This window comes from Anaerostipes caccae L1-92 (genome assembly GCF_014467075.1).
Classification (GTDB): domain Bacteria; phylum Bacillota; class Clostridia; order Lachnospirales; family Lachnospiraceae; genus Anaerostipes; species Anaerostipes caccae.
The window spans coordinates 20,001-77,671 of record NZ_AP023027.1 but is presented as its reverse complement, the minus strand read 5'-3'; the positions used below and the strand labels follow the sequence as shown (position 1 = coordinate 77,671).

Below are 57,671 nucleotides of genomic sequence, written 5' to 3'. Positions count from 1 at the left end.
ATGCGCCTAAGCTGAAATATGTAGCAAAGCAATATATTCATAATGATACGTTGGCTGAAGATGTACTTCAAAATGTTTTCGAGAAAGCGTTGCTGTACTCTGAAAAGATTTTAGAATTGCCCGATGAAAAGGCCTTTACGTTTTTATATGTCATAGTTCGCAACACAGCGTATGACATGATCAAGGTTGAGAGCAGAAATAATCACGAAGAATTGACTTACGAGGACGGCGAAGATTCAGAATACTTGATTGATCCTAATGATTATTACATGGAATATATTGACTTAAATGTAATGGTAGATAAGATTGGCAGGCTGCCAACGAACCAGCAGACAGTTCTTATCCTGTACTATTATTATGGATTCAGCTTTCTGGAAATAGCAACGCTATTACAAATTTCGGAACTGACTGCAAAGAAGCGCTGCAGTCTAGCCCGCAGTTCCTTACGTGCTCTGTTTGAGAAGGAGGGATTGAGTTATGAGTACAAACGATAAAAAAGACAAAAATGAAGAATTGTTTGACCATATCATCGAGTATGGTGCAAGCAGATGGACCGACGAAATCTCCCCTGATAATATTCCTGAAGAGGAACTGTCGGATCAATTAAATCAAAAAATTGACACCATATTTTCCTCGGCCAGGAAAAGGGCAAACAGAAAACGCAGGTTTATCAGTGCACGGCGGATTGCGGCTGTGTTTGTGGTACTGCTTACTATGGCTTCTGTTACTTTGATGAGTGTTGAGGCTTTCAGAGAGCCAGTTATGAATTTTATATTTAATAAACGTAGTTCCCAGAATCGGACAAGAATTCAGATTCAAACACATGGAGAAAACAAAGATTTTAATTTTAATTACTTGCCACCTGGATACTCTTTCTCTGAAAAAAAGGTAAGTGAGAATAATACACATATATTATATAAATTTAAAGATAAATCATCGAACATAATTTATTTAAATATTATTTTAAATACTTCTGCAAAGAATTATAGTAATATGAATAAAAATGATTACAGTATAATTAAAAGAAATAATATTGAATACTATTACATAGATGATACTTTTAGTCAGCTTTTATGGTATAAACACAAGACTATTTATAAACTAAATGGAACTCTTTCTAAAGATGAATTATTAAAAATAGCAGAAGGCGTTGAATATAATTAATATTTTAAGGAACCTAAAAAATTTGGGTTCCTTTTTTTGTACATTTTTTTATAAAATATACTTCTTCCACTTAACTACACAAGTAAACACACTCAGATAATTCATGATTTCACCATTATCTAACTACATCAGTTATTCAAGTAGTAAGGATAATGGGAGGAATTATGAAACAATATTTAAAACATTTAATAATGTCACTTGTTTTAGTACTATCAATTCTGTTAATTTCAGTTCCTGCAGAAGCTAGCTCTACACCCGAGGTTTCATACAGTAATCAATCGATAACTTCATTTATGTTAAAACCCAATTTTATGTCTAATAGTTGGACAGGATTTCGTGACGCCTATATAGATCTGCAAATTGACAAATCAGGTATTGCTCATTTTTACACTCTTGTATGTGCAAGTAATTCGAAATACTATTGTAAAATTACAATGAAACTTCAACGTTATAAAAATAAAACCTGGACAACTTTAACGAGTGGTACATGTACTAGTAAGTCAGATAATATGTACAGTAGAAGCTACTATGTGTCTAAAGGATATAAGTATCGAGTTTATAGCAAGGCCTATATTTATAAATCTAAAAATGGAAAACTTATAAATTCAGACACATTTACAAAAACAAAAACCAGAAAATAATTAATAAATATTAAAATCCTTACTGAATTTAAAAAAGTGCTGTTAAAAATTATTTGACAGCACTTTTTAAAAAATATTCACCTTTTTGCTCTAAAAACAGTTTCTATTATAGAGGGGTATTTTTTCAATCATTATTCCTAAGAACATATTAACTATTATAATATTAAAGAAAGGAAAACCATCCAAATCACAAACCATTCTAAAAAATTGGTTAAGCGGGTGCGGAAACCTGCTTTAATGGTTGAATCTACCCCTCTTGTTAAAAGCTAAGATTATAAGTATCTGAGCTTCAGTGAGCAGAGAGTACCATGAATTCATAATAACATTGGTCTTTCTGCATTTTTTAACGAAACTTGCGAATATGTTTCACTATTTCCATATTATTTCAGTTACTATTATAGAGAGCATTAACAACAGATTGTGATTATTTCGCTGGACCTCATTCTCTCTCTCATAAAAAATGGCTGGCGAAGTTTTTACAATCTGTTGTTAATGCTCTTTTACCGTGATAAAAGCAAAAACAGGACAAAGTCAAAGTGCTTTGTCCTGTTTCTATTTGATATATTTAGCAATTTTCTCAGCTTCATATATACTGATCATTCCTTCAATATTCATTTCAAATTGATTCACATGTCCCAGTACCGATAAAGTTCTGTCTCCCTTATAAAAGCTGAATTCACCTCCAGCAACTTTAAGTATTTTTACTTTTGTTTTTTCCTCTCCAAAAAGAATTTTTTCAGAACCGTTTGTTGTTCCGCTGTGATCGTAATAAGAGTAATACAACACAGCCTCTCCCCTGCTGTAAGATGCTATAATACCTATGACTTTCTTGTCAAGAACATTAACAAGGATATTTTGCAGTCTCCATCCGCGAGGCATATATCTTGGATACATTACATCCCGCTTATAATTATTCTTTACTTCCTCCCAGGTAGATACCCGAAAATTAGTTCCTGATTCTGCCCCATTATCTTTTGTTATGTTTCGTGCAACAAACCCTTTTATCGTCTCTATCAGCTGATCAGCAGGCGATTCCCCTGAAGGATCATTTATTTCAATCTGAACTTCTGTCGTCTTTTCGTTTTTTTTATTAATGTAACGAAAAATAGACTTTCCTGTTATCGCATAACATATCACCTGCGCTGAAAGTATAAATACAAGAAGAAATACCGCTGCCTTTGCTGCAATCGAGCAGTACCTCTTCCTTCTTCTTATTTTTAATAAGCTTCTTCTTTCTATATGTCCGCAGTAGAATGCTTCCTTATCAAGCTTACCTTCATCTTTTAAGGGCTCCATACATTCTAATATAAGTTCTATATGCAGTAACTTCTCTTGATCTGATTGGGATTTAAAAAATTCTGTAATCCATTCAAAAGCCCATCTCTTGATTATAAAATTTTTCATCCTTTGTACCTGTTCTATGTTTTGTGAATTTTCTATTTATTGTAACAGATAATTTTATATATGTGAATCATAACCAAGAACCGACGATTTTTACGGATTATTTCTGGGTCTTATTAATATCTGTAATTTTTGACCTTATTTTTTCTTTTACATCCTCTGATAATGTTTCCTCTTCTATATCCTCCGGATGGATTTCCTCTACAAATTTCCCAACCGCTTTCTCTAGTAACTGTTCAAATTCCTTCCTTCTCATTTCGGCTCCTTTCGCATGAATTTTAAGGTTACATATCTATATCCCCAAAAAACACGCGAAGGTGTCGTTTAAATTGACTTTATTCAGCCAAACATAATAAGAATAAACAGCTGTTTCCTTGCTTTTTTTCGTATTCTTGCAAGTTTTGATTTTACCGCCTGATCTGTGCTTTCCCTGAATCCCGCAAGCTCATTGATCGTAAATCCTTTCATATAAAAATCATAGAAAAGACGAAATTCGTCTTCCGAGAGTACATTTTTAAGATCCGTTTCCAGCAGTCCGCTGTAATCGTCCTCAAACTTTTGGTTTAATGACATTATATTCTCGTCTGTCAGTATCTCGTCTATCCTATTTTTCTTCTCAAACACATGATATGTTTTGTATTTTGCTGTCTGTTTCAGCCATCCGACAGGATTTTCATGCTCTGAAAGACTGTCTATTTTTTCATATGCCGTCAGATATACTTCCTGAAGGACATCATAGGCCTCCTCCCAGTCCCAATAAAAAAACCCCTTCATAAATTTGAGCATCTCTTCATAACTTTCGTCATATAACAAATTAAATGCATTTTCTCTTGATGTATCATCCATATATTAACCCGCTTCTGATTTTTTGTTACAGCATAACAGAAAATCATCTGAAACGCAAAAAGACAGCATATGGCACGGCTCTGAAAGTCATGTTATATACTGTCTTAATCTACTGATCAGCGAACGGCGGATCTCCCGTTCCTGTTACTTATGGACAATCATAGTATTTAGAATTAAGTGTTTACTCTGCTCCCTCTTCCGGCTGAGTTGCGTCTATGTCTCCAAGTCTCATGGCCTCATACTGTTCCAGGATCATGGTCTGGATCGTGTTTCTCGTTGCCGAATTGATCGGATGGGCAATGTCACGGTATTCCCCATCGGCAGCTTTGCGGCTTGGCATTGCAATGAACAGGCCCTTTTCTCCTTCGATGACTTTGATATCATGTACTACAAATTCATTATCGATCGTAATAGAAACGACTGCTTTCATTTTCCCTTCTTTTGCTACTTGTCTGATACGTACATCTGTAATTTGCATGTTGTCTTCCTCCTAGTTTTCAAAACTTTAGCTAATGATCTGTTGTGCGGCCGTTTTTACTCTATCACCTTCCCTTTTCAGTGCCGCAAAATATCCCCACTCTCAACACGTTCTGCCCATACTATGACTCCCACTGTATACATCTATACTCTAAAACAAAGCACCTGCCGCCTTCCAAAATCCAAATTGGAAGCCGATCCTGATGCTTGTGCAGGGATCAACATCGTACATACTATCTTAGATAATGTTTATTATAGCATCTCTTTCGTGAAATGTGAACAAATATTATTATATATTTTCGCTGATATTATCGTATTTTACTATTTGGCAGTACAAAATACGACGATATTTCCATCATTCTGTACACCTTTTTTGCCGGAACCTCCTGTTTCTCATTTCCTTCCTTGCAACTTATTTTTTTGTGCACTATAATAGAAAAAACACTTTTTTTAAAATCAGAGAAAGGTTAGGAATTCCTATGTATCAAATAGATTTCAAGAAACCAATTCATATTCATTTTATGGGGATCGGCGGCATCAGCATGAGCGGTCTTGCCGAAATCCTTCTCAAAGAAGGATTTACTGTTTCCGGTTCCGACATCCGTTCCTCCGATATCACCGAAAAATTGAGTTCTTTAGGCGCCAAAGTCTTTTTAGGGCAAGTCGCGGAAAATATCACAGATGATATTGACCTGGTGGTATATACTGCGGCCATCCATCCGGAAAATGAAGAATACAAAGCCGCACTGCAGAAAGGCATCCCTCTTATGAAGCGTGCGACTCTGCTCGGACAAATGATGCACAATTATAAAAATGCAGTGGCAGTATCCGGAACCCACGGCAAAACAACCACGACTTCTATGCTCTCACACATCCTGCTGGCCGGAGAGACAGATCCAACCATCACTGTGGGGGGGATTCTGGACATTATTGACGGCAACATCCGCGTCGGCCATTCCAATGTCTTTGTGACAGAGGCCTGTGAGTATACGAACAGCTTTCTCGAATTTTTTCCGAAGATCAGCATTATCTTAAATATAGAAGAAGACCATATGGACTTTTTCCATGATATTAATGAAATCCGTGATTCCTTCAAAAAGTTTGCTCATAAGCTCCCGGAAGACGGCCTGCTCGTCCTGAACGGGGAGATTGATGACATTTCTTATATCGTAGAAGGGCTCAAAGCCAAGTATGTGACCTACGGCATTGATAACGATGAATTTACCTATACGGCTAAAAATATTTCCTATGACTCTATGGGCCATGGACACTTTGACCTGTACAAAGAAGGAACTTTTGTAGATTCCCTGTCATTAAATGTGAACGGCCTGCATAATATTAATAATGCGCTGTCTGCCGCAGCCGTTGCTGATTTCCTCGGACTTTCCATAGATACTGTAAAAGCCGGTCTCCTGACTTTCTCCGGTGCCAAGCGGAGATTTGAATATAAAGGGACCTGCGGGGGCTTTACCGTCATTGATGACTATGCCCACCACCCTACGGAGATCAAAGCAACATTAAATGCCTGCAAAAATTATCCTCACAAAGAATTGTGGTGCGTCTTCCAGCCGCATACCTATACAAGGACAAATGCCTTTTTAGATGAATTCGCCGAGGCTCTCAGCCAATGCGATCATGTGATCATTACCGATATCTATGCTGCCCGGGAAAAAGACACCGGCATGGTCCACGCCAGAGACTTAGCAGATAAAATCGAAAAAACCGGTACTGACGTTCGATATATCAAGGATTTTGATGCGATAGAAGAATTTATTTTAAAAAAATGCAAAAAAAATGATTTGTTGATAACTATGGGGGCCGGAAATGTTGATTCTATCGGCAATGAGTTAGTTAAGAAATAGTTATCCACGTTATCCACAGGGTTATACACAATTGTGTATAACTTTTCCTGTGGATTTTTCTTTATTTTTTCCACATCAAGATTTTTAAAGTGAGGCTTGTCTTTCTGCGGATTCCATTTACTTATCCACGTTATCCACAGTTTCCACAATTATTTTGTGGATTACTCTGTGAAAAGAGCTGCTATTTACAATTTATTCGGTCTGCGTTATAGTTCTTTTAGATTAAAGAAAGAGACGTATTGACTAATATTAGGGAGATGGATTTATGAGCAGTATTAACGTAACGACAACATACCCGACCGGGGGAACTTTATTACCGAATGCCTTCGTAGACTACTACATGATCAAAGCCAACGGAGAATATGTGAAGGTTTATATTTACCTCCTGCGCATGGTTTCTAACGGCCAGAAGTTTAATATATCTTGTCTGGCAGATTTGCTGGAACTTACGGAGCGTGATATCTGCCGCGCCCTGAAGTACTGGAAAAAAGAAAATCTCCTGGACCTGGTCATGGATGGCGGAGAGATCCGTTCCATCAAACTGCTCCCCGTTTCCACGGCCCTGACGATTGACGCGGACGATCTCATGGAGCCGGAAAAAGAAAAACCTGCGAAAGTACCGGCAGTGGAACCCGCTGCCGTTGCTCCGGCTGCGAAAGCTAAGGCAGTTCCGGCCCTGAGGACGCTGACTCCGTCACAGCTGGCCCAGAAAAATAAGGACGATAAGTTTTCTTATCTGATCTATATCGCAGAAATGTACATAGGGCGTCCGCTCACCGCCAATGATCTGAATACTCTCTCTTACTTCTACGATGACCTTGCGATGTCACCGGAGCTGATCGAACACTTAGTAGATTACTGTGTATCCAACGGCAAGAAAAATTTCCGCTATATGCAGACCGTAGCGATTGCCTGGTATCAGGAGGGCATCCGCACAGCAGACGAGGCCAAGCTTCACTGCCAGAACTATCAGAAAGAGTATTATCAGATCATGCATGCCTTCGGACTGAATAACCAGCCCGCACCGGCTCAGATCGAATATATGAAGCGCTGGCTCAAGACCGACGGTTTTGACTTAAGCATCGTCATTGAAGCATGCAACCGCACGATCCGCTCCATCGGCCAGCCTAAATTTCAGTATACCGACAGTATTCTGAAAAAGTGGAAGGACAACCATGTGGTTTCACTGGATGATGTAAAGAAACTGGAAAGCCGCCCGGGTACTGTATCCAAAGCCGCAGCCCCGCAGCCAAACAACCAGTTCCACAATTTTGAAGAACGTGACTATGACTATGATGAGCTGGAAAAACAGCTTTTTGAAAAGCAGATACACCCTGTAAAGGAGGACTGAGATGTCCCTGACCAATGAACAATATCAGGAAATCATGAGGATGTACGAGGCGAACCGGCTCAGCGGCTACAATCTCTCCAGAGAACGCAAACGTGAGGTCTATGCACAGATTCCTCAGATGAGGGATCTGGACCGGGAGATGGCCCACAACGCTGTTCTCCTGGGAAAACAGCTGATCGCATCCAAAGATCATAATTCAATGGATATCTGCAGGCAAAAGAATCAGAAGCTGGCTGACCAAAAGCGCCGGCTTCTTTTAGATCACGGATATCCTGAGGATTATCTGGACCCTGTTTATACTTGTCCCGACTGTAAAGATACCGGATATATCGGTACCGAAAAGTGCCATTGTTTCCGTCAGGCTGTGATTCGCCTGATCTATTCTGATTCCAATATGCAGCAAATTCTTGAAAAAGAGAATTTTTATCGTTTCAATGATCAATATTATTCTGATAAGCTTCTGGAGGACGGACGTCCTTCTCCGAGACAGAATATTCATGCTGTGCTGAAAAAATGCCGTGATTTCATCGGACATTTTCCTTCCAGGGAAAACCTGCTGCTGCACGGTTCCACCGGCACCGGGAAGACCTTTTTAAGCCATTGTATCGCGAAAGAAATCATGGATAAGGGCTATACCTGTGTCTATGTGACCGCATTTCAGTTGTTTGATATTCTGACTTCCCAGGCATATCAAAAGCGTAAGGATCATCTCCCTATGTCCTACCAGCTTATCTTTCACTGTGACCTGCTGGTTATAGATGATCTGGGGACAGAGCTTAACAATGCCTTCATAACTTCCCAGCTGTTTCACTGCCTGAATGAACGGCAGCTGAGCGGTAAATCAACACTTATTTCAACAAACTTATCTATGCGTAATTTAAAAGACCGCTATACGGAACGGATTTTCTCCAGAATTATTGAGAACTATACCATCTGCCAAATATACGGCGAGGATATCCGTTTAAAGAAATCTTTTTCCCGCAAGCCTTGACGGAATCGCTTCGGGAGTGATATAAAAAGAGTGAACAAACTACAAAGGAGATTTATAATGAGACGATCTGACCGAAACTTTAAAACCCTTCCCGACGGCAATCTTGGCATCATCGCTATGGAGAGCTGCAAAAGCCTTGGCAATCTGATTGACAAGTATATTACAGGCTGGCGCGGAGATGAAGCCCCCCGCTATCAGAATATGCCCGGATATGATGAGTATTACAAGGAAAGCTATCTGCTGGATGCCGGCTGTCCCCGCTTCGGCTCCGGAGAAGCAAAAGGAATCATCCGTGAATCTGTCCGCGGAACCGATTTGTACATTCTCGTTGATGTGCTGAATTACAGCATCAAGTATTCCCTGTGCGGTCATCAGAACTCTATGTCCCCGGATGATCATTTTCAGGATTTAAAAAGGCTCATTGCTGCCAGCGGCAGCAAAGCCAAGAGAATCAGTGTCATCATGCCTTTCCTGTATGAAAGCCGTCAGCACAAAAGAAGCACCAGAGAGTCTCTGGACTGTGCTATGATGCTTCAGGAGCTGATTCATTTAGGAGTACAGAATATCATTACATTTGATGCCCATGACCCTCGTGTACAGAACGCCATTCCAAACAGCGGCTTTGATACAGTACAGCCCACTTACCAGTTTGTAAAGTCTCTGGTTGAGCAGTGTGACGGAGTCAATTTTGACAGCGATCATCTGATGGTCATCAGCCCGGATGAGGGTGCTATGCAGCGCTCCATCTATATGGCCAATGTCCTCGGCGTCGATGTGGGTATGTTCTATAAGCGCAGAGATTATTCTACTATCGTAGACGGCCGCAATCCTATCGTGGCCCATGAATTTTTGGGAGCTTCCCTGGAAGGCAAGGACGTTCTGATCCTGGACGATATGATATCTTCCGGAGAGAGTATGATCGATGTGGCCAAAGAACTGAAAGCCAGAAAAGCGCGGCGTGTATTTTGTCTTTCTACCTTCGGTCTGTTTACAAACGGACTTGATGTCTTCGACAAGGCTGTGGAAGAAGGTATCATAGAAAAGGTTATCACAACCAATCTTACTTACCAGACACCGGAACTGTTGGAGCGTGATTGGTATGTATCTTCAGACGTGAGCAAATATGTGGCTCTGCTGATCGATACGCTGAACCACAACGGGTCTATCAGCGAACTCCTGGACCCAACCGAGCGCATCAAAGAATATTTGGAAAAGAATCATTTATAAACTTATCAGCAATATAGCAAAAGGCAGCAGACTAATTATTTTAAGTCTGCTGCCTTTGTTTATTTATTCATCATTTCCGGCACCGCGCCGGTCATCGCCGGTCTGCTGCTGTGTCGCTGCTGTTGTGGCCTGGGTCGTTGCCTGAGTGGTCGCCTGGGTTGTGGCCTGGGTAGTCGCCTGAGTCGTTGTCTGGGTTGTACCTTTCGTACTTCCCTTTTCTGTCGTACCTGCTGTTGTCTGGCCTGTAGCCGGCATGTCTGTGCCGCCTCCGCCTTCATAGGAATTCAGCTTTTTGCCTCCTGAAAACTCTTTGTGGAGTTCATTCATAAAATTGCTCCAGATAGTCTTAGGATAACCGGAACCGCTCAGGTTGGCCATTACCCTGCTGTCATCCCTTCCTACCCACACTGCAGTTGTGTAGTAAGGGGTATATCCGCAGAACCAGCCGTCCTTGTTGTCTGTTGTAGTACCTGTTTTTCCCGCGGTATCTACATTGGGAACCTTTGCCCCCCGTCCTGTACCGTTGGTGATAACACTCTTTAAAACGCTGCTCATCATAGAAGCCGTATTGGCTGAGTAAACCGTTCTTTTCTTGGATGGATTGGAGACCACAGTCTCACCGTCAGAGTCCTCAATCTTCACAATACAGGTCGGATCTCTGAACACACCCTGATTGGCAAGTGCCGCATATCCGCTGGCCATCTCCTCAGCCGTAGTTCCATAGGTGAAACCGCCGAGGCAGGTTGTATAATACTTATAGTCATTTTCATCGAGACTCTTAAAGTTCATCTTTTCCAGATACCGGAGAGCGGATTTCGGCCCAATCTCCTCGTAAAGCCTCATCGTAGCCACGTTGCTTGATTTCTCCAATGCACGCCTCAGTGTTATACTTCCTGAATAGGAACCTCCGGAATTCCGGACCCTGTGTTTGTCTTTGGGGTTCATTGGATTGTCATTTACAATAGAACCCGGTCCATATCCCCTCTCCATAGCAGGAGCATAGACAAGGATCGGCTTAATTGCACTTCCCGGCTGTCTCGGACTCTGATAAGCACGATTCAGGCCTAATCCTGCATTTTTCTGATATCTGCCTCCTACGATGGCTGCTACCTTGCCTGTCTCATTGTCAATACAGACGCCGGCGCCCTGGACTTTGTAAACCTTGTTCTTATCCTTCTCCGTATATCCGCTCAGAGCATTGTCGATACTGCTTTGAAGTTCCTTCTGAGCATTCAGGTCAATGGATGTATGAATCTGATATCCTGCACTGTATAAGGTTCTCTTACACTCAGCATAAGACTTATTATATTTTTCATCGTAATCCTGTTTGTCTTCGTCAGAGTCAAACACATAACGGAACTCAAATCCCTGCTTTTCCATCAGTGCCTTTGTAGCACTGTGAATTACATAAGTTTCAATATAATTTCTTTTCTGTTCAGTCTTTTTCTTTTTCAGTGTGATCTTTTCTCTCAGAGCTTCATCTCTCTGAGATTTGGTGATCAGGTTCTGCTTATACATATCTTTGAGGATCTTGTCTCGCCTTGTCAATGTCTTTTCTTTATGATGATAGGGTTCATACATGTTCGGCGCATTCGGAACCGCACACAAAAATGCCGCTTCTGACATGGTCAGGTCCTTGGCATCCTTATCAAAATAGCCTTTGCTGGCAGCCTGAATTCCGTAATAGCCATTTGCAAAATAAACGTTGTTCAGGTAAAACTCCATGATCTGGTCCTTGGAATACTCCTTCTCCAGACCCCATGCCACAAACATTTCTTTGACCTTGCGCTGCCAGGAAATCTCCCGAGTCAGGAATACAGTCCTTGCCAGCTGCTGTGTGATCGTGCTTCCTCCCTGAGTAACTTCTCCCTTATTTGTAACAAAGGATACTGCTGCTCTGGCGATACCCCTGAAGTCTACTCCATTATGTTTGTAAAAATTATTGTCCTCCACGGAAATCATTGCCGCTACCGCATAAACCGGCAGATCTTTATACTTCAGATAATAGACATCCTTCTCACCTTTCAGTTTGGTGATCACCTTCCCATTCGTATCATAGACGACACTCGTCTGGGTTGCCTTAAATGTCTGCTCTGAAGTGTTGGCTACCAGATCCTTAGCCTCTGCCCTCAGCTTCATGACTTTCATTCCGATGGTGAACCAGCCGATAACCACCAGAAGAAGAAAAACAATGGAGATCTTTAAAAGAATCTTTCTTTTCTTTTTCTTCTTTTTGGGTTTTTTCTCTTTGGAAATGACTTTTTTTGTCTCTTTTGTTTCTTCAGCCATATTCTCCACCTTTCATTATTCTCTGGTTTCCTCTAAGGAAATCCAGTGGATTTTCTGATTCTTCCGGTCCAGCTGATGAAACAGCTCTTTCTTACATGTAAATAAGATCAGCTGCCTGCCGGAATGCCTGCTCAAATAATCAAGCGCTCTCCGGGTCCTTTCATCATCAAAGTTGCCGAAAATATCATCCATCAGAACCGGAACTGGTTCCTTCGGATATAGAATCTCTCCCGCGGCAAGCCTCACAGCCAGGTAAATCTGCTCTACGGTTCCCGCGCTTAAATACTTCAGATCAATAAACCTGTTTTTATATTTTACCATAAAAGACAGTGATTCATCAATTTTTACTTTTTCGTACACTCCTCCCGTAAGATAACTGACGATCTCACTGACCTTTTTGTTAAACTGTTCTCCGAGATTTTCCCGGAATTCCCCGGCGGCATCTAAAACAGCCTGAATGGCCGCATCTGCCTGATTTATATTATATTCTGTACGGTCTGTCTGTTCTTTAAGAATTTGGTAGTCTCTTCTTAATTCTTCCTTAAAGTCCTCCCGTTCTGTCGTTTCCTTCTTTTCTGACTGAACCGAAAGAACCGATAACACCAGAAATACCGCACAGCCTGCAAAGAAGCCCAGATGAACAAAGCCAGCCGCTGCAAATACAGCTGCAGCTGCCAAAAACAACGGGATACTCCGCGGCTTTCGGCCCTGATCACCAGACTCGGGAGCCTTCAAATAACGCTCCCTCTTCTCTGTCAGAAGAATCGATTCCTCTCTGCTTTTTCGTCTCAGCAGACTCTTCTTTTCTTTCAAGGCCTTCAGGGCCAGATCAATTTTTATATCTGCCGTATTACTGCCTGTCAGATTGGATGTATAGTTGGTAAGTTCCATAGAGAGATTCCCTGACGGAGGGATGTCCCCTTCCTGAATACAGAAAGAATCCTTATATGCACCGAGGCTCAGGGTATACAGCTTTGAGAGATCACCTTCTTCACCTGATTCTTTATCATACAGATGAAGAGACTTTTCTCCCGCCCGGAACCTTCTCTCAAGCAGCCAGGCATGTCCGTCCGCTGCAATCTCCATGACGCCTCCGTAATTTCCTCCATAAACCGGCGTATATATAGTATATGCATCAGATCTCGCCGCAATGCCTCTGGATTTTTCCAAACCAAACAGCATATGAACGATAAACTCTTTGATTGTAGTCTTCCCGCTCTCGTTTGGTCCATATACAATATTTAATCCAGGTACAAAGGATAATTCTTTTCCGCAGAATTTCCCGAAACCGTCGATATAAATATTCCGAATATAAAAAGCAGATCTGCTCTCCCGTTTTTCTGACCGGCGCTTCTGATATAATCCCCTGGATGCCTGCTCAAATGCTTCCCCTGCAAAGTGCGACGCTTCCGGCATCCCCTCAAGGCGGCGCAGTACGGCGCCGATAATATTATCTTTGTTGGATTCCAGCAGCGATTCTTCTGTACAGCTACCCCTTGTTTTATCAACAATATCCACGATCCTGTATTCTGCTCCGAGCAGATCAAAATCAGGACGAATTTCTGCTCTTTTTGAGCCCTGAAGGAACAGCGTAAACATCTGGTTTTCCCCCAGCAGCTTCATCTCTTCTTCCGCAGCACAGAGAATTTCCTGTTCATCCATATCTTCTGTCAGGTCCACCCGTACTTCCACATAACTTTTTTGATTGATGGGCAGGAAACGGACGACCTTCTTTTCGTCTGTGATTTCTCCCAAAAAGATTCCGCGGCGCCCTGTCTCCGTCCTGTTTAACGGTTCCAGGCTGCCGCCGTAGGCGATCAGATCCTCTGATATCATTTCAGGTCTGTGAATATGGCCTAACGCGGCATAGTCAAATCCTGACCATTTCAGCTTGTGAAAATCTATTGGACTGTGTGTGCCGTCTCCTCCGTGCCCTAACAGAATATGAATCCCTTCTTCTTTCCCGGGCCCTGCCTCATCATATAAAGGCTCTGTAATTTCCCTGCTGTGATAGCTGAGACCGTAGATATAGGTATTCTGTACCTCTTCGTATACTCTCGTAAGCTCTCTTTCAGTGAACAGATGCACATCAGCCGAAAAACGATATCGCAGATATGCCGATTCTTCGTCAATAAAATCATGATTTCCCGCAATCATAAAAACTTTGGTACATGCCAGCTGGGACAAAAAAGAATCCAGCCTGTTTAAATCCCTCAAGGATGGTTTTTTGTGAAAGATATCCCCACACAGAAACAGGAAGTCTGCCTGTTCTTCATTGGCCAGCGCAATGACTTCGCTGAGACTCTGCTCAATATCCTTTTTCCGCTCTTCCCCCCATCCCCTCTCTGCTTCCGGACAGGCTCCGAGATGGAGGTCTCCAACGTGTATAAACTTCATGTCTCACCTTCTCTATTTCGCATAGCTGTAAAATACACTGCCTGCCTTTTTAAATTCTCTCTCCATAGAAGACCGTTCCGCCTGAACAGATTCTTCCTTCAGAGGATCAAAATATCTGATCTTTGTATTGTTATAGCTCATGACCAGAATAAATGTGCCGTTGGCTCTTTTGGCAATGACCGGCCTTCCCTTGCTGATGCAGTAGAGGACGTCTTCAAATTTACACCCGGTGTAATCCGCTGCCATTTTATCCATGGAATCATACAGCATGCCGTAAACATCTTTTTTACTCCGCTTCAGCTGACCATAGGTGACATCTTTTCCCTCGGAATCTGTGATCATTTTCACACAGGCAATTCCGGTCTCGTCTTTGGACTCCGCCTTCACCATTGGGATATTTGCCACTTTTCCATAGCTTTTCATGACGCCTTTTTCCCACAGGTACAGCTGGCTTGAATTGACCACCACCCCTGCATTTTTCTGGGCTTCTTTAATTGCTTTTGCCATATCCGTATAAGTGCCCTTCAGTGAACCTCCGGCATAAACATAGGCATTTTTATACCGCTGTTCATTGACTGCAAAGGATACGCCGCACTCTTTCTCAGTCTGGCTGAGCGCAGAAGACAGATACTTCGGAACGGTCTGTACATATACATAATCAGGGAATGAAAGATATACCTGATTCAGACGGTCGCTTGTGTATCCGTATTCCAATGAAGCTTTATCCTCCGTCTTATCTTTGTAGCGGATATAATCCTCTTTCATGCTTTTGTACCCTGTTCCTGAGCGTCTGGCCGGACTGAGTACGACAACAGTTCCGTCTACCCTTGCGTCCGTAACATAGATTCCGCTCTTTTCAAACTTAGCCTGTTCCTGATTTTTGTCATCGGCAATTGCTACTTTTTTCATTGGAAACTGGATGGAACCGTCTTTTCTTGTCTTCACATCCCCTTCATCTGCGATACCGTACACAAGGTCGTCTTTCACAAAACCAACTGGTTTGATCCGTTCTCCCTTCTCACAGCGGATCTTATGCTCTTTGTTATTTTCCAGATCTATAATCCGTATAGCCGTTTCGTTTTCCGTTATCGCAAGCATTCCGGTTCCGGAGACTGCGACCATGCCGCTGCTGATATTTTTCGCGATGGTCTTTGACTCCCGGCTGTCCAGATCAACTTGATAGTAAGCCCCGTCCAGCTCAAAGTAGAACTTTCCGCTGTCACTCAAGTATGCTCCTTTTTCGATTTCATCTTTTAAATTTTCAAACTGAATCTTCACCGGTATAAAGGCTTTCTCTTCTGTTTTTCCGCTCTCCGCTTCAAATTCATAGACCCCGATACCATTCTTCCCTTCGTGTTCTCCACGGTTCATATATCCATATACAATGAATTTAATGTTACCGCTTTTATCCATCTCCATCACATGGATACCATGCTGCGGATAATTATTTCGGGAATCTCTGTAATCTTCTCCTACAAAAGAAAACACTCTTGTCATGGAAGCATTTTTATAATCGTAATACCACAACTCATTTTCCTGAACAAATGCCGCTTTCCGCCCGCTGTTCCTGCTGATCAGTTCTTCGGGATTCATCTGCGTGATACCCATGAGTATTCTGTTGTTTGCCCGGTCCAGTGCGTCATAGCGGAAAAATGCATTCTGTGTCCGCTCATAATTGAGCAGATACATCCGGTCTTTGGAATATCTGATGCGGAAGTATTCTTTTACCTGATAATACTGCTTGATCCCTTTACTGTTTTCCGCAGACAAAATAAACCTGTACTCTACCGATGTCACATTAGAGCTGGCCTCTTTGATGACCGGCGCGTACATGCGCTCGGTTTTTGGTTTCAGTGATGCATAGCAGACCGCCTCCTGATTAGAAGAAATATCCACGAAAGAAAGATCATTTGTGATAGTTCCATCCTTTACTTCCAAATATTTTTTTACATATTCTGAGCTTCCCTCTGTTAAAGTCGCATCGTGGAATTCCTCTGCAAACTTCAGACACTCGGCAAAATGCAGATCGGTACCGTAAATAATACGGGTATAATATGTGATCGTTTGCCCGTCTTCCTCTATCGACAGAGCCAAAAGATATGTTTTCCCCGACTCCAGGCGGCTCTTGACTTTTATGTCCGCTGCCGCTTCGCTTTGTTTCTGCTGAAAAGCCACGACTCCTTTTTCCAGGGCAGAGCGGTTATTCTCTTTATATATTTTATAATCCAGCGCTTCAATAGAGCTGTTTCCGTGTTTCATAAAAACCTGGAATTTATCCTCCTTCATGGGCGTGATGGAATCTCTCATCAAAGATGCGTCCACGGACTCTGTATATCCATGGAGTTCATTGATCTCTTTTCCTCCGGTGTTTATGGTCAGCACAGGCAGGGATGCCTGGCTGGTCTCACTGACACCCTGATTATTTTTTCCTATCAAAATATAATTCCATATTCCAAGAGCAAGAATAAAAATCAGTCCAAAGACTGCTGCTGGTATGGCTTTTTCCCGCTTCATAAGATCCTCCTAACATTCTCTCTGTCCTATCTGTATATTTTATCCGTTTTCCTGAGGAAACACAACAAATTTAAGGAAACTTTAAGAGCAGCAGACTGCTTGACGGTGATAGTAAAAAATTACAAAGACCAAATTATGAATTCCGACTCGGCGCTGATAATCTAAGGCTATTATTTTTTTCAGAAAATGATATAATAACTATAAATAAAAGAGGAGGAAAATTCATATGCTTGATCCCATTGTTTTTGCTGCATAGCAGGGAGCTATTTGCAGCCATGCTGAATAACAGCATGATTTATAACGTTTCAATCTCGACAAATAGCCCTTGCTGTTCCGATTTAATATTTTTATTTTAGGAGAGCAGTATGAGCTATAAGAAAGCAAAACATATACTTCCCCTTGAACTTCTTAAAGAAATCCAAAAATATGTAGAAGGGGAGAGCATTTATATACCAAGAAGATCGGACAGAAAAAAGCCCCGTGGGACTTCTGCCGCATCTCTAAAGTATTTTCAAAAACGCAATGCACAAATATTTAGTGAGTATCTTGCAGGAGAAAGCCAGGATCTATTATCCGAAAAATATTTTCTGTCTCTGAAAAGCATTCAAAGAATCATCCGGCAGGAGAAAATGATCCATAACATGTAAAGGTGAGCCGATACGGATATAAAAACCGTATTGGCTCATCTTTTTTTCATAATAAAGGATGAGGTTTGTACTGACGGAAATGAGTGATAGAATTTTTTCAGAATAACTAATTCAGGAGGTGACATTGTGAAGCGAATTTTAGAAAATCCGCCTTTTTTCTTTCCTAATCTAATTTAGAACAGGAAGGAGATTTTATGAAAAATAAGTTTCTCAGAACGGTTGTCTGGGAGGTACAGTACTTAACTCCGCCTCCAGCAGTGCGATACTGCAAAAAATGCGGAAGACAAAAAGAGTTTGTCAGTTCCGGACAGTTTAGGGTTAATGCACAGAGAAAATACCTGGACGTCTGGCTTATTTATAAATGTTCCGGCTGTGAAGCCACATGGAATCTGACTGTCTTATCCAGAATCCATCCCAAAGCAGTGAGCAGAGAACTTCTGGATAAATTCCACGGCAATGATCAAATACTTGCCCATAAATATGCTATGAATACAGATTTGTTGAAACGAAACGGCTGCAAAATTGGTCCATATGATTACAAGATAACCGGATGTGCTGCATTTGACGGACCTGTTAGGCTGCATATCAGAAGTAATGATGCATCAGATGTAAAAGTATCGGCAATACTTCGTGAAAAACTGCAGTTATCCAGAAAAGAATTTGAAGACATGCTTTCAGACGGCAGAATACAAAGCGAGTCAGAAAAGGATTTAACAAAGTGCAGACTAGGGAAGGAGATCCTTTTAGTTATCTCATAAAAATACTCTCTGGATCTCCAAAATACATAATTTGACATTTTAGTGATTATATTGTAAAATACTAGGTGATATTGAAAAAACTTTCCATATATGATAAACTAAAGGAGATAACAAAAGATGAAAAAGTCTAACAATATATCACTTAAAAATGACTATGCTTTCACACAGATCATGAAGCAGCCTAAGATACTCCGGGGATTTTTAAGCAGTATCCTGCATATTCCTCCTGAAAAGATCGGGACCATTCATATAAAAGACCGCCACCTTTCCAAAGATCTTCTGGAAGGAAAGCTTTCCATACTTGATTTGTATACCGTAGTGGAAGGGACCGGAAAAATTAACATAGAGATGCAGGTACTGCCCTACACACACTGGGACAGAAGATCGCTGTCCTATTTAGCAAAAATTTACACTCAGGATTTAAAATCAGGAGAAGCTTATGCCAACTGTGTTAAGACCATTCATATCAGTATTCTTGGTTTCAATCAGCTGGCTGACACCAATTATTTTTATTCCTCTTTTCATATGAGTGAGGACAGCAGACACAGCCTATACAGCGATCAGTGGGAAATTCATGTGATTGAGCTGCCAAAACTGAACTCTTCAAAAGTAAAAGAAGAGCATAAAAAGTTATATCAATGGGCATGTTTTATTTGCGCAGAGGGAGAGGAGGAACGTGCCATGATAGAAAAAGATCCTTATATTGAAGAAGCCATCAGAGAACTTGAATTGCTGGAACGCGATCCTGAACGTATGGACGAATATTTGTTCCGCCAAAAAAATCTTTCAGATTATGTCACCCAGATGGAGTACAGCAGAAAAGAAGGAGAATATACCAAAGTAATTGATCTGGTTCAAAAAAAGATGCAGCGAGGAAAAACTGAGGCAGAGATAGCCGATGCCTTAGAGGAAGATCCTCAGACTATCGCCTCCATTTGCCGTATGATCAGACTCTATCCTTCTTCCTCAAAGGAAGAAATTTATAAAGCATGGCAGAACAAACCCGGCACCGACTGACAAAAGATGCCGCAAAACAACTGTACTCCAGCTGTTTTGCGGCATCTCTGTCTTCATACTTATGTTTTTTAATCAGAAAACATTCTGCATTTTCTCCTGTAACGGCATCTGCGGTGATAGAGTTCTCCTCCCAGCAGTGTGCAGACCATCTGATAAAGAAGGCGGTCTTTTTTAATACAGTCTTCTTTTTCCATTTCCTTGATCTTGTCATAGATATGATCGGCAAGTACAAGAACCCCCGTGCGGTCCAGATACTCGTCAAACATCATACTTCCCTTGTACTCCAGCTGATCGCAGGCATCCTCAATGTACTCAAGTACTTTACCTGCAACCGGTCCATACATCTTCGTAATGTACTGATAATCGTCCTCATCCTGCTCATCCATCATCACCATCGGCTTTCTGGAAAGAGACTCCATATCAAATGTAGGCAGATCACCCAAACCTTCACGATCCATCATTTTCGCTGCTCCTTTTCTCTACTGATAATATACTATGAGAAAGGAGAGAAAAAAGGTACAAAATTTTTAAGTTATCTGCGCATATCCTCCTGTTTCAGGCTGTGAATCTCTTCATTGATGGCCAGCATCTTACTGTCCAGATAACTGATCATCTCTGCACATTCCCGAAGTTCTGACCGGATATATTCCGGAGCATGTCCGTCATACTTGTAATAAATTTTATGTTCCAGGGACGCCCAAAAGTCCATGGCAACCGTGCGGATCTGTATCTCTACCCTTGTTGGAACGACTGTATCTGAGAGAAAGATCGGAACTTTCACAATCATGTGATAACTCCTGTACCCGCTGGGTTTTGGATTGACCATGTAATCTTTGGTCTTTACAACTTCAATATCATCCTGATTGGAGATCATATCTACGATCCGGTAAATATCCGGGGTAAAGGAGCAGATAACTCTGATCCCTGCCACATCGTCAATATATCTCTCAATGTTTTCTACGGTAATGTCCTGCCCTTTTTTCATGAGCTTTCGGACAATACTCTCTTCACTTTTCATCCGGGATTCGATATGTTCGATCGGATTATATTTGTGTACAAATTTAAATTCGTCATTTAAAATTTCAAGCTTTGTTCCGATCTCTTTCAGCGCTGACTGATATAACAGCTGCATTTTCCGGTATTCTAAAAAAATATCCTTTACATCAGGTAATTCAATCTTTGCCATAGAATTCACACCTCTTTCTGAATTGTATCGTATCTGGTTCTCCTATGCCTGTCAGTTCTAAAGAATATTTTATCACGAGTACAGAAAGCTTTCAAACTTACAACTGTGAAATTTTTGTAACCAGCTCAGCACATCAGCATTCCTCCTGTGGCATCAAACGTAATACCGGTAAAATAGGAAGCCCTCTCTGACACAAGGAAGACGGCCGCATTTGCCACTTCTCTAGGATCTGCAATTCTTCCTATGGGTATCTTTTTGTTCTGTTCTTCTTCATCTTTTTTATCTTTAAAAGATTTCATCAGCATGTCCGTCTTCATGTATCCCGGAGCAATGGCATTTACAGTAATTCCGTATTCTGCAGTTTCCCTGGCAAGAGATTTCGTAAGCCCGATCAAGCCGGCTTTCGATGATGCATAATGAGAATGATTTCTTTTCGATCCCATGATGCCCGCTTTGGAAACCACATTTAAAATACTTCCCTTTTTTCCTGACTCCGTGAGATGGCAGATCAGCTTTTGAGAAAGCAGAAACGGCACTGTCAGATTCATCTCCAGAACTCTGCGAAAATCTTCTTCCGGCATTTTTGCAGCCATGGAAGTTGTCCAGGAGGCCGCATTGTTCACGAGGATATCTGCGCCCCCAAACTGTTCACAGGCAGCCAAAAACAGTCCTTTCCTGTCGGACTCCTCCATCATATCTCCCTGAAATCCAAAGACCTTTCCGGGACACTCCTGGTTCATTTGGCGGATCAGTGCCTCCGCCTCGTCCTTTCCTGACCGGTAATTCATGACCACATTGGCGCCTTCCTCAGCCAGCACCCGGCAGACTGCCCGTCCAAAGCCTTTTGCTCCCCCTGTAACGACCGCCGTCTTTCCCGATAACCCTAACTCCATGTGTACCTCCTTATAACTGCCGATATCTCCGGAACGCCTTCATGCCGTCCCGGAGATATAGAATCTGAACTTAATAAGTTATTTACCGCTATTTCCGTCGCGCTTTTGAAATGCGCTCCTACAATAGCGGTAAATAACTTTCGAAAAGAGGCACTTTTTTTGACAGTGCCCCTTCTCCAACAGACATTACGTCCATTTTCCACATGATTGGAGTGAGGCATTCTAAGAGCCGAACGGAAATCATGTGGAAAATGTCATACTTATTCATTTACTCTGAACTTTTTCCAAGGTATATCGAGCATTGATCCATGCTGTAAAACATCATCAATATGTAAAATCAGAGGAAAATCTTCTTTTTTTATCTGATTTTTCTCAGAAAGAATTCTAACAGCTTTCGCCGCCCGCCGGGCGATGACCACTGATTCTAAAGTCACACCTTTGAGTTCTTCCATAGCCTGTTCATATGGCATTCCAGCTCCAAGTCTTTTGCCGATTTCCTTTGAACGGCCGCCCATGACGGTCACATACAGGTCGCCGATTCCGTGAATGGAGTTTTCAACATTTCCTCCCATGTACTGGACAAATTTCATGATCTCATAAGAGCTCTGTCCAAACAGTGCAGACTGCGTGTTGCACATATATTTCTGCTGCTTTTCTTCCAGACCGATGCCAAGGCTGACTCCAAGGGCATATGCATTTTTAAGGGCAACCGCAATCTCCAGCCCGGCCACATCCTGTGTCAGATCAATGTGATAATACGGCCTCTCTAAAAGCTTTTTAAAGAACTCAAGGACTTCCATGTTCTTTCCGCAGAATGCGACTCTCGTATCATCATGATCTGCCAGCTCATAGCATCTGCAGGGCCCTCCGATGGCACAAAATTCGTGGCTCTTACCCTTCTCTACATTTGATGCAAACAGTTCGGGAAACGTCTTTACCATCCCGTCGTCATATACTTCAACACCCTTAGTCACTGCGATCACCGGTATTTTATCCGGTATCTTTGCCAGGGCATTTTCAATAAACCAATCTACCCCAAAGCTGCTGACTCCCAGAATCACTGCATCACATCCGTCAAGCGCGGCATCCAGCTCTTCGATCTGAAATGCCTTTACGCCCTCGGGCAGTGTTCTTTTCAGTGAGGGATGGTAACGGTTTGCCTTTACCGAATCAATAATCTCCCTGTCCAGCGGTGTCCCCGTAAGACGCATCTCATTTCCGTTTTCCACAGCAGGAAAGGAAAGGCTTGATGCCATCACTCCTGCTCCAATCACCGTAATCGTACTCATAAGACCCTCCATTTCAAACAACATACATACAATAACTATTGTAACCTATGAAGCAAAGCGCGCCAAGCCCGAAGGAAGTTTATTTTAAGGGATAATTGCGTATTTGATGCCTTCCTGCCTGCCGATGCTCTCCAGTGCATCAATGGCTTTTTCTAAAGGATAATGCCCTGTGATGAACAGACTGCCGTCGATCTGCCCGTTGGACAGCAGTTTCAGCGCCAGCTGTACATGATACGGTGTATGATGGTAAACGGCCTTCAGTGTGATCTCCTCATAGTGGAACTTCTGACAGTCCAGGGTGATACTTGTGCCTGCCTTTGTGCCCCCGAATGCAAGAACCGTTCCTCCGGGTCTGACCATATTTACTGCATTTTCCCAGACTTCCGGGAATCCGGTTGCTTCCACGACCACATCGGCTCCTTTTCCGCCGCACAAATCTCTCACTTGATTTATATGTTCTTCCCCAGAGGCATTGACAGTTTTCCATACCCCGAATTTCTCAGACTGCTCCAGGCGGTAATCTGACAAATCTACGGCTATAACTCTGCATCCTTTCAGACTTAACAGCTTCATAAACATAAGTCCGATGGGTCCTGCTCCGATGACTGCGACGGTGTCTCCCACCTTGGCCGGTATCCGGTCGCTTCCGTGGACCGCGCATGCCAGGGGCTCCAGCAGAGCCGCCTGTTCAAACGGCAGATGATCAGGGACACGGTAGAAATTGTATTTCAGGATGTGCGCCGGTACAGCTACATACTCAGAGTAAGCGCCGTTCAGGTACTGCAGATTTTCACAAAGGCTGTATCTCTTGTTTTTACAATGCTCACACTCAAAACAAGGGGCGGTATTAGCTCCCACGATCCGGTCTCCTACCTTGAATTTTGTAACGTCCTTTCCTGCCTCCACAACCACTCCGGAAAACTCATGGCCGAATGTGGAAGGTACAGAAGTGATAATCGTCGGATGTCCTCTCCTGTATGTTTTCAGGTCTGTGCCGCAGGTCAGCGCCGCTTTTACCTGAACCAATACCTCATCATCTTTAATCTGAGGAATATCCGTCTCCTCAAACCTTACATCTCCCGGTGCATAAAACATCTGTGCTTTCATTTTCCCCTGCATGTTACCATCCTCCTAATTCTTATTTCTGTCCATAGTTTTGATCTGTGTCTTCTTTCAGAAATTTACACATCTGATCTTCCAGCGTATTGACATTTCCCATCTGATAAGACAGAAATGCCACCTTCGCGCTCTCTTCCAGTACAATCGCGTCGTTATATGCCTTGTCGATTGTCTCGTCAATACAGATTGCTCCGTGATTTCCCATCAGCACTGCTTTGTCGTCTCCGATTGCCTCTGAGGTCACTTCTGCCAGCTCATCGCTTCCAGGCGGTACAAAAGCGGCACAGCGGATATTTCCGCCTACCAGACCTGCCGCCTCCGAGGTGATGCAAGGCATTCCTCCGTCCACACAGGCCCATGCCGTACAGTAGGTAGAGTGGGTGTGGACCACACCGAACACATCCGGCCGTCTGCGGTACATGGCAGTGTGAAGCGGCATTTCGATGGATGGACGGCGTTCCCCTTCGATAATCTGGTTATCAACACTTACAACCACTATGTCAGAAGGATGAAGGGTCTCATAGGGCATTCCACTGGGGGTGATGCACACATACCCTGTCTCCGGATCCCTCAGGCTGAAATTTCCAAACGTAAGAGGAATCAGCTTTTCCTTCTGTATTTTTAACGCGATCTCGATAACCTTGGTTCTTTCTTGTTCTAATAACATATAGCCTCCTTATGTGAAAAGATTAAAAAATCATCTGGAAAAATTCTGCGATTTTATAAATAATGTACGGTACTAAATGGGCTCCTGTATCCAGGGAAGAAATCGCCTTTGCACCTGCCGGGAACGTAAAGTCTGTGGACTGTGCGATCAATGTGGCAGTTCCTGCTAAGTTGGTAGCAATGTATAAGATTGCAATCATCATCAATGTTCCTGTGATTAGTGAACGGAACAGGTTTCCTTTGGATGCAACGACCGGCCATATCATAAAGAACGGCAGTGTCGCAAGGTCTACCAGCGGCAGCACCCTGTTTCCCGGAAGGATGACTGCCAGCAAAAGAGTGACCGGAATCATGATCAGTGCGGCTGAGATTACCATAGGAGATCCTGTTGCAATGGCTGCATCCATTCCGATGTTGACTTCCTTTCCCGGAAACTTTTTTGCCAGAAATTTCTTAGCGTCTTCGCTTAAAGGCATAAGCCCTTCCATGAGAATCCTCACCATTCTCGGCAGAATGAACATAACCGCAGCCATATTGACTCCAAGGGTTATAATCTTATTTGGCTCGTATCCTGCCAGAGCTCCGAGACCTGCCCCAAGAATCAGGCCTAAAACCATCGGCTCTCCGATAATTCCAAATCTTTTCTGGATCGTCTCTCCATCAAAGTGGATCTTATTGATCCCCGGTATTTTGTCATAAACTTTATCCATTAAGATACAGATAGGCGCCCAGCTCACGGTCTCTGTATGTGGCAGGGAAACTCCCGGAAGACCGAAATATTCCTGCACCCTTGGTGCTGAGTAATCTGCCAGTTTCATAATGATGATAAAGGTGATGCCTGATGCTATAACTCCCGCGATCATGCTTCCTGTCAGAAACTGTACCAGTGCCCCGGTTAAAATGAAGTGCCAGTAGTTCCAAATATCAATGTTCAGTGTCTTTGTTGTGTTCGTAGCAAGCATAATAATATTTAAGACAAAACAGATAAGGAACACAAACGGTACAATCTGTGTGCCGAATGCAATGGACGCGCTGACCGGCCATCCTACGTCGATAACCGATAAATTCATGCCGAACCGCTGTGTCATTGCCTGCGCAGCGGGACTTACAAAGTCCCCCATCAGTCCAATGACGAGGTTAATTCCAATAAATCCGATGCCTATGGTCATGCCGGACCGGAATGCCTTGGAAAATTTCTGTCCCAGGATCAGTCCGAGAATGGTTATGATCAGCGGCATAACCACAGATGAGCCTAAATCTAAGATGTACTGTAAAACACTCATAGTTTTCCTCCCTTTCTTTTTCCTTTACTCCAATGATTTCAAATAGTCTGCGATTTCATCAGCTTTCTCTTCCGCTCCGAACCCGGTGATAAATTCCAGCGTCCGGTAGGTTTTATACTCTTTTAACTCGTTTACCGGAATTTCCGCGGTGTGGATGATCACATCCGGATTAAAAATCTCTGCTCTCCCGACGACTTCAAGTGCTTTGCATTCTGATATCTCCACTGAGGGTATTCCCCTCTCTGCCAGCAGCCGTTTGCACGTCTCAGATGCCACCGTTGATGTTGCGATTCCCGTCCCGCATGCTGATAAAATTCTGTAAGTCCTCATAATGAATCCTCCTTATTTTTGATGATTTGAATAATTTCCTCCGGATTCCCGGCGTTTACAAGCATTTTCAAAACCTCTGCATCCTGAATTAAAAGAATGGCTCTCTGAAGCACTTCCAAATGCTGTTTTCCTGCGATTGCCAGCATCATGACAAACTTGACCGGGACTTTCACATTTTCTTTTGGATTGGTTCCCATCTGAAAAAAAGATACCGGCTCTTTCAGCACTCCAATGGCGATTCCGGTTGTTTCTACATAACACGGATCTGTGTGCGGTATTGCCACACCGATATCTCCTGCTAAGATTCCCGTGGGATAAACCTTTTCCCTTTCACTTAATGCACTCACATAGCTTTCTTTACAGCAACCTTCTGAAACTAACACACCTCCTAACTGTTCAAATATCTCCTGTTCATTTTCTGCCATCAAATCTGTCTGTACCAATGTGTCTTTTAAGTTTTCCCAGATCATGATTTCCTCCGATCTCAAGTGTATTGGTCTGTATTTTTGTTAAGTTCATTATAGGCCTCAGAAGACACCCTATAAAGGACAAGAGAAGTCGTTGAAACGAGCACTAAATTGTACTAATCGTAATACATAAACCTGGCATAAGCTTGTTGACTGGCAAAAAAAGAACAGAACCATAAAAAGGTTCTGCTCCTTATCTTATCCGCAGTATTCATTTTCCAGCCTCCGGATTGTCTCAAGCAGCTCTTCCGGAGACTGCTGGGCTTCAATTCGGCTTTTTGCCTCCTCCTGTGAAAACAGACGCACCAGATTATAGATTGCACAGTTAATGCTGTTAGAGTTTAAGATGCTCAGGCCTATAATATAACTGACCGGATCATTTTCACTGTTCCCGAATACTACCGGTTTTTTCAGGCTCACCAGACTGGCCGCCTCTCTGACGGCCCCTTTTTCCTGTTCAGCGTGAGGGGCTGCGATACCGGAATAAATCACCACATAGGAACCGTTGACCTTAATATTTTCAACCATAGCTTCTATATACTCATAGGTGACTGCCCCGGATTCATAGAGAAGCCTGCCTGCTGCCCTGACTCCCTCCTCCCAGCTTTGGGCTTCCTGCTTCAGCGCAATCCTGTCTGCCGAGAGCATAGCTCCAAGGGAATTCCTCTCGGCCTTTTTTTGTTTTTTGAGAAATTTTCCTGTCTCTGCCGTCTGGCCTCCGGACCAGTTTTCTCTTAACTTAGTCGCCTTTCTCCGGATTCTGTAAATGTCCTCCTGTTCCAGCAGGGGACTGACCATGAGAATATTTTTTATCTCTCCATCGGGAAATGCCACTGTGGAAATCACCAGCTGATCGTTTATATTGCCCATATCTTTCAGTTCGTGTGAGGATCTCACATCCGTGATTTCAAGTACATCCTCCAGCTGTTTTAGTTTTGCCAGCATAAGCTGGACGGTTCCCCTTCCCATGGCGCATACGAGAACTGCTGGTACTTTCCGTTCCCTCATCCGCTCCAGTTTGTCCCGCTCCAGCATAGAGGCAAAATACATGACAAGAAAGGAAACTTCGTCTCTGGGAACTTTCACCCCAAGATAATCCTCCAATGGTTTCAGGCATTCTTCCACCGTACAGAACACTTCGGGATATCCCTTTTCAATCTCTCCCCGAAACGGATTTTCAAGAACCTCCCCTGAAGACATCCGATAGACAGAAGATTTCATGTGATCCACCAGCAGATCGTAAAGTGCAAAATCCAGATAAAAATTAATCCGAAACCTGCTGATGATGCGGTAAATCACCTCCCCGATCAAAACAGGGATCACCAGCTGGTCCACATTATTCGTTCCGCTCTTCAGATAGCTTTTTCTTCTGAGGCAGAATACAAAATTTTCTGCTTCTGCTGCCGGTATATCCAGTGAAAATTCTTCTGCCAGACGGTCCAGTACAGCCCTGCTCAGCGGATATTTTGAGCTCAGGGATGCATTTTCCCAGTCCGGCTGCCGTTCCTGTTCTAATGTTTTTCCTTTTTTTACCCTTTCAGCCAGAATCAGCAGTTCATAGACTGCCACTGAAAAAGAGAAGTCGGAAAGAAAGCAGTCATGCCTCAATTCTTCTTCCCTTAAAACCTTCTGTATCGTTTCATACCGTCCCTGATATTGAATTTCTTTTAGGAGAAGATGTCCGAACACGTGGAACGCACCCATTGCGCCATATTTTTCTTCATCCAGATTCAGCTCAAGGAGCTTCAGCATACCGGAACGTATATCTCCCTCTGAAGCTTCCACTATATATCCTTTTTGTACCTGAGAGACAAGCTTCATATTATGTTTCAAAAACCAGTCTTTCAGGTCATTCAGATCACTGATCACTGTGTTTCTGCTCGTACTGATATACTCTGAAATCCAGGCTGCAGTCACATACTTCTCTTGATTCAAAAGAAGCATCGCAAGGATTGTCTTTCGTTCATTTTTGGACAGGTGATATGTATAAAAATCATTGTTCATAATAAACGTTTGAATCTGTTCCAAAAGCCCTTCTTCCCTGACCTCAAACCTTAAAATTCCCTCTCCGTTTATACTGACCGAAGGCAGTCCGCTTTCATTTAATTCGTCATTCAGCTCTCTGATCTTTTTGCGCACAATCCGCTCAGAAATCTGATATTTTTCAGAAATTTCCGCCAGCTGCAGTCTGCCCCCTGCCAAAAGTTGATTTAATATTTGATTGCTTCTTTTATCCAAATGGATTCCCTCTTTTCAATCTAAATATATAATAAGCCGCTATCTTATCATATATATTATAGGAAATCGAAGTCTATGCATATAGCACAAATACTGGCAGATTTGTCTGCTGCCGATTGTTCTATGCATAAACGCATCTGTGTACATCCCGCGGAGCGTTTTTTATTGCTTAGGAAAGACTTTCACGCATTAGCGTGACAAGGTCTTTCCTAAGCAATAAAAAACCAATTCTAAAGCTGTGCCTTAAAATCGGTTTCTAAATTCAAATATTCTATTTTAAAATCCGTGCGGCCTGCGTTGAACTCTCTCCACAGACGTTACCTCCACAGTTAACTCAGCCCAGGCACCCTTACGGCACATGAAAGGTTCTACTTAGTGCTGCTTCGTTCCCGACCTGACACGGTTCATAGATTCTCATTGCGTAAGACCCAAACATCAACGCCACTTATGAAGGGCAGCTCCACAGGGAAAAGCCCGAAACAGGCCATCACCTCTGCTTTAGCGGATTGCAGATACAGGGCACCGCTGCCTCCCCGGCTGCACGGAAGCTTTTTGACGTATTAAGATTATATTATGTGTGCAGATTTGATTATACTAAATATTGTTCACATTCGTCAACTTTTATTTTATTTTCTATTTTATTTTTTACCTTTCAATACTATAATTGATAGAATAAAGGAAGGTGAGCCTATGAATTATCCAATGCATGACGGCACTGCAAAGCTGCTTACAACGGAAGAATATTTTCAAAATTATCCGGACCTGTGCTCTTATCAGCCATTTCTTGACACCGTCAGGAATCATGGCATCAACAGCTGTAAGGCCGATGTTTTTTCAGATTTTATTTCAGGAACGCTCTTAATCCCTGAAAAAAAGAATCCGTCAGAGAAGGAATTCTGCCTGTCTTATTATCTTTCCAAAGACCTTTTGGTACTAATTGAAGATAAAGAACATATAAATGATTTGGAGCTGATCATAAATGAGAGACACATAACCGACGCATCATCACTCCCCCAGTTTCTTGTCCTGCTCGTGGAAGCTCTCATCAAAGATGATATGCTCCTGCTCCAGAATTATGAAACCTGTCTCGCCGAGATTGAGGATGAAATTCTCACAGGAAAAGATATTAAAATAAATCACCGCATGATTGGTGTGCGCAGAAAGCTTCTCCGCATGAATGCCTATTACCAGCAGCTCAGTGATTTTGGCAGTGAACTGGAAGAAAACTCATCCGGTTTCTTTTCCCAGACAGACGTGCGGCATTTTTCCGTGCTCACCAACCGTGCGGAACGTCTTCTCAATTACACTCAGTTTCTCCGGGAATATGCTCTGCAGATCCGTGAAATGTATCAGTCTCAAGTGGACATTAAGCAGAATGAAACTATGAAAATACTGACCGTAGTTACCACGATCTTTTTTCCTCTTTCCCTGATTACCGGATGGTACGGAATGAATTTCAGAAATATGCCGGAGCTTCATTACCCGTACAGCTATTTTATCCTGATCGGCATCTGTGTTTTGATCTTCACGGCAGAACTATGGTTCTTTAAAAAGAAAAAATGGATTTAAAATACCTATGAGTTTTTCTCCATTATCTCCAGTCGGCTCTGGAAAGGCCTCCTTCCGACAATAGAGAAAAACTATCACAGGTAGCACCTTTTGTCTCTAAACAGCCTGCTCCAGCAGATATTACGTCCATTTTGACCAGTTTGGAGGCCTTGCATTCGAAGAGATGTTAGTTTTTCTTCTTTCAGCAAAGGCTCGGAGGCGGTGTGCAGAGCACAGTGAGGCTGTCTGAGCGTCAGCGAGTTCCGAACGGGCCGCCGGAGAGACTTTGCTGAAGGTTAGAAAATCTTACATCTCTGAGACAGCAAGCCGGAAAACTGGTCAAAATGTCAACCCTTTTTTCTCAGCTGCCGGAAAAAATCGCTCATCATATGGCTGCATTCTTCTCTGAGGACTCCCGATTCAATCTCTGCCTGATGGTTGAATTCTTCCCTCTGAAGGATATTGAGAATGGAGCCTGCACATCCCGCTTTAGGGTTCATCGCCCCGATAACAACCTTGGGTATTCTCGCCTGGACTATAGCCCCCGCACACATCTGGCACGGCTCCAGAGTGATATACATCGTACATTCTTCAAGCCGCCAGTCCCCTGTCTTTTTACTGGCTTTCTCAATCGCCAGTAATTCCGCATGGGCCAGTGTTGTCTTTCTCTTATTTCTTTGATTGTAAGCCCTTGCTATGATTTTTCCGTCCAATACTATGACACAGCCGATGGGCACGTCCCCTATAGCTGCCGCTTTCTTTGCCTGTTTTATGGCTTCTTTCATAAATTTTTCATTTTCATTCATTCTGTCTTCCTCCGGTCATATTTTTTAGTCCCTCCTCATAGAATAAATCAAAAAGAGAGTATCACATTGGCTGAATATCAACGAATCGTTTCATATCTATACGAATACAGCAATGGCATGAAAGGCGAAAATGCAGGATTCGCCAAAATTGAGAAGCGTCAAAAACAGCTTCGCTTATACTTCCATGTCAAAACAAATGACGAGGCCTTAACGTACAAAATCTATTTTTACCGGTTCCGCCACGGAACCATGGAAGGCATTTTATTAGATTCCTTCCAGCGCAATGACACTATCATTGAGTTTAAGAATACTTACCCTCTGGTTGTAGATCTGGACCAGGTAGACGGATTTTTGATCTATCACTCCAACAGCCATTTCTTTGGATCAGAGTGGAATGACAAACCGATCACGATACGAAATTTCCTGCCGACAGAAGACATGGCCAAAAATCCCGAGGCTGACCGGACAGAAGAAGTCAGGAAATCTGATGCTGTTCAGAGAGAAGTGACCAGGGAGTCTCAAGAAACTGACCGGACAGAAGTCCCTGTTCCTGAAACCCAGGAACCGCCGGAACCTGCTCAGGGAGAAAGCCTTTCCGGCTCCGCACCGGCGGATACAGAACCGTCAGAACCTGCCCAGGAAGATAGTATGCCTGAGTCCCGCCCTGTACAGAATCCTTCTCCATCAGACGAAGAAGTACCAGAGGAAGATGAAGAAGAACCGCCGTCCGGCGCTCCTGATCCTCCTCCTATAAAGGATCCTTTTGACGAACTTCCGCAGGAAATTCCGATTCCTGCCGGGACCCCTGACACAAAATCCACGGTGCCGGAACCGGCGCCCGAACCGGCAGGTCTGCCTCCCCGTGTCTATGTAGAACCGGAAATTCCGGAGTCTGAACCTATGAGCGCAGAATCACTGACCGAAGAGGATACCTCCGAAGAAGAACCTCCAGAAGAAAAAGCTGCCGGACAGCATGAAGAACGTATTGCTGATCCTGATTCAAAGCTGGCAGAATATATTGAAGCCCTCCAATTGGAAAAGAAAGCCAAAGAACAGGGAGTGCCGAACACACCCAGTCTCTTTGACTGGAAGGAGTATCCCACCTTGCCCTTACCTCCTTCTTATATGCTGGATCCTAGCATCAAAATCAAAGTAGAGGATCTTCAAAATATTCCTCATGTGCCGGAAAACATGAAAACCAACGGGTTTCTGCTGCTGAACTACGGAAATTACGGACACCTGATGTTATGTCAGCACAGACAGACAAACAGAATCTATCTGGGAGTTCCGGGTGTTTTTGACAATGAAAAAAATTTCATTGCAAAACTTTTCGGATTCAGGGATTTCTTAACCGTGCCGGAATCCTGTCAAAAGACAGGAAACTTCGGCTACTGGATTCTGTCTCTCTAGCCCTCCAGCAGGTCACTGAGCCTTGCAAACTGTTCAAGGCTCAGTGCCTCACCACGAATCTTCGGCGATAGTCCCATTTTATCCAAAGCGTCTACTACCTGTTCTTTAGAAAAATGGAGTGTACTGCTATTATTAATCCCATTCTGAAGTGTTTTTCTTCTCTGGTTAAAAGAGGCCCTGATAATGGAAAACATCAGCTGTTCATTTTTTACCTTTACTGGCATATCCTTATATCTTGTCAGACGAATAACAGCTGATCCCACTTTCGGGCGGGGCATAAAACAGTTTGGCGGCACATTGGCCACAATATACGGTTCGGCGTAAAACTGGACAGCCAGTGACAGTGCACCGTAATCTTTTGTACCCGGTCCTGCCTGCATCCTCTGTGCCACTTCTTTCTGTACCATAACCGTAAGGCTGTTCATAGGGACATTCTTTTCAAACAGTCCCATGATAATTGGCGTTGTAATATAATAGGGCAGATTTGCCACGACTTTGATCGGTCTCCCCTGATTTTTCTTTTCTGCAATCTTTCCTATATCTACCTTCAGAATATCTTCATTCAGCACTTCCACATTGTCATATCCGGCCAGAGTTTCTTTAAGGATCGGTATCAGATTGTGATCGATCTCCACAGCCATGACTTCCCTGGCATGTTCTGAAAGATACTGGGTCATCGTGCCGATACCCGGTCCGATCTCCAGCACAAAATCGTCCTCTGTTATATTTGCTGCGTCTATAATCTTCTCAAGCACATGACTGTCAATCAGGAAATTCTGTCCGAACTTCTTCTGAAAATCAAAGTTATACTTTTGAATGATTTCTATTGTTTTTTTAGGGCTGCTTAACTTCTCCATCTAAACCTCTTTCATCCGGTACATGTTCCTGGCATTTTGTTCTGTGACCTCAATAATTTCCTTTGTGCTGATCCCTTTGAGTGCGGCAATCTGTTCTGCCACATACGGCAGATTTAAAGAAGAATTTCTCTTTCCCCGGTTTGGTTCCGGAGAAAGATAAGGGCTGTCCGTCTCCAGCAAAATTCTGTCCAGCGGTGCATAGGAGACAACCTCTTTTAATGTCCTGCTGTTTTTAAATGTGACAACTCCTCCGATTCCAAGATAAAATCCCATATCTAAAAACTTCCTCGCCATTTCTTTTGGGTAAGAAAAGCAGTGAACCACTCCCCCAATCTCCTCGGCGCGGGCTGCCCGCATCATATCCTCTGTATCTTTCGCGGCATCCCGGCTGTGGATCACCATCGGAAGCTTTGTCTCCCTGGCGAGCTCCATCTGTGCTTCAAACCATTTTTTCTGTATAGGACGTTCGGGTTCATCCCAGTAATAATCCAGTCCAATCTCTCCAATAGCCAGAATCTTGGGATTTGATGCATATTTTTTAAGCTCAGCCAGATCCTTTGTTTTCATTTCACCGGTATCTGACGGATGAACCCCCACCGCGCCATAAAGAAACGGATACTTATCTGCAGCTTTTACCGTCCACCGTGACGTTTCCATATTGGAACCAATGTTTACAATGGTCCCGATCCCATTCTTCTCCATGGAATCCAGCAGTTCTTCCCGGTCTTTGTCAAACTGCTCATCGTCATAATGAGCATGGGTTTCAAAAATCATGTTCCTTCCTCCAAAAATTGTTTTCACTCTGATACAATTTCTCATTCATATGGTATAATAAGAATAATTCTTATTTCATTGCAAGGCTGTATCTATTACACAAGACAATATTTTTTATTATAACACGAATCGGAGGTTTTTTATGAGTATTTTTAAATGCAGTATCTGCGGCTACGTCTACGACGAGGAAAGTGAATCCGTCCCCTTTTCCCAGCTGGAAGCTGACTATACATGTCCGGTCTGCAAGGCATCAAAAGATAAATTTGAACCCGCAGAAGGCAAAAGAACTCCTTCGCCCATAAAAGATAACCCCCTGGCTTACCCCGATGCTTTTGCAAAATCTGATTCAAAAGAATTTCCGCAGATGGATGCCATACATCAGATGGCTCTTACGGGTTCGTCAGTCGTTGATGCCATGGGCACCTTAAAGCCCATGATATCCTGGGATGATATTTTAATCATGGGCGCTCAGCTGAACCCGGCACCACTAAATGCGGGCGATCCTGTGGACACCAAAACAGTGATCGGTAAAAAAGCCAAAAAGCCAATGGAAATATATCACCCCATCTATGTATCCCATATGTCTTTCGGTGCCTTATCCAAAGAGTTAAAAACCGCACTTGCAAAAGGCAGCGCCATGTCCAAGACCGCCATGTGCAGCGGCGAAGGAGGAATCCTTCCCGAAGAACGGCAGGCAGCTTACAAGTACATATTTGAATATGTTCCGAACCTGTACAGTGTCACAGAAGAAAATCTCCGCAGCGCAGATGCCATAGAAATTAAAATCGGACAGGGAACCAAGCCCGGCATGGGCGGACACCTGCCCGGAGACAAAGTTACCCCGGAGATTGCAAAGATCAGAAATAAGCCTTTAGGTGAGGATGTCATCAGCCCCTCCAAGTTTCCGAATCTTAATTCCAAAGAGGATTTAAAGACAATGGTAGACTGGCTGAAAGATACCTCCGGCGGAAGACCAGTAGGCGTAAAGATCGCAGCCGGACATATCGAACAGGATCTTGAATGGATTGCATATGCCGATGCCGACTTTGTCACCATAGACGGGCGGGGCGGGGCCACAGGTGCCAGTCCACGGACATTAAAGGACAACACTTCCATCCCTACGATCTTTGCACTGTCCAGAGCCAGAAAATATCTGGACCGGCATCATCTTTCCATGGATCTGGTCATCACCGGAGGACTCAGGCTTCCGGGGGATTTTGCGAAAGCACTGGCCATGGGTGCAGATGCCGTGGCGATCGCTTCGGCTGCTCTTGTAGCTGCTGCCTGCCAGCAGTATCGTATCTGCAACACAGGACAGTGTCCGGTCGGCGTTGCCACCCAGGATGAAGAATTGAGAAAACGGCTTCATATCGATCATTCGGCCAAACGGCTCTGCAACTACCTGAATGTGTGCAGGTCTGAGCTGGAAATGTTCGGACGCATTACCGGCCACGCAAATATCCATGATCTTAGTGTTTCAGATCTCAGGACAACCAACAGGGAAATATCAGAGTATACGGACATTGAACATGTGTGACATTTTCTACATGATTTCTGTTCGGCTCTTAGAATGCCTCACTCCAATCATGCAGAAAATGGATATACTATCTGCCGGAAAAAACTCAGCAATTTTTTAAGTCTTTTAAGGGACAAAAACGGGACTGCCGCCAGCTAAATATTTTTTTTAGCTGGTGTGACCGTCCCATTTTATTTAAAAGGATTCTTATTTAGAATTGTATGTCCACCTGACACATCTTCATTGCACTCAGGGCATTGTCATGGCTTTCTTTTGTCACTCCTGCGCAAAGGTCCGCGTGGACGATCAGTTTTGCTTCAGGAAGGGCCGCCTTTACCATAAGTGCATTGGATATCACGCAGATATCCGTGCACAGGCCTATGAATTCAATCTCGGCGTCCTTACCCTCATATTTCTGCTTCAGCAGTTCGCACAGTTCAATGGAGCCAAATGTATCTTTCCGGCAGAAGTCCATCACTTCCGCTTCTGTCTCAGAGATGGCATCCATGATATCAGGATGCAGTGCCCATCCCTCTTCACCCAGGATACAGTGGGGAACAGGCAGATTTTTACCTTCCTGTGTACTGAGATAATCTTTAGAGTGAGTATCTAATGTTCCGTAGATACTGCCTTTAAACTCTCTTATCTTCTCTGCCGCTGCCTCAACAATCTCCCTTGCTTCTTTAGTCCCCAGGGCACCGTCTATGAAGTCATTCTGCATGTCGACAACCACTAAAATATGTTCCATACAGCCCCCTATCCGATCCTTGCAGCCACAAGCTGATTGACAAGTTTGCCGTCGGCTTTTCCTTTCACCCTTGGCATTAGGCTTTTCATGATCTTACCTTTGTCTTTTGCTGTTGGAGTTTCAATGCCAAGTTCCGCGAGCACCGCATCAATCTCTGAATTAATCTGCTCCTCACTCATTTCCTCAGGAGCGAATTCTTTGATGACCGCCAGGCGTATATTACATTCCTCAATGATATCTGTGCGCTCTGCCGGACAGGATTCCAGGGTTTCTTTTGTCTGTTTCATCTCTTTTGCAATAATTGTATTTTCTTCGGCCTCCGTGAGGTCTTCTCTTTTATCGATCTGTGCATTTTTTAATGCGCTTAACAGCATAGACAAAGCTTCTTTTCTTGCTTTATCCTTATTTTTCATGGCTGCTACCATTTCTTTTCTGATTTCTTCAATCTTGCTCATAATGTCCTCCTGATTTTTTGTTTTTATTCTATCATATAATCCAGGAGAAATCACTTCCTTCTGCTGTTTCTTCCTCTGTACAGATAAGCCAGCAGTCTCCGTACCTTCGCATTTCCTTGTATGGTTTTTCGATCCGCGGAAATTCTTTGCTTAAAAATGCGTGAACATAAAGCGGTTCCTTTTCTTTCTTTTCAACAACCGTATCTGCCGTGATATAAACGGTTCCCGTGTCCAGTTTATTGCCCTTACGCCCCATCACTTTCATCTGTTCATATACATCGATTCCCTCTGTCATAAACAAAAACAGTTTGATCGGATGGACCCAGATACAGGTGTCGGATTCCACGACCATGTCACAGGGAATATTCCTTCCCTGTATATAATCCCTCAGTCTGTGCAGATCTTTGATCTCTTCTTTAGTTTCTCCTTTAATGATTCCCATTCCTCCGAGCTCCGTCATGTCCGCAATAGTTTTCTCTTCCATGATCATCACAGATTTTCCCTGTTCTTTTTGGAAATGAGCCTCCACTGCGTTCTGAAGGGATGCCTCCAGATATAATATATCAACTTGCTTATCTGTTTTCAAAATCGGATAATATGGAAACTCTATTTTTTCCTGCCATAAGGAATGCATCAAACCACCTCTTTTTTCATAGCATATGTATTTTTGCTTATTCTATACAAAAAAATGGAAGCACTGTCCGCTTCCATTTTTAAGTCATCTCAACTATTATGTTTTGTTTAAAACTCACATTTTCCCGCAGTCCTCGGAAACGGTATCACATCCCGGATATTTGCCATTCCCGTCAAGTACATCACCATTCTCTCAAATCCAAGCCCAAATCCTGAATGTCTGGTGGAACCGTACTTTCTCAAATCCAGATAAAAATCATAGTCAGACAGATTCATTTCCAGCTCGCCCATCCGCATTTGAAGTTTCTCCAGATCATCCTCTCTCTGGCTTCCCCCGATGATCTCCCCGATTCCCGGCACCAAAAGATCCACTGCCGCCACCGTCTTTCCATCCGGATTCTGTTTCATATAAAATGCCTTAATCTCCTTCGGATAGTCTGTCACAAATACAGGTTTCTTAAATACTTTTTCCGTCAGATACCGCTCATGCTCTGTCTGTAAATCAGTTCCCCAGGATACCGGATATTGAAACATATTATTGTGCTCTTTCAAAATATCTATGGCCTCTGTGTAGGTAATCCTTGCAAATTCTGACTCCGCCACATGGTGCAGGCGGTCCAGCAGACCTTTGTCTACAAATTTATTAAAAAATCCCATTTCTTCCGGAGCCTGCTCCAAAACATATTGAATGATATATTTGATCATATGTTCCGCAAGCAGCATATTATCTTCCAGGTCTGCAAAAGCCATCTCCGGTTCGATCATCCAAAATTCTGCCGCATGCCTGGTAGTGTTGCTTTCCTCCGCCCGAAATGTCGGTCCAAACGTATAGATATTTCGGAAAGCCTGGGCAAAGGCTTCTCCATTCAGCTGTCCGCTGACTGTGAGGCTGGTTTCTCTCTCAAAAAAATCTTCTCTGTAATCCAGCTTTTTACCCTGGGAAAGTTCCTCCAGGTCAAGCGTTGTCACCTGAAACATTTCCCCTGCGCCCTCACAGTCCTGTCCCGAAATGATCGGTGTGTGCACATAGACAAAATCTCTCTCCATAAAAAACTTATGGATAGCATAGGCAATCAGCGAACGGACTCTGTACACCGCCTGAAATGTGTTGGCCCTCGGCCTTAAATGGGCGATCGTTCTCAGATATTCAAACGAATGCCGTTTCTTCTGAAGCGGATAATCAGACGGAGATTCACCCTCCACTTCTACGGACTCTGCCTGTATCTCAAACGGCTGTCTGGCATCCGGTGTCTCTGTGAGAATTCCTTTCACAATCACCGCGGTCCCGACAGACAGCTTTTTCACCTCAGTAAAGTTTGAAAGTTCTTTGCCGTATACGATCTGGATTGGTTCAAAAAAAGTTCCGTCGTTGATCACAAGAAACCCAAAGTCCCTGGAGTCCCGGTTGCTCCTGACCCATCCGCACAGACTCAGTTCTTTCTGGTTATACTCTTTATACTGTTTATAAATCTGTCTCCCTGTTAATATCTGCACTTCTCTGCTTCTCCTCTTAAAATTTAAATAAATTCAATCCGATCCCGCCGCTGTATTCCCGGTCCACGGTTCCTTCGATCTCTGTAAGCACCAATTCCCCGGTAGCGCTGATATAGGCTTCTGTAAGATGTCCTCCGCGGACTTCTCCCGCTTCATTGGCGACACTGATATGGAAGTGTAGATAGGTTTCCCCATTCATGCGGGAAACATTACCGCCAAGTGAAACAATCTCCATATCTTCCTCGTAAGTTCTGCTTACATACTTCTTTTCTCCTGTCTTAAATAAACCTGCGGTTACTTTATTTACAGCCCCGATACCTGACAGAGAGCCCAGCTTTATATTTTCTTTTTCACATAAATCTTTGATGGATGATACAATCTCTTCCCCTTTTTCCAGCCTTATGACATATTGCTTTCCAAACTTACGGTATTCCATAAGAATCCCTCCTCATATTCATGGTTACAGCGAGTAGTGTCTTTCATTATTATAGAACCAGAGCAGGGATCTTTCAAGTCATGGTATCTCCCAAAACTTTTTCTCAGAGAAACCTGGAATGCAGCTTTAGGATCTGCCTTGCTAATGGAGCCGTAACGATAAGAGAGCTGATGATTTTCCTGCGCACGGCAATATAGATTGCTTCCGCTTTTTCTGTCTCATATGCAGCTCCTATCACTTCCGGAATCTGCTGGAGATCTTCAAGGCTGAGCGTCATATTTTGACGGTTCCACGGACAGTCCAGCAGCCGTCCCTGAAGATCATAGAAGTTATAAATAAGATCTCCTTTCACTTTATCTTTCATTTCGGTTTCCATACACTGCTCTTTTTCGAGATAGAGGTTTGTCATTTCAAAATATCTGCTGCCTGTTCCAATTCCGACAAAAGCAATGTCTGACTGTTTTGCTTTCTGAAGCACTTCTTCTATGAACCGCTGGCTCATAAAAATATCTTTTGCCTCCTTTGAATCGACAACAATAGGGGCATGCAGCTGAAGACCTGAGGCACCGCAGTGGCTTGCAAAGTACTCACATACCGTGTTGGCCTGAATATCCCATAACTCCTTATCAACACCGCCGCACAGCGGAACAAAGGTCACATGTTCCAAAGGAATCGGGGATGTGAACTTCATTGCCGTTTCCCTTGCCATCCGTCCTCCGGAAACTGCCGCATATTTCACATTGGGCAGCCTTCGTGCAAGATACTTTCCGGCCTGAAGTGCTGTACATTCTTCCTCTGTCTGACCTTCCATAGGCTCTGCACAGATGATTTCCTTTAGGCCGAAGATTCCCTTCATACGTTCTTCTAATTCTTTGTGGGCATGGATCTTATCATCATGAATTACAACTTCCACAACCCCGCTCTTCCTTGCCTTTACCAGCACCTTCGATACGAGAGAACGGCTCACGTGAAGTTTCCTGGCAATCTGCTGCTGTGTCAGCTGTTTCTCATAATACAGATGCGCAACATCAACTAAAAACTTCATTTCCTCTGTGCTTCCCATAAACAGTTCCTTTCCCTGAGACTACACATATTCAATATTAAAAGTTTTATTGGATATCTGCAGGCACTTCAAGTCTTCATATTCCGTTGCTCCGTGGGCCGTCACATACCCTTCCGGATACCAGATAAAGGTTCCCGGCCCATAAAGCTCATCTCCGGTCTGTAACTGACCCTCCAGAACAAAAAATCCATGACCCGCCGTGTGTCTGTGATTGATCGTGGTAAACCCCGCCGGATAATTCATATAATTGATCTGCATGCCTGTCTCATCATCCAATAGTAAAGCCTTTTTTCCAAATAGTTTCCCTGTGGTCGTCGTCGGCCGGTAAAACCACGGCATTCGGTTTACATCCATCACTTTTTTCTCAAGGGAGTTTTGCCTCTGTTCTTCCTCCTCAAGATATTCAATGGAAAATGCTTTGTTGGAGATCAGTAGACACTTCAGGTCCTCATATTCTGTCGCTCCATGTGTGGCTGCGATTCCCTCCGGATACCAGACAAACGTTCCTGGTCCGTAAAGCTCACCGTCCGTCTCCAGCTGTCCCTCCAGCACATAGATTCCATGAGAAGCCGGATGTCTGTGAAGTACCGTTGTAAATCCCTTGGGATAATGCATATAATCAATTACCATCTCTGTCTCTTCATCCAGATGCAGACTCTTTTTCCCGAATATCTTTCCTGTTCTGCTGTTTGCCCGGTAAAACCATGGCATTCTCCCCAAATCTTTCACTGTTGTTTTCAGTTCCATAACAAACTCCTTTCCAACGAGTTTTTCTGCTTCTGTCTTTAAGGTAACTTGATTTTACCGTTTCGTCAATTATGTTTTTTCCCTTGTGTCATTTGACACACCTGTAAGTATTTTATTTCTATTTAACCATAGCAAAAAGGGCACAGCCATAAAAATAGCTCTGCCCTTTTTTCATAAGATTGTTTTTATTCTTTGATCATCGTAAAGTCATCCCAAGGAATATTGACCTCAGCACCTTCATTGATGATAGAATCAACATGCATCAGAAGCGGGAACTCATCCAGGGAAACGACTCCCCTCTCTGCAAGTTTCCTTACGGCACGTGCAGTTCTGGTTGCAATCACAATGGACTCCAGAGTCACGCCCTGTAATTCTTCCATAGCCTCATCGAAGCTTAACCCGCGTCCGAGAAGGGTTCCGATCTTCCTTGTTCTTCCGCCGAAGACCGTCACATACAGATCTCCTGCCCCGTGAATAATATTCTCCGGGCCTCCGCCGATCAGTTCCAAAAGTCTTGTCATTTCTTTTACGCTCTGTCCAAACAATGCTGCCTGGGAATTGTAGTGCTGGATACCGATCTTTCCTTCCATTTTTTCAGAAAGACCCACAGCCAGGGTTACACCGAGTGCATATGCATTCTTCATGGCTACGGCGCACTCCACACCTACGACGTCTTTAGAAAGAGTGATGTGATAGTAGTCTGTTGCCAAAAGCTCTTTGAACATTTTGAGAGTTTCCATGTTCTTTCCGCAGAAAGCCACATGGCTGTGATCGTGGTCTGCCAATTCATAGCTGGTACACGGACCGCCGATGGCATTGATATCAAGATGCTTTCCTTCCGGCTGGCGTTCCTCAAAGATCACCGGATATGGAACCAGAGTTCCGTCATCCAGATCTACCATGCCTTTCGTCACAGAGAGGAGCGGTACACTTTCAGGGATTACCGGAAGAATCTCATCACAAAACCAGTCTAATCCAAAGCTGCTGACACCGCAGAGCGCTGCGTCTGCTCCGTCCAGAGCCTCTTCTAATTCTTCAATCTGATAATATTTGATCCCGTCGTGCAGGGTCCTTTTTAATGTGATATGAAAATTATCCTTCTTTAATCCGTCGATAATGTCCCGATCCAGCGGGGAACCAACCAAGCGGACCTCGTGTCCGTTTTCCATCGCCGGAAATGTAATTGCTGATGCCATCTGTCCTGCACAAATAAATGTAATAACGCTCATGTTTTCCTCCTATAATGCTTATGCTGTTACTTTCTTTGTTGCCACAATATCTACTCCCAGTCCAAGAACGTCTTTGATAACCACATCGCCCACATTCACCGGGGCCTTAGCTGTCACTTTGGTCAGCTCATCCATGATATCATAAATCTTCCCTTTCGGAATATCCCCGTTTGTTTTCACAGGGACTCTTCTCGCTGTCTCTGCCTCAACCCTCACGGTAGACGTGATGACTCTGGTAGGATTGACTAATTCCTTTTCCCCGTATACGGCGCCTCTCGGACAGCCGTTTCCGGTTACTTTATATCCGTTTTCTTCATCGACTTTTAAATGACATCCTTTCGGACAAACAATACAAATTAAATCTGTCATGTTAAGCACCTACCTTTTCTACAGACACAGTGATCTCACCGTTCTTCACCTTATCTAAAAACGCTTTTGGTATCACGATTTTTTCCATCTCACCCGGAGCCATATGTTCCCTTTTAAAGGAAGCCAGTTCCTCACCTGCTGAAGTGACCTTAATTGCCACATCTTTGTATACGTTTCTCACCCGGAACATGACTTCTACCATTTTATCAACATTTGCAGGACGAATCTTCTGAGGAACTGTATATCCTACACAGTCTCCGTTTTTCAGTTCAATATATGTCTGGTCTTCGGTCTCGCCGTTTTTCACATATTCTGCGGCACTTCTTCCCGCCTTCTGACTCTCGGCTGTAACAAAGTCTACCAGGTCATGAACATGCACAACGTTGCCGCTTGCAAAAATACCTTCAGCGGATGTCTCCATGTTTTCAAATACGACCGGTCCGTTTGTTCTCGGGTCCATAGTGATTCCTGCTGCTCTTGTCAGTTCATTTTCAGGAATCAGTCCCACGGATAAAAGTACGGTGTCTACATCAAATATGATTTCGGTTCCAGGGATCGGCTGGTTTTTCTCATCCACCTTCTGTACGGTAACCTGCTCCACTCTCTTATCCCCTTTGATATCCGTAATCGTGTGGGATAAATACAGAGGAATATCGTAATCTTCCAGACACTGCACGATGTTTCTTGTAAGTCCGTTGGAATATGGACAGAGTTCTACGCAGCCCACAACCTTTGCACCCTCTAAGCTCATACGCCTTGCCATGATCAGACCGATATCTCCGGACCCTAAAATAAGGACTTTTTTCCCTACCATGTAGCCCTCAATGTTAACATATCTTTGAGCTGCACCCGCAGTGAAGACTCCCGCCGGACGGTCTCCAGGAATTGCAATGGCTCCCCTGGTCCTCTCCCGGCAGCCCATGTTTAAGATGAGTGCCTTTCCTTCCAGGACCATATAGCCGTTTTTCTTATTCATTGCATGAACGCATTTTTTCTCTTCATCCACATCCAAGACCATAGTATCCAGCATCACTTCTATATTTGTCTCGGCTAACATTTCGATGAATTTATTTGCATACTCTGGTCCGGTCAGTTCTTCTTTGAAGTAATGAAGTCCGAATCCGTTGTGAATACACTGATTTAAAATTCCGCCCAGTTCCTGGTCACGTTCTACCACTAAGATTTTATCGGCACCATTTTTACTCGCTTCCACTGCTGCCGCAAGGCCTGCCGGTCCTCCTCCGACTACGATCACATCATACTTCATTATTCGGCACCTCCTGTTTTTGTTTCTCCTGTGATAATGTTCATTCCCACACGGTCCTGAGGAACATCTTCCAGCGGAATGTTTAATTCTCTTGAGATGATCTCCTGAACTCTCGGTCCGCAGAAACCACCCTGGCATCTTCCCATACCTGCGTTGCATCTTCTCTTGACTGCATCAATGGATGTGGCAGGGATCGGGCGGTGGATCGCGTCCACAATCTCTCCTTCCGTCACTGTTTCACAGCGGCAGATAATTTTTCCGTACAATGGATTTTCTTTAATCAGCGCGGCTCTCTCTTCATCACTCAGCTTCTTAAAACGATTTACTTTTCTCTCGTCCTTGATTTCTTCCTTTGCTTTCAGACAAAGTCCTGACTCTTCCATCATCTTTAACAGGTCAACTGCGATTGCCGGTGCAGAAGAAAGTCCCGGAGAGGCCATTCCTGAAATATTAAAAAAGCCTTTGTTTTCTTCATCTTCAAATATGAAGAAGTCATCCTCTTTTGTTCTTGCACGGACTCCCGCGAAATTCCTGATGGATTCTCTGAAGTTAATTCCAGGCACGGATTTTAAGGCAGTATTTCTTACAAAGCTTAATCCGTCTGTCGAAGTTGAAACATCGTCTCCGTCCGTAGGCTGTGAATTCGGCCCCACAATCAGGTTTCCGTGTACGGTAGGTGATACGAGGACACCTTTTCCGTCTTTGTTCGGGCACTGGAAGATTACATGGTTTACAAGTTCTCCCTGGCTTTTATCCAATAAGTAATACTCACCTTTATTAGGCTTGATCGTAAAGGATTTTTTATTCGTATATTCGTTTACTTTGTCTGCGTTGACTCCTGCCGCATTGCAGATATATTTTGCCTCAACGGTTCCGTTGTTGGTTTTTATTTCATAAGAATCATTGTTCTTTTTAATATCTGTAACCTCGGTGTTCAGCTTAAATTCAACACCGTTTAAGGCAGCCATCTCTCCGAGAGCGATTGCCAGCTCCCACGGGCTGATGATTCCTACATTTGGGGAAAATAAAGCTTTGACAGCTTTCTCAGAAATATTTGGTTCTTCTTTTCTTAAGGTTTCCTGATCCCAGATCTCCATATCCGGAACACCGTTTTTCTCTCCACGCTGTTTTAACTCTTCTAAGGTTTTTTCTTCTTTTTCTTCAAAAGCAACAATCAGGGCTCCGATCTGTTTAAATGGAACATCCAGCTTTTCGCACAGCTCTTTTATGTACTGATTTCCTCTGATATTGTATTTTGCCATCAGAGATCCCGGTATCGGGTCATATCCTCCATGGATGATGGCACTGTTTGCTTTCGTTGTGCCGACAGCCACATCATTTTCTTTTTCAATGACCACTGCATTTACATTGTACTTTCCTAATTCATATGCGATGGAACATCCTGTAATCCCCGCACCTATAATCGCTACATCATACACTGTTCTTATCCTCCTTCGACTGAGTCCCTGTTTGTCTTACTGCCCTTATCTAATCATAATAATCTGGCCCTGTCAAACGTGCCAAACCGCCGTTTTATGCGGCTTTCGCCCACTTTTGATTAATCATAGATCATTGATTAACAGGCCTTTTCCTCTTTTATTTTTTTCAGATCAGACACTTTCCCCTGTTTTCCTTGTGTTTGTTATTAATCATTAGTATAATATTAATAATCAATAAAAAGTTTCAATTAGTAATTTTTATTAATCAAAATAAATCGAAGATATTTCCACTTGACAGGAGGGGTGTTATGGGAAAGAGAAATAAAGTCACAACGAGGGATATTGCTGAGTACACAGGGCTCTCCCAGTCCAGTGTTTCTATGATCTTAAGCAGCAAGCCCCATGTCTCCTTTTCAAAAGAGACGATAGATAAAGTAAAAGCCGCAGCAAAAGAACTGGGCTATAAGAAACCAGAGAAAAATACGTTAAAAAAAGCATCCGCACTTTCCAAAACGATCATCGTCATCTGCCCTATTCTGTCTAATGGCTATTACTCCATGCTGATCCATTCCATCACAGAGCGGGCCAGAGAATATGGCTATACCGTATTTTCCGTATCCACGATCCGGGATGTGTCTCAGGAGGAGTATTACATAAAAATGCTTTCAAACTTTGATTTAAGCGGTATCATTTTTCTGTACCCTCCGTCTTCTAAGATATCAGAGATCAATGCACTGTCCAAGTCAGTGCCTATGGTTTCCATCGGTGACAAACCTGAAGGCTCCCGTTTTGATTCGGTTGAATTGGACAGCAAAAAACCCGGTTTCATACTTGGTGAATATCTGATCTCACTCGGGCACACCCATGTTTCTTTTGTCTCAGCACCGATCAAACAAAAAGAAATCGGAAGGCTTCACAGGCTGGAAGGGTTAAAAAACAGTTTTAAGGCATACAATTTTGATTTAAATAATATAGAGGTTCTTTCATCCAAATTTTCTACTTATTCCAGATATACACCGGATAATTCCGAATACTTAAATGGCTATAACCTTGTCTCAAAGGCCCTGGAAAATCACACGAAATCCACTGCTTTTGTTGGAAACAACGATATGACCGCGTTCGGGATCATGTCTGCCATCACAGATCACGGCTATAAAATACCGGGAGACTATTCGGTCTGTGGTTTTGATAATATACCTCTTTCGGGCATGCCCCAGATCTCCCTTACGACCATTGAACATGCGGCTGCATTCAAGGGCAAAGAAGCCGTGGATATTATTTATAAAAAGAATGCGCAGAAAGACGGGATTTCAAAACACCATTATATTATGAGGCTGGAATATGAACCGGAACTGATTGTCCGAAATTCCACCGGAAAGGCAAAAAAATAAGGAATAATTTTTACGATTGCCACTACTATTACTTAATAAAAGAAGACAAGAAAGATGAATTGCTGTTTTGTTAATAGTATAACTCGTCTTGTAGACAATACACTTCTTTTAGATTTAGGAGAAGATATTGGTAAAGCACAGATAGAAGCATGTGAAATCTCTGAAGTTTTAGATGCTATGAAAGAAATTTCTGACAATGGTAATCCTTTATTATAGCTATAATTTCACGTTTTAACTTCACACAAATTATTAGGGATGCGTTTTTACTTGTTTGAAAACCATCCCTTTTTTTGTTTTGAAACAAAATTATGTCACAACCTCCGATGAAAAAGATAGCATTAGTCTGTATTTACATCCATACAAATCATAAGCTATGATAAATACAGATAAACGTTTACAGCAAACAGCAGCCGCCCGGGAACTGGCTGCTGCCCAACAAAGGAGAGGTGAGCATGGCCGGCAAACTTCTTGATGATGAATTCTTAAACAACATAGCATGGGGACTTCCAAGTACAGCAAAGAAAGATGCAATCTGCATTGCAGGCAGACTTCTTGTATCCAACGGATATGTGAATCCCGGATATGAAGACAGCATGATCGAACGAGAGCTTGAACACAATACATATTTAGGGTTCGGCGTTGCCATACCTCATGGGAATGAAAATTCTCTGAATCAGGTATTAAAATCCGGAATCTGCATTGCACACTTTCCTGACACCATAGATTACAACGGTGAAACTGTAACCTATGTGATAGGAATTGCATGTAAGGAAGAAGACACTATACAGGAACTGATGCAGATTACTGATATCCTCTGCAAACCGGAGGAATGTGAAAAACTATTATCTGCCGCATCAAAAGAAGAATTTATCAGGATCATCAATGAGAATTATTTAAAAGAAGGAGAGTTATAGTATGGAACATGAAAAAACAACATTCTCCCAGAAGCTTCAGAAGTTCGGAGCATTTCTGGCCGGAATGGTTATCCCAAATATCGGCGCGTTCATCGGATTCGGTTTGATCACCGCATTCTTCCTTGAAACAGGCTGGACACCAAATGCAAAGCTTGCAAACCTGATCAGCCCGATTCTTAATTCACTGCTTCCTATCCTGATCGGTCACACCGGAGGTAAAATGGTCGGAGGAGACCGCGGAGGCGTCATTGGTGCCTTAGTAACGGTCGGTGCCATCGTCGCAGTACCGGGAACTCCTATGTTCCTCGCAGCCATGATCTTAGGTCCTGCATCCGGATGGTGCATTAAGAAGTTCGATGCAGCGGTAGACGGAAAGATCCCCGGCGGATTTGAAATGATCGTCAACAATTTTTCTTTAGGTATCATCGGCGGTATTCTCTGCTGTGTAGCTTACCTTGTCTTCGGTCCTGTCATGGATACCGTGACCCAGGTACTCACAAACGGAGTAAACTGGATTGTATCCCACAATGTACTTCCCCTTTCTGCAATTTTTGTAGAACCTGCAAAAGTACTATTCTTAAATAACGCTTTAGACCACGGTATTTTTGGACCAATCGGTTACGAGCAGGTTAAAACTTTAGGACATTCAGCATTGTTTTTATTAGTTCCTAACCCAGGTACCGGTCTCGGACTCCTGCTTGCTTACTGGTTCTTCGGAAAAGGCGAGATGAAAGAAGCCGCTCCCGGAATGATTCTTATTCATTTCTTTGGCGGTATCCATGAAGTTTATTTCCCATATGTATTAGCCAATCCTCTCACAATCATCGGTATGATCGCGGGTGGTATCGCAGGTACCGGTACATTTACGCTTCTGAATGTGGGAACCGTTGCAACACCTTCTCCGGGCAGTATTTTCTCAGTCCTGGCACTGTCGCCCAAGAGTTCTATGATCGGTGTCATTGCAGGTGTGGCAATCTCCTGTGCCGTGTCTTTTGTGATCAACGCCTTCTTTGTAAAACGAATGGTGGCAAAAGGAAAGGGAGAAGCTTCTTTAGGTCCTTCTGTCATTCCAAAAGAAGCTATGGGCTCCAGTGCTTCCAGTACATCTGATGCCGTGACAAATGATGCTTCTCTCGGTGTTGCAGGCTTAGATCTTACAAATGTAAAGAAGATTGTCGTTGCCTGTGATGCGGGTATGGGATCCAGTGCAATGTCTGCTGCTGCATTAAAGAAAAAAGTAAAAGCGGCTGACCTCCCGGTTGAAGTCATCAACACCGCGATCTCCAAGATTCCGGATGACACAGACTTGGTCATCACTCACAAAGAGCTGACAGGTACTGCAAAAGCAGCTCAGCCTAACAAGCAGCATTTATCGATTACAAACTATCTTCAGGCTCCGGAATATGACGAACTCGTAGAACGTTTAAAGAACCGTTAAGCTGAGTACTCTTGGTACAATCCAAATAATAAGCATAGCAAATGGAGCGGGCGTTTCCTTCCGGGGAAATGCCCTGTTCCGGTATTTTGGGAGGGAATTCAAATGAAAGCAGTTATGTATGGGGCAGGCAATATCGGACGGGGCTTTATCGGTGCCCTACTCTCACAGACCGGCTATGAAGTCGTATTTGTGGATGTAAATGATGACGTTGTAAATACCATTAACAGAGATAAAACTTATCCCCAGGAAATTGTAGGTGAAAACGGAAAAACTGTCTGGATAGAAAACATACGGGCCGTTGACGGAAAAGATACTTCCACTGTCAGTGACGAAATCGCATCTGCGAACCTTCTGGCTACTTCCGTGGGTGTCACTGTACTCGAAAAGATCATTCCGGTTATCTGTGAGGGTCTCACCAGACGCTGGGACAAAGATCCTGACAACACTCTGGATCTTTTGATCTGTGAAAATCTAATGGATGCCAATGAATTTTTATATGAAAGAATCAAAGACACACTGCCTGACAGACATAAAAAAACTTTGGATGAAAGCCTTGGACTTGTAGAAACTTCCATCGGCCGTATGGTGCCTGTAATGACAGAAGCCATGAAAAAAGGTGATCCTCTCCGGATCTGTGTGGAAGAGTATGATTATCTTCCGGTTGACCGGGCTGCTTTTAAAGGGCCAATTCCTGACTATGAAAAAATAGTCCCTTTCAGCCCTTTTTCTTTTTATCTGGAACGAAAGCTGTACATCCATAACATGGCCCATGCTGTTACCGCATTTCTGGGAGGAATAAAGGGATATACATATATTGACGAAAGTATTGGTGATATCTATATACGAAAGCTGGTGGAAGGTGCTATGATAGAAAGTGCCATGATGATCTCAAAAAAATATCATGTAGAATTTTCAGAGCTGAAAGCTCACATAGATGATCTGCTGTTCCGGTTCCAAAACCCTGATCTCCATGATACCGTGGAACGTGTGGGAAGGGAACCGATCCGAAAATTAAAGCCGAAGGATCGCCTGGTTGGGGCACTGCGCGGCTGTGAACAGGAAGGTATTCTCCCTGTTTATCTGTCTTTTTCCATAGCAGCTGCCCTATATAATATAACGGATGCTTCCGCTCACGAGCTTTTAAATGAAACATGCCAAATTTCATCCGATGAACCCTGCGGCAGCTATATCATGGCATTTTATGAAAAGTTGAAAAATTCACCCAAAGATTTTGCATCTATTTTAAAGATGATTGACAGACAATATAATGAAATCAGAGGGCCCGTTATTTAAATTCAATAATCCATTTTATCAGAGAGGAAGATAGGTGAAGATATGGTTATTTCTGACCGCGCAAAAGAAATTATCGAATATCTGCTGGATGCAACCGGTTATGTGAGGGTTTCAGAGATTGCAAAGGAACTGGGCGTCACAGAACGCACTGTTTACCGTGAAATGCCCGAAATCAACAACATCATGGAATCCTGTGATTTAAAGCTGGAATCACAGTCCGGCAGGGGAATGCAGATCTATGGCTCCCTGTATAATATGAAACGTCTGGAGTCCCTCTTTGAGGAATCCAAAGTAGAACAGACTTATACCGCAAAAGAACGAAATGATCTGATACTCCTCATCCTTCTCCACGAGAATGATTATGTAAAGACTCAGTCACTGGCCATCGATCTGAATACATCTACACAGACGATCAGAAATAGTCTGCACCAGCTGCAGAATTTCCTTGAAAATGATGATATCACCTTGATTACAAAACGCAGTGAAGGTGTTATACTAAAAGGGAAAGAAATATCCAAACGTCACCTGTTAATCAGTATACTTCTGAGAAATATTCCTCTGGATAATTTCTTTGACTGGATGAAAAACAAAAAATATAAAAGCTGTGCCTTTATCAATCTGCTGATTCAATGGGATTATGAAGACACATTATCTGTCATCTATGATTTTCTGGACCCGCTGATTTCAAAAAAGAGACTTAATGTATCCGATAAAGAATTTCAGGAGTTTTTATTCCTCCTGTGTATTTTTATCAAAAGGCATTCTCTTGCAGATGAGAAAGGGGACGAGTTAAAGCTCTCGGTGGATATACCAAATCCTGAGCAGGAGCTTTACAAAAGTATCAAACACCTGCTGGAACATAAGTTTCATATTAAGCTCTATGATACAGAGCTTAACTACTTCAACTGGATGATCAACCTGTATACAGGACGCACTCACTACCATGTCGCAAATGATTCCAGCATTTTAAAACAGCTGGATCTGGTCACCCAGCTGATTGCCAGAGTAGAGGAACGGTTTGGTTTCCCATACAGCGAAGATGAGAACCTTGCCGAGAATCTTATGCTTCACATCAATATGGCTCTGGAACGGATCAGAAGCGGGATGAACGTATCCAATCCGCTCAATGACGATATTTATCAGTCCCATCCAAAGCTTTATGATATTGTGAAGCAGAGTTTTATAGAAGTTTTTAATCACACCTCCGTACCGGTGCCGGATGATGAAATAGGATATATCGTCATCTACTTTATTGCATCGATGGAGTATCTGACTAAACAGTCCATTGAAGTCCTGGTCGTCTGTGCCTCAGGCATGGGTTCATCCAAGATGTTAAGAAGCCGTCTGGAGCGGGAATTTGCAGAGATCGGCGTGGAGAAGATCATCTCTCTCCATAAGCTCTCCGATGAAGACCTTTCCCGCTACGATCTGATTATTTCCACAGTACCGCTGGATTTAGCCGACGATAAGTACATCTGTGTATCCCCGCTGCTCAACGACAGGGACAAGGAAGAAACCAGAAAACGCATCAAACACCTCAATAAAAAAGGAGAACATCATGAATAAGATTTTCAACGCAGACAACATTGTTTTAAACAAACGCCTCCGGAATAAGGAAGACGCTATTGACGTGGCGGGTAAAGTTCTGGTGGAACAGGGCTATGTAGATCCAAAATATGTAGAATGTATGCACAAAAGAGAAGAAGTCATCTCTACTTACATCGGCAATAACGTAGCTATCCCTCATGGTATCGACGGTTCCGAAAAGTACATAAAAGAATCCGGTATATCCTTTATTCAGGTACCGGAGGGGGTGAAATACGGCGATGACACCGTATACATCGTTATGGGTGTCGCAGGAAAAGACGGAACCCACCTGGACATCCTTATGAAGCTCTCTGAAGTAATCTGTGAAGAGGAAAATATCAAAAAATTAAAAGAAGCACAGACCAAAGAAGAAATCCTGGACATCATCGGCGACCTGACCGTTTAATCCAGCCATTTAAACCAGCTATAAATTACAAAAAGGAGATATATTATGTTAATTTTAATTGACGACGCAGACTTAACAAAAATCGGGGAACTCTATGCAAAATATCCTTATGACGGAGTCACCACCAATCCTACGATTTTAGGCAAGACAGGAAATCCTGATCCTATGGATCAATTAAAGAAAATCCGTGCTTTGATTCCGGAAGAAGCGATGCTTCATGCACAGGTACTTTCAACAGAGACCGACGACATGGTAAAAGAAGCAAAACATATGGTTGATGCCATCGGCGGCAACATGTACATTAAAGTACCCGTAACCGCAAATGGATTAAAAGCGATTTCTATCCTGAGCAAAGAGGGAATCAATGTAACCGCAACCGCTATTTACGGTGTAATACCTGCATTCATGGCGGCCAAAGCTGGAGCTAAGTTCCTCGCTCCTTATGTAAACCGCCTGGACAACTTAGGATACAATGGTGTGCAGATTTCAAAAGATATTCATACGATGGTCAAGGCTGCAGGATATGATGCGGAAGTTCTCGGTGCTTCTTTCAAAAACTCTCAGCAGGTTCTTGAAATGGGCAAGTTCGGTATCGGATCTGTCACAGTCAATCCGGATACTTTAAAAACCCTCGCATTCAATCAGGTTGCTGAAGGTGCCGTAAAAGACTTCATCCGCGACTTTGAAAACTGCTGTGGTGAAGGAAAGACTATGCTTGATTTCTAAAAAATCTAACAAAAACTCCGGAGCGCATATTTTGCTCCGGAGTTTTTTATTTATCTCATTATAATAATTCTTTGCGCAGTTCTTCTCCTGTTTTCTCACTCAGGTATGCAGGTGCAATATCAAAAACAGTTTTGCATCCCGTCTGTCCCTCTTTGGCAAGTCTGTAAGCGGCCCTCGCATAAGACACAATGACACTGGATGTAAATTCAGGATTGGAGTCCAGCTTCAAACTATATTCAATCAGATGCTTATTTTCGTTTTCCCATCCGGTCTTTCCGCTTCGCAGAACGAATCCTCCGTGAGGAATACTGCTGTGGTCTCTTTTTAATTCTTCTTCACTGATAAAATGAACAGTTGTATCGTAGTCTGCAAAATAATTCGGCATATTTTTGATCTCTGCCTCTATTTTAGATGCGTCTGCTCCTTCTTCCAGCACGACAAAACACTCTCTTGTATGTTTCTCACGGGTTGTGAGTTCTGGGTCCTCTCCGTTTCTCACTGCTTCAAGTGCTGTTTCTACGGGAATGGTATACTGCTTTCCGTCTTTTACTCCATCGATCCGGCGGATTGCGTCTGAATGTCCCTGGCTTACTCCTCTGCCCCAAAATGTATAATCTTTTCCTTCCGGAAGGATGGCATTCGCATACATTCTGTTTAAAGAAAACATTCCCGGGTCCCATCCCACGGAAATAATCCCTACGTTTCCGCCTTCTTTTGCGGCTTTATCAACATTAGCAAAATGCTCCGGAATTTTCGCATGTGTATCAAAACTGTCCACAACATTGAATATAGAGGCATATTCCGGCGTCTGTACCGGAAGATCTGTGGCACTGCCGCCGCACAGGATCATGACATCAATTTTATCCTTCCAGTCTGCCGCATTGGCTACACTGCACACAGCAGCCGACTTTGTGAGGATTGTTACATCTTCTGGATTTCTTCTTGTGAAAACTGCTGCAAGTTCCATATCCGGATTCTGACGGATGGCACATTCCACACCGCGCCCGAGATTTCCATAACCTAAAATACCTATACGTATACTCATATTTTTTCTCCTGTCTGTTTTTTTTCTTTTTTTGATTATACTTGCTTAAATAGAATTCTGCAAGAACAAAACATCCTGTAATTCATATTTTTTCCTGCTCTATACAGGGTTATCCGAGAATTTTACCGGATATCTTCTATATAGGTAAATGCTTATGAATACAGTTATCGTTTCTGCAGCTAAAAAAGACCACCAGATTCCTTCCATACCAATAACCTGTGAAAGAATCCACATCAATGGCAGCAGAAGTATCAGCTGCCTTAATATATTGATGATAAGGCTGAATCCAACTCTCCTGGTCGACTGCATAAACGATGCAGTCATTGTGCCCGCCGCGGCAAATACATAACTTGTACACATAATTTTTAATGCAGGCACTCCAAATGTCATCATTTCATCGGATGCATTAAAAATCTTTAATATCTGTTCCGGAAATGTCCAAAACAGAACAATACTGATACCTGTAAGGACAATTCCTATTATGGTTCCATATTTAAATGCCTGACGAAGCCTTGGCATATTTTTTGCACCATAATTATAACTCATAATCGGTATACACCCTTGTACAAGACCGTTTAACGTCATAATGACAACTTGCTGCAGTTTAAAATATGCCCCGAAAAATGCCACTGCAGTCGTGGAATATACAACAAGAAATATATTTGTAAAGTAAATCATAAATGCTCCCAGGGCATTCATGATAAAGGATGGGAATCCGATCACAAAAATTTCTTTTATTATCTGGAAGTCAACATGAAATCCCTTTATTTTCAGCCTGACCTTTTGCTTTCGCAAAATAAGTACCATAAAGGCTAAAATCATGGATAGCGTATATCCGCATACAGTTGACACAGCAGCCCCTTCAATTCCCATTTTAGGAAAACCAAAATAACCAAATATAAGAATGGGATCAAGTATAAAGTTTAATACAACTCCCGCAATCTGAAACCACATAGGCGCGATCATATTTCCTGTTCCCTGAAGAATCTTTTGTATACATATATGTACCATACTGGAAACTTCCAAAAAAGCACAAATCCTCATGTAGCGAACGGCTAAATTATATATTTCCGGATCGTCTGTAAATGATGAAAAAAAGGGTTTTGTTATCACTAGCACAGCGCCGGTAACGATAATTCCCATAGCAGCTGAGAGCAATATGCCATTTGTTACAACACTGTCTGCCCTGTCCTGATTCTTCTGACCAAGATTATCTGCAATCAGTACATTAACACCCACACCGATCCATATGGACATTGCAATCATCAGGGTTGTAATTGGAAAGGCCAGAGACACGGCAGTCAATTCCTTCTCCCCAATCCATGAGACAAACATACAGTCTACAAAATTGTATGTATACTGCATAAACATCGATATGAGCGGAGGTACCGCCATGGATACGATCAGCGGAAACATCTGTCTGGTCTCCATCTTGTTCTTATGATTCATAAACCCTCCTCTAAATAAAATACAAAATTGGAAAGCACGCTTCATCACGCATCTGTGTACAGCCCGCGGAGCGATTTTATTTCATAGGAAAGTTCGCGAACTTCTCTATGAAATAAAAAAGCCGGATATCTTTCGATATCCAGACTATTTTAGAGTTGCGGGGGCCGGATTTGAACCAACGACCTTCGGGTTATGAGCCCGACGAGCTACCAGACTGCTCCACCCCGCGCTATGAAAGTAAAAAGGCGCCAACCAGATTTGAACTGGTGATCAGGGAGTTGCAGTCCCATGCCTTACCACTTGGCTATGGCGCCATATATTATATAGTATATGTGAACGTATCTAATTTATGATACGAAAAAATGACTCCAACGGGATTTGAACCCGTGTTACCGCCGTGAAAGGGCGGTGTCTTAACCACTTGACCATGGAGCCTTGTTTCTTTGACCGCTTCACGGTCTTACTAAACTCCCCGAGCTGGGCTCGAACCAGCGACAACACGGTTAACAGCCGTGCGCTCTACCAACTGAGCTATCGAGGATCATTCTTTTTATTCTTTCCTTTTTCTTTTGAAATATACCTTGTAATGCAAAGCATATCGTCCGTAGGACATGTAATACGGGATGCCCTGTGGGTATACCTTCAAAACTACATACAGAACGTTCCATCAAACTTTCTTCCTTACCTTTCCTTGGTTAAAGCCTCGACCGATTAGTAACAGTCAGCTCCATACGTTGCCGCACTTCCACCTCTGCCCTATCTACCTCGTCGTCTTCAAGGGGTCTTACTAGATTACTCTATGGGAAATCTTATCTTTAGGGGGGCTTCACGCTTAGATGCCTTCAGCGTTTATCCCTTCCAGACTTGGCTACTCTGCTATGCATTTGGTAATACAACAGATCCACCAGTGGTCCGTCCATCCCGGTCCTCTCGTACTAAGGACAGCTCCTATCAAATTTCCTCCGCCTGCGCCGGATAGGGACCGAACTGTCTCACGACGTTCTGAACCCAGCTCGCGTACCGCTTTAATGGGCGAACAGCCCAACCCTTGGAACCTGCTACAGCTCCAGGATGCGATGAGCCGACATCGAGGTGCCAAACCACTCCGTCGATGTGAACTCTTGGGAGTGATAAGCCTGTTATCCCCAGGGTAGCTTTTATCCGTTGAGCGATGGCAATCCCACGTTATACCACCGGATCACTAAGTCCTACTTTCGTACCTGCTCCACCCGTCGGTGTCACAGTCAAGCCTTCTTCTGCCTTTGCACTCTGCGAATGGTTTCCGTCCATTCTGAGAAGACCTTTGAGCGCCTCCGATACCCTTTCGGAGGCGACCGCCCCAGTCAAACTCCCCACCTGACATTGTCCCCCAACCAGATCATGGCTGTTGGTTAGAAATCCAATACTGCAAGGGTGGTATCCCAACAGTGACTCCTTAAGGACTGGCGTCCTTAATTCTCAGTCTCCCACCTATCCTGTACATGCAGTACCGAATCCCAGTATCAAGCTGGAGTAAAGCTCCATGGGGTCTTTCCGTCCTGGCGCAGGTAACCAGCATCTTCACTGGTATTTCAATTT

Annotated in this window: 54 protein-coding genes, 4 tRNA genes, 1 rRNA gene and 1 other RNA gene (2 of these 60 cut by a window edge); 21 read left to right on the top strand and 39 right to left on the bottom strand. The window is 43.2% G+C overall.

The window, feature by feature from the left end:
• From ANCC_RS00385 to ANCC_RS00375, 3 genes are all read left to right on the top strand, one after another.
• Positions 1-494, top strand: partial view of an RNA polymerase sigma factor gene (locus ANCC_RS00385; protein ID WP_009291260.1) — the 3' portion only. 70 nt of this gene lie to the left of the window's left edge; only the last 494 of its 564 coding nucleotides appear in the window; its start codon lies off the left edge, out of view; the stop codon is at positions 492-494.
• Positions 478-1,164, top strand: a complete 687-nt coding sequence (locus tag ANCC_RS00380) for a DUF4367 domain-containing protein (protein WP_006567991.1) — start codon at positions 478-480, stop codon at positions 1,162-1,164. Before ANCC_RS00385 ends, ANCC_RS00380 begins: the two co-directional genes overlap by 17 nt.
• Before the next feature lie 164 nt (positions 1,165-1,328).
• The gene (locus ANCC_RS00375) at positions 1,329-1,805 is read left to right on the top strand and encodes a hypothetical protein (protein WP_039946869.1); all 477 of its coding nucleotides are present in this window, start codon (positions 1,329-1,331) and stop codon (positions 1,803-1,805) included.
• A 552-nt stretch (positions 1,806-2,357) separates the two neighbouring features.
• Here the strand turns inward: ANCC_RS00375 and ANCC_RS00370 are convergent.
• The 4 genes from ANCC_RS00370 to spoVG form a co-directional block, all read right to left on the bottom strand.
• Positions 2,358-3,209 carry a DUF4367 domain-containing protein gene (locus ANCC_RS00370; protein ID WP_006567993.1) on the bottom strand — a complete coding sequence of 284 codons (852 nt, stop codon included), beginning with the start codon at positions 3,207-3,209 and terminating at the stop codon, positions 2,358-2,360.
• A 97-nt stretch (positions 3,210-3,306) separates the two neighbouring features.
• Positions 3,307-3,462: a hypothetical protein gene (locus tag ANCC_RS00365; protein WP_006567994.1), complete on the bottom strand. Its 156-nt coding sequence runs from the start codon at positions 3,460-3,462 to the stop codon at positions 3,307-3,309.
• Between the two features lie 83 nt (positions 3,463-3,545).
• Positions 3,546-4,052, bottom strand: coding sequence for an RNA polymerase sigma factor (locus tag ANCC_RS00360; RefSeq protein WP_006567996.1), 507 nt, complete (start codon positions 4,050-4,052; stop codon positions 3,546-3,548).
• A gap of 181 nt (positions 4,053-4,233) precedes the next feature.
• Entirely contained in the window at positions 4,234-4,530 is a 297-nt protein-coding gene (gene spoVG / locus ANCC_RS00355) for a septation regulator SpoVG (protein WP_006567998.1), read from the bottom strand.
• Positions 4,531-5,008: 478 nt separating this feature from the next.
• Between spoVG and murC the strand changes: the two genes are divergently transcribed.
• The 4 genes from murC to ANCC_RS00335 all read left to right on the top strand — a co-directional run bounded on the left by murC (position 5,009) and on the right by ANCC_RS00335 (position 9,960).
• The gene (gene murC / locus ANCC_RS00350) at positions 5,009-6,391 is read left to right on the top strand and encodes a UDP-N-acetylmuramate--L-alanine ligase (RefSeq protein WP_009291254.1); all 1,383 of its coding nucleotides are present in this window, start codon (positions 5,009-5,011) and stop codon (positions 6,389-6,391) included.
• A 265-nt stretch (positions 6,392-6,656) separates the two neighbouring features.
• Entirely contained in the window at positions 6,657-7,742 is a 1,086-nt protein-coding gene (locus ANCC_RS00345) for a DnaD domain protein (protein ID WP_009291253.1), read from the top strand.
• A gap of 1 nt (position 7,743) precedes the next feature.
• Complete coding sequence (locus ANCC_RS00340; RefSeq protein ID WP_006568002.1) at positions 7,744-8,733, top strand: ATP-binding protein; 990 nt, start codon at positions 7,744-7,746, stop codon at positions 8,731-8,733.
• Between the two features lie 57 nt (positions 8,734-8,790).
• Complete coding sequence (locus ANCC_RS00335; RefSeq protein ID WP_009291251.1) at positions 8,791-9,960, top strand: ribose-phosphate pyrophosphokinase; 1,170 nt, start codon at positions 8,791-8,793, stop codon at positions 9,958-9,960.
• A 63-nt stretch (positions 9,961-10,023) separates the two neighbouring features.
• Here the strand turns inward: ANCC_RS00335 and ANCC_RS00330 are convergent, their stop codons facing one another.
• Genes ANCC_RS00330 through ANCC_RS00320 form a run of 3 tightly spaced genes read right to left on the bottom strand, consistent with a single transcriptional unit; the run spans position 10,024 to position 17,160 of the window.
• Positions 10,024-12,249: a transglycosylase domain-containing protein gene (locus tag ANCC_RS00330; protein ID WP_006568005.1), complete on the bottom strand. Its 2,226-nt coding sequence runs from the start codon at positions 12,247-12,249 to the stop codon at positions 10,024-10,026.
• A 15-nt stretch (positions 12,250-12,264) separates the two neighbouring features.
• Positions 12,265-14,646, bottom strand: a complete 2,382-nt coding sequence (locus tag ANCC_RS00325; protein WP_006568006.1) for a DNA repair exonuclease — start codon at positions 14,644-14,646, stop codon at positions 12,265-12,267.
• 12 nt (positions 14,647-14,658) lie between these two features.
• Positions 14,659-17,160, bottom strand: coding sequence for a hypothetical protein (locus tag ANCC_RS00320; protein WP_006568007.1), 2,502 nt, complete (start codon positions 17,158-17,160; stop codon positions 14,659-14,661).
• A gap of 365 nt (positions 17,161-17,525) precedes the next feature.
• On the opposite strand from ANCC_RS00320, the gene ANCC_RS00315 reads away from it, so the two are divergent.
• From ANCC_RS00315 to ANCC_RS00305, 3 genes are all read left to right on the top strand, one after another.
• The gene (locus tag ANCC_RS00315) at positions 17,526-17,807 is read left to right on the top strand and encodes a CD3324 family protein (protein WP_006568008.1); all 282 of its coding nucleotides are present in this window, start codon (positions 17,526-17,528) and stop codon (positions 17,805-17,807) included.
• Between the two features lie 194 nt (positions 17,808-18,001).
• Complete coding sequence (locus ANCC_RS00310) at positions 18,002-18,565, top strand: DUF1062 domain-containing protein (RefSeq protein ID WP_006568009.1); 564 nt, start codon at positions 18,002-18,004, stop codon at positions 18,563-18,565.
• A gap of 117 nt (positions 18,566-18,682) precedes the next feature.
• The gene (locus ANCC_RS00305; RefSeq protein ID WP_156340570.1) at positions 18,683-19,582 is read left to right on the top strand and encodes an Rpn family recombination-promoting nuclease/putative transposase; all 900 of its coding nucleotides are present in this window, start codon (positions 18,683-18,685) and stop codon (positions 19,580-19,582) included.
• A 68-nt stretch (positions 19,583-19,650) separates the two neighbouring features.
• Here ANCC_RS00305 and ANCC_RS00300 read toward each other — a convergent pair whose 3' ends face one another.
• From ANCC_RS00300 to ffs, 11 genes are all read right to left on the bottom strand, one after another.
• Entirely contained in the window at positions 19,651-20,043 is a 393-nt protein-coding gene (locus tag ANCC_RS00300) for a hypothetical protein (RefSeq protein ID WP_006568012.1), read from the bottom strand.
• 71 nt (positions 20,044-20,114) lie between these two features.
• Positions 20,115-20,768 carry a GTP pyrophosphokinase gene (locus ANCC_RS00295; RefSeq protein WP_006568013.1) on the bottom strand — a complete coding sequence of 218 codons (654 nt, stop codon included), beginning with the start codon at positions 20,766-20,768 and terminating at the stop codon, positions 20,115-20,117.
• Positions 20,769-20,893: 125 nt separating this feature from the next.
• Positions 20,894-21,661: an SDR family NAD(P)-dependent oxidoreductase gene (locus tag ANCC_RS00290; RefSeq protein WP_006568014.1), complete on the bottom strand. Its 768-nt coding sequence runs from the start codon at positions 21,659-21,661 to the stop codon at positions 20,894-20,896.
• A 260-nt stretch (positions 21,662-21,921) separates the two neighbouring features.
• Complete coding sequence (locus ANCC_RS00285) at positions 21,922-22,950, bottom strand: glycerol-3-phosphate dehydrogenase (RefSeq protein WP_039946082.1); 1,029 nt, start codon at positions 22,948-22,950, stop codon at positions 21,922-21,924.
• Between the two features lie 84 nt (positions 22,951-23,034).
• The gene (locus ANCC_RS00280; RefSeq protein ID WP_006565501.1) at positions 23,035-24,069 is read right to left on the bottom strand and encodes a zinc-dependent alcohol dehydrogenase; all 1,035 of its coding nucleotides are present in this window, start codon (positions 24,067-24,069) and stop codon (positions 23,035-23,037) included.
• A 19-nt stretch (positions 24,070-24,088) separates the two neighbouring features.
• Positions 24,089-24,736 carry a class II aldolase/adducin family protein gene (locus ANCC_RS00275; RefSeq protein WP_006565500.1) on the bottom strand — a complete coding sequence of 216 codons (648 nt, stop codon included), beginning with the start codon at positions 24,734-24,736 and terminating at the stop codon, positions 24,089-24,091.
• Positions 24,737-24,758: 22 nt separating this feature from the next.
• Positions 24,759-26,018, bottom strand: a complete 1,260-nt coding sequence (locus ANCC_RS00270; protein ID WP_006565499.1) for a PTS galactitol transporter subunit IIC — start codon at positions 26,016-26,018, stop codon at positions 24,759-24,761.
• 24 nt (positions 26,019-26,042) lie between these two features.
• Positions 26,043-26,348: a PTS sugar transporter subunit IIB gene (locus ANCC_RS00265; protein ID WP_006565498.1), complete on the bottom strand. Its 306-nt coding sequence runs from the start codon at positions 26,346-26,348 to the stop codon at positions 26,043-26,045.
• On the bottom strand, positions 26,345-26,818 hold the full coding sequence (locus tag ANCC_RS00260) for a PTS sugar transporter subunit IIA (RefSeq protein ID WP_006565497.1): 474 nt from the start codon (positions 26,816-26,818) through the stop codon (positions 26,345-26,347). The genes ANCC_RS00265 and ANCC_RS00260 overlap by 4 nt, the downstream gene beginning before the upstream one ends.
• A gap of 195 nt (positions 26,819-27,013) precedes the next feature.
• A complete protein-coding gene (locus ANCC_RS00255) occupies positions 27,014-29,053 on the bottom strand; it encodes a BglG family transcription antiterminator (protein WP_006565496.1) in 2,040 nt (679 codons plus the stop codon).
• Positions 29,054-29,336: 283 nt separating this feature from the next.
• An RNA gene (gene ffs / locus ANCC_RS00250) (signal recognition particle sRNA large type) lies at positions 29,337-29,598 on the bottom strand.
• A gap of 145 nt (positions 29,599-29,743) precedes the next feature.
• Here ffs and ANCC_RS00245 point away from each other — a divergent pair.
• Positions 29,744-30,622, top strand: coding sequence for a magnesium transporter CorA family protein (locus tag ANCC_RS00245; protein ID WP_039946081.1), 879 nt, complete (start codon positions 29,744-29,746; stop codon positions 30,620-30,622).
• A gap of 326 nt (positions 30,623-30,948) precedes the next feature.
• Here ANCC_RS00245 and tadA read toward each other — a convergent pair whose 3' ends face one another.
• Positions 30,949-31,407, bottom strand: a complete 459-nt coding sequence (tadA, locus tag ANCC_RS00240) for a tRNA adenosine(34) deaminase TadA (protein ID WP_006565494.1) — start codon at positions 31,405-31,407, stop codon at positions 30,949-30,951.
• A 66-nt stretch (positions 31,408-31,473) separates the two neighbouring features.
• On the opposite strand from tadA, the gene ANCC_RS00235 reads away from it, so the two are divergent.
• Positions 31,474-32,817, top strand: coding sequence for a DUF6128 domain-containing protein (locus tag ANCC_RS00235; protein WP_233458279.1), 1,344 nt, complete (start codon positions 31,474-31,476; stop codon positions 32,815-32,817).
• Here ANCC_RS00235 and rsmA read toward each other — a convergent pair.
• Entirely contained in the window at positions 32,814-33,674 is an 861-nt protein-coding gene (gene rsmA / locus ANCC_RS00230) for a 16S rRNA (adenine(1518)-N(6)/adenine(1519)-N(6))-dimethyltransferase RsmA (protein ID WP_006565492.1), read from the bottom strand. The two genes, ANCC_RS00235 and rsmA, sit on opposite strands and share 4 nt — an antisense overlap.
• Positions 33,675-34,448, bottom strand: a complete 774-nt coding sequence (locus ANCC_RS00225) for a TatD family hydrolase (protein ID WP_039946079.1) — start codon at positions 34,446-34,448, stop codon at positions 33,675-33,677.
• A 142-nt stretch (positions 34,449-34,590) separates the two neighbouring features.
• Here ANCC_RS00225 and ANCC_RS00220 point away from each other — a divergent pair, with 142 nt between their 5' ends.
• Positions 34,591-35,985, top strand: a complete 1,395-nt coding sequence (locus ANCC_RS00220) for a glutamate synthase-related protein (protein ID WP_006565490.1) — start codon at positions 34,591-34,593, stop codon at positions 35,983-35,985.
• A gap of 190 nt (positions 35,986-36,175) precedes the next feature.
• Here ANCC_RS00220 and ANCC_RS00215 read toward each other — a convergent pair whose 3' ends face one another.
• The 11 genes from ANCC_RS00215 to ANCC_RS00165 all read right to left on the bottom strand — a co-directional run bounded on the left by ANCC_RS00215 (position 36,176) and on the right by ANCC_RS00165 (position 45,844).
• Positions 36,176-36,712, bottom strand: a complete 537-nt coding sequence (locus tag ANCC_RS00215) for a cysteine hydrolase family protein (protein ID WP_006565489.1) — start codon at positions 36,710-36,712, stop codon at positions 36,176-36,178.
• Positions 36,713-36,720: 8 nt separating this feature from the next.
• Positions 36,721-37,167: a GatB/YqeY domain-containing protein gene (locus tag ANCC_RS00210; protein WP_022260665.1), complete on the bottom strand. Its 447-nt coding sequence runs from the start codon at positions 37,165-37,167 to the stop codon at positions 36,721-36,723.
• A 31-nt stretch (positions 37,168-37,198) separates the two neighbouring features.
• Complete coding sequence (locus ANCC_RS00205) at positions 37,199-37,801, bottom strand: hypothetical protein (RefSeq protein WP_006565487.1); 603 nt, start codon at positions 37,799-37,801, stop codon at positions 37,199-37,201.
• A gap of 107 nt (positions 37,802-37,908) precedes the next feature.
• Positions 37,909-39,270, bottom strand: a complete 1,362-nt coding sequence (gene asnS / locus ANCC_RS00200) for an asparagine--tRNA ligase (protein WP_412107876.1) — start codon at positions 39,268-39,270, stop codon at positions 37,909-37,911.
• A gap of 40 nt (positions 39,271-39,310) precedes the next feature.
• On the bottom strand, positions 39,311-39,730 hold the full coding sequence (locus tag ANCC_RS00195) for a PPC domain-containing DNA-binding protein (protein ID WP_006565485.1): 420 nt from the start codon (positions 39,728-39,730) through the stop codon (positions 39,311-39,313).
• 103 nt (positions 39,731-39,833) lie between these two features.
• Complete coding sequence (locus tag ANCC_RS00190; protein WP_006565484.1) at positions 39,834-40,793, bottom strand: sugar-binding transcriptional regulator; 960 nt, start codon at positions 40,791-40,793, stop codon at positions 39,834-39,836.
• A 21-nt stretch (positions 40,794-40,814) separates the two neighbouring features.
• Positions 40,815-41,540, bottom strand: a complete 726-nt coding sequence (locus tag ANCC_RS00185) for a cupin domain-containing protein (protein WP_006565483.1) — start codon at positions 41,538-41,540, stop codon at positions 40,815-40,817.
• 185 nt (positions 41,541-41,725) lie between these two features.
• Positions 41,726-42,769 (bottom strand): glycerol-3-phosphate dehydrogenase, encoded by a 1,044-nt coding sequence (locus ANCC_RS00180; RefSeq protein WP_006565482.1) that lies wholly within the window; start codon positions 42,767-42,769, stop codon positions 41,726-41,728.
• A gap of 18 nt (positions 42,770-42,787) precedes the next feature.
• The gene (locus tag ANCC_RS00175) at positions 42,788-43,138 is read right to left on the bottom strand and encodes a DUF1667 domain-containing protein (RefSeq protein WP_006565481.1); all 351 of its coding nucleotides are present in this window, start codon (positions 43,136-43,138) and stop codon (positions 42,788-42,790) included.
• 1 nt (position 43,139) lies between these two features.
• Positions 43,140-44,405: an NAD(P)/FAD-dependent oxidoreductase gene (locus ANCC_RS00170; RefSeq protein WP_006565480.1), complete on the bottom strand. Its 1,266-nt coding sequence runs from the start codon at positions 44,403-44,405 to the stop codon at positions 43,140-43,142.
• Positions 44,405-45,844: an NAD(P)/FAD-dependent oxidoreductase gene (locus ANCC_RS00165; protein ID WP_006565479.1), complete on the bottom strand. Its 1,440-nt coding sequence runs from the start codon at positions 45,842-45,844 to the stop codon at positions 44,405-44,407. Before ANCC_RS00165 ends, ANCC_RS00170 begins: the two co-directional genes overlap by 1 nt.
• A gap of 308 nt (positions 45,845-46,152) precedes the next feature.
• Between ANCC_RS00165 and ANCC_RS00160 the strand changes: the two genes are divergently transcribed.
• From ANCC_RS00160 to ANCC_RS00125, 8 genes are all read left to right on the top strand, one after another.
• Positions 46,153-47,235 (top strand): LacI family DNA-binding transcriptional regulator, encoded by a 1,083-nt coding sequence (locus ANCC_RS00160; protein ID WP_009291227.1) that lies wholly within the window; start codon positions 46,153-46,155, stop codon positions 47,233-47,235.
• A gap of 54 nt (positions 47,236-47,289) precedes the next feature.
• Positions 47,290-47,451 (top strand): hypothetical protein, encoded by a 162-nt coding sequence (locus tag ANCC_RS00155; protein WP_006565477.1) that lies wholly within the window; start codon positions 47,290-47,292, stop codon positions 47,449-47,451.
• A gap of 236 nt (positions 47,452-47,687) precedes the next feature.
• Positions 47,688-48,149, top strand: a complete 462-nt coding sequence (locus ANCC_RS00150; protein WP_006565476.1) for a PTS mannitol transporter subunit IIA — start codon at positions 47,688-47,690, stop codon at positions 48,147-48,149.
• Position 48,150: 1 nt separating this feature from the next.
• Positions 48,151-49,587, top strand: coding sequence for a PTS mannitol transporter subunit IIBC (locus ANCC_RS00145; RefSeq protein WP_006565475.1), 1,437 nt, complete (start codon positions 48,151-48,153; stop codon positions 49,585-49,587).
• 102 nt (positions 49,588-49,689) lie between these two features.
• Positions 49,690-50,880 (top strand): mannitol dehydrogenase family protein, encoded by a 1,191-nt coding sequence (locus ANCC_RS00140; RefSeq protein ID WP_006565474.1) that lies wholly within the window; start codon positions 49,690-49,692, stop codon positions 50,878-50,880.
• Positions 50,881-50,922: 42 nt separating this feature from the next.
• Positions 50,923-52,446, top strand: a complete 1,524-nt coding sequence (locus ANCC_RS00135; RefSeq protein WP_006565473.1) for a BglG family transcription antiterminator — start codon at positions 50,923-50,925, stop codon at positions 52,444-52,446.
• Positions 52,439-52,873, top strand: a complete 435-nt coding sequence (locus tag ANCC_RS00130) for a PTS mannitol transporter subunit IIA (protein WP_006565472.1) — start codon at positions 52,439-52,441, stop codon at positions 52,871-52,873. Before ANCC_RS00135 ends, ANCC_RS00130 begins: the two co-directional genes overlap by 8 nt.
• A gap of 45 nt (positions 52,874-52,918) precedes the next feature.
• Positions 52,919-53,599 carry a transaldolase family protein gene (locus ANCC_RS00125; protein ID WP_006565471.1) on the top strand — a complete coding sequence of 227 codons (681 nt, stop codon included), beginning with the start codon at positions 52,919-52,921 and terminating at the stop codon, positions 53,597-53,599.
• A gap of 58 nt (positions 53,600-53,657) precedes the next feature.
• Here ANCC_RS00125 and ANCC_RS00120 read toward each other — a convergent pair whose 3' ends face one another.
• The 7 genes from ANCC_RS00120 to ANCC_RS00090 all read right to left on the bottom strand — a co-directional run.
• Positions 53,658-54,644 (bottom strand): diaminopimelate dehydrogenase, encoded by a 987-nt coding sequence (locus ANCC_RS00120; protein ID WP_006565470.1) that lies wholly within the window; start codon positions 54,642-54,644, stop codon positions 53,658-53,660.
• Positions 54,645-54,743: 99 nt separating this feature from the next.
• Complete coding sequence (locus ANCC_RS00115; RefSeq protein WP_009291219.1) at positions 54,744-56,093, bottom strand: MATE family efflux transporter; 1,350 nt, start codon at positions 56,091-56,093, stop codon at positions 54,744-54,746.
• A 155-nt stretch (positions 56,094-56,248) separates the two neighbouring features.
• Positions 56,249-56,322, bottom strand: a tRNA-Met gene (locus ANCC_RS00110).
• Between the two features lie 14 nt (positions 56,323-56,336).
• Positions 56,337-56,407: transfer RNA gene (locus ANCC_RS00105), tRNA-Cys, on the bottom strand.
• Positions 56,408-56,456: 49 nt separating this feature from the next.
• Positions 56,457-56,528: transfer RNA gene (locus ANCC_RS00100), tRNA-Glu, on the bottom strand.
• A 33-nt stretch (positions 56,529-56,561) separates the two neighbouring features.
• Positions 56,562-56,634: transfer RNA gene (locus ANCC_RS00095), tRNA-Asn, on the bottom strand.
• Positions 56,635-56,784: 150 nt separating this feature from the next.
• Positions 56,785-57,671 (bottom strand): 23S ribosomal RNA (locus ANCC_RS00090) (it continues 2,009 nt past the right edge of the window).

Coding starts and splice junctions, on each gene's coding strand:
- ANCC_RS00380 (WP_006567991.1), top strand. CDS start 478: ATGAGTACAAACGATAAAAAAGACAAAAATGAAGAATTGTTTGACCAT.
- ANCC_RS00375 (WP_039946869.1), top strand. CDS start 1,329: ATGAAACAATATTTAAAACATTTAATAATGTCACTTGTTTTAGTACTA.
- ANCC_RS00370 (WP_006567993.1), bottom strand. CDS start 3,209: ATGAAAAATTTTATAATCAAGAGATGGGCTTTTGAATGGATTACAGAA.
- ANCC_RS00365 (WP_006567994.1), bottom strand. CDS start 3,462: ATGAGAAGGAAGGAATTTGAACAGTTACTAGAGAAAGCGGTTGGGAAA.
- ANCC_RS00360 (WP_006567996.1), bottom strand. CDS start 4,052: ATGGATGATACATCAAGAGAAAATGCATTTAATTTGTTATATGACGAA.
- spoVG (WP_006567998.1), bottom strand. CDS start 4,530: ATGCAAATTACAGATGTACGTATCAGACAAGTAGCAAAAGAAGGGAAA.
- murC (WP_009291254.1), top strand. CDS start 5,009: ATGTATCAAATAGATTTCAAGAAACCAATTCATATTCATTTTATGGGG.
- ANCC_RS00345 (WP_009291253.1), top strand. CDS start 6,657: ATGAGCAGTATTAACGTAACGACAACATACCCGACCGGGGGAACTTTA.
- ANCC_RS00340 (WP_006568002.1), top strand. CDS start 7,744: ATGTCCCTGACCAATGAACAATATCAGGAAATCATGAGGATGTACGAG.
- ANCC_RS00335 (WP_009291251.1), top strand. CDS start 8,791: ATGAGACGATCTGACCGAAACTTTAAAACCCTTCCCGACGGCAATCTT.
- ANCC_RS00330 (WP_006568005.1), bottom strand. CDS start 12,249: ATGGCTGAAGAAACAAAAGAGACAAAAAAAGTCATTTCCAAAGAGAAA.
- ANCC_RS00325 (WP_006568006.1), bottom strand. CDS start 14,646: ATGAAGTTTATACACGTTGGAGACCTCCATCTCGGAGCCTGTCCGGAA.
- ANCC_RS00320 (WP_006568007.1), bottom strand. CDS start 17,160: ATGAAGCGGGAAAAAGCCATACCAGCAGCAGTCTTTGGACTGATTTTT.
- ANCC_RS00315 (WP_006568008.1), top strand. CDS start 17,526: ATGAGCTATAAGAAAGCAAAACATATACTTCCCCTTGAACTTCTTAAA.
- ANCC_RS00310 (WP_006568009.1), top strand. CDS start 18,002: ATGAAAAATAAGTTTCTCAGAACGGTTGTCTGGGAGGTACAGTACTTA.
- ANCC_RS00305 (WP_156340570.1), top strand. CDS start 18,683: ATGAAAAAGTCTAACAATATATCACTTAAAAATGACTATGCTTTCACA.
- ANCC_RS00300 (WP_006568012.1), bottom strand. CDS start 20,043: ATGATGGATCGTGAAGGTTTGGGTGATCTGCCTACATTTGATATGGAG.
- ANCC_RS00295 (WP_006568013.1), bottom strand. CDS start 20,768: ATGGCAAAGATTGAATTACCTGATGTAAAGGATATTTTTTTAGAATAC.
- ANCC_RS00290 (WP_006568014.1), bottom strand. CDS start 21,661: ATGGAGTTAGGGTTATCGGGAAAGACGGCGGTCGTTACAGGGGGAGCA.
- ANCC_RS00285 (WP_039946082.1), bottom strand. CDS start 22,950: ATGAGTACGATTACGGTGATTGGAGCAGGAGTGATGGCATCAAGCCTT.
- ANCC_RS00280 (WP_006565501.1), bottom strand. CDS start 24,069: ATGCAGGGGAAAATGAAAGCACAGATGTTTTATGCACCGGGAGATGTA.
- ANCC_RS00275 (WP_006565500.1), bottom strand. CDS start 24,736: ATGTTATTAGAACAAGAAAGAACCAAGGTTATCGAGATCGCGTTAAAA.
- ANCC_RS00270 (WP_006565499.1), bottom strand. CDS start 26,018: ATGAGTGTTTTACAGTACATCTTAGATTTAGGCTCATCTGTGGTTATG.
- ANCC_RS00265 (WP_006565498.1), bottom strand. CDS start 26,348: ATGAGGACTTACAGAATTTTATCAGCATGCGGGACGGGAATCGCAACA.
- ANCC_RS00260 (WP_006565497.1), bottom strand. CDS start 26,818: ATGATCTGGGAAAACTTAAAAGACACATTGGTACAGACAGATTTGATG.
- ANCC_RS00245 (WP_039946081.1), top strand. CDS start 29,744: ATGAATTATCCAATGCATGACGGCACTGCAAAGCTGCTTACAACGGAA.
- tadA (WP_006565494.1), bottom strand. CDS start 31,407: ATGAATGAAAATGAAAAATTTATGAAAGAAGCCATAAAACAGGCAAAG.
- rsmA (WP_006565492.1), bottom strand. CDS start 33,674: ATGGAGAAGTTAAGCAGCCCTAAAAAAACAATAGAAATCATTCAAAAG.
- ANCC_RS00225 (WP_039946079.1), bottom strand. CDS start 34,448: ATGATTTTTGAAACCCATGCTCATTATGACGATGAGCAGTTTGACAAA.
- ANCC_RS00220 (WP_006565490.1), top strand. CDS start 34,591: ATGAGTATTTTTAAATGCAGTATCTGCGGCTACGTCTACGACGAGGAA.
- ANCC_RS00215 (WP_006565489.1), bottom strand. CDS start 36,712: ATGGAACATATTTTAGTGGTTGTCGACATGCAGAATGACTTCATAGAC.
- ANCC_RS00210 (WP_022260665.1), bottom strand. CDS start 37,167: ATGAGCAAGATTGAAGAAATCAGAAAAGAAATGGTAGCAGCCATGAAA.
- ANCC_RS00205 (WP_006565487.1), bottom strand. CDS start 37,801: ATGCATTCCTTATGGCAGGAAAAAATAGAGTTTCCATATTATCCGATT.
- ANCC_RS00195 (WP_006565485.1), bottom strand. CDS start 39,730: ATGGAATACCGTAAGTTTGGAAAGCAATATGTCATAAGGCTGGAAAAA.
- ANCC_RS00190 (WP_006565484.1), bottom strand. CDS start 40,793: ATGGGAAGCACAGAGGAAATGAAGTTTTTAGTTGATGTTGCGCATCTG.
- ANCC_RS00185 (WP_006565483.1), bottom strand. CDS start 41,540: ATGGAACTGAAAACAACAGTGAAAGATTTGGGGAGAATGCCATGGTTT.
- ANCC_RS00180 (WP_006565482.1), bottom strand. CDS start 42,769: ATGAGCGTTATTACATTTATTTGTGCAGGACAGATGGCATCAGCAATT.
- ANCC_RS00175 (WP_006565481.1), bottom strand. CDS start 43,138: ATGACAGATTTAATTTGTATTGTTTGTCCGAAAGGATGTCATTTAAAA.
- ANCC_RS00170 (WP_006565480.1), bottom strand. CDS start 44,405: ATGAAGTATGATGTGATCGTAGTCGGAGGAGGACCGGCAGGCCTTGCG.
- ANCC_RS00160 (WP_009291227.1), top strand. CDS start 46,153: ATGGGAAAGAGAAATAAAGTCACAACGAGGGATATTGCTGAGTACACA.
- ANCC_RS00155 (WP_006565477.1), top strand. CDS start 47,290: ATGAATTGCTGTTTTGTTAATAGTATAACTCGTCTTGTAGACAATACA.
- ANCC_RS00150 (WP_006565476.1), top strand. CDS start 47,688: ATGGCCGGCAAACTTCTTGATGATGAATTCTTAAACAACATAGCATGG.
- ANCC_RS00145 (WP_006565475.1), top strand. CDS start 48,151: ATGGAACATGAAAAAACAACATTCTCCCAGAAGCTTCAGAAGTTCGGA.
- ANCC_RS00140 (WP_006565474.1), top strand. CDS start 49,690: ATGAAAGCAGTTATGTATGGGGCAGGCAATATCGGACGGGGCTTTATC.
- ANCC_RS00135 (WP_006565473.1), top strand. CDS start 50,923: ATGGTTATTTCTGACCGCGCAAAAGAAATTATCGAATATCTGCTGGAT.
- ANCC_RS00130 (WP_006565472.1), top strand. CDS start 52,439: ATGAATAAGATTTTCAACGCAGACAACATTGTTTTAAACAAACGCCTC.
- ANCC_RS00125 (WP_006565471.1), top strand. CDS start 52,919: ATGTTAATTTTAATTGACGACGCAGACTTAACAAAAATCGGGGAACTC.
- ANCC_RS00120 (WP_006565470.1), bottom strand. CDS start 54,644: ATGAGTATACGTATAGGTATTTTAGGTTATGGAAATCTCGGGCGCGGT.
- ANCC_RS00115 (WP_009291219.1), bottom strand. CDS start 56,093: ATGAATCATAAGAACAAGATGGAGACCAGACAGATGTTTCCGCTGATC.